Source organism: Pseudomonas sp. GW821-FHT01D09 (genome assembly GCF_059422465.1).
This window is the reverse complement of sequence record NZ_JBWKWY010000020.1, coordinates 1-57,671: the sequence shown is the minus strand read 5'-3', so window position 1 is coordinate 57,671 and position 57,671 is coordinate 1. Positions and strand designations below refer to the sequence as shown.

Here is a 57,671-nt window from a genome sequence, read left to right as displayed (position 1 = left end):
TTGAGGGGGCGCGTCGAGGGGGTGGGCGTGCAAGTCATCAGTCGTCTCCATAGGAAAAATCGGCACTCAAGGGCGGCCTCAGAGTTTTTTGCCAAGCAGGGTCATAAAGCGATCGACTTCGGCCTCGGTATTGAGCAATCCCGGGGCGGTGCGGATCACCGGACCGGCGTCGCGGTGCACCGCGTCGCTGACCACACGGTTTTCCATGAGGTAGGCCGCCACTTTGTCACTGCTTTGGTCCTTGACCCGGAAGAAGGTGAAACCTGCCGAAAGCTCGGGGCTGGTGGGGGTCACCAGTTCGATCTGTGGATGAGCCAGCAGGCGCTCCTTCAGATAACGGTTGAGCCCGTGGATACGGGCCTGCACGTCGGCCTTGCCCAGTTGCAGGTGCAGCTTGAACGCCTCGCTCAAGGCCCAGCGATGTTCAAAGGCGTGGTAGCCGCCCGGTGACATGGTGGTGGCAAAGTTGGTGTCTTCGGAGAAGGTCGGCACCGTCGGGGTAACGTCCTTGAGCACTTCGGAGCGGGCGCAGATGATCCCGGTGCCCCGTGGCCCGAACATCCATTTGTGGGTGCCGGCGATAAAGAAGTCGCAGTGCATCTGTGGGAAGCTGAGGTCTTCCACGCCAAAGCCGTGTACACCATCGACCACATAGAGGATGCGGTCTTGCTCGTCGCGGTTGCGGTTGAGTGCCTCCACCAGCTTGCCGATTTCGCCGATGGGCAGTTTCACGCCGCTGCCCGATTGCACCCAGGTCATGCCCAGGACCCGGGTATTGGGGCGGATATTACGGTTGATGGCGCTGAGCACTTCATCCACCGAAACCCGGTGGGCGTCCTTGAACAGCTTGATCTTGCGGACTTGGGTGCCTTGCTTCTTGACCCGGTAGTCGAGGGTGAATTCGGTGGAGTAATGCTCGTGGACCGTGGTCAGAATCTCTTGATCCGGGCGCACATGAATGCCGCCGTAGATCATCGCCAGGCCTTCGGTGGTGCTGCCGGTCAAGGCAATCTGCCCCGGTTTGGCTTGCAGGTAACGGCCAGCCCAGTCACGGACCTCGGCTTCGCGTTTCCAGGTTTCCTGCAAGTCCCAGTCCATGGCCAGGCCGGGGTTGCGGTCGATCTGCGCGCGGTACCGCTCGATCGCATCGCGGACGGGCTTGGGGTGGGAGGTGACCAGGAAATTGGAGAAGTGGATGTAGTCAGGGTCCTGGGTGAACAACTGGCGCAGTTGCGCCCATTTTTCCTCGGGCACGGGGGGTGAAGCGTTCGCCAATGCGTGCCGGTTCAGGACGGCTGCGCCCAGGGGCAGGCCTGCGGCGAGTATCCCGGCCTGTTTGAGAAACGTACGGCGATCAGTCATAGGTAGGTTCACTTGTCGGCAAAAGGCAAAGGCAATCAGCGGTCGGCCACCGGTGTGGCGGCTTTTTGCACCTGGTCCCAGACCCGCAGGAAGTTGCCGCCCCACAGTTTGGCGATGTCCGCCTCGGAGTAGCCGCGGGTAATCAGCTCGGCGGTCACGTTACGAATCTCGCTGACATTGTTCCAACCCTGCACACCGCCCCCTTCGTTGAAGTCAGAGGCAATGCCAACATGGTCGATGCCGATCTTGCGCACGGTGTAGTCGATGGCGTCGCCGTAGTCTTTGAGGCTGGCCTTGGGCTCTTCTTCAAGGATCGAATACAGGCCGCTGGCGTATTGGCCAAACTTCTGTTCAGGCCAGGCGGCGATAATCGGGTCGCCCGGCATCAGCGCCATGGCCAGGTTCGGCAGCGGTGGTAGGTCGAAACGCGCGCGCAGGCGATTGAGCTTGTCCTGGGTGGGCTGGGTCAGTGGGCGCAGGTATTGGGAGAACCCGACGACCTGGACCACGCCGCCGCTGTTCTTGATCAGTTGCATCTCTTTATCGCTGAGGTTGCGCGGGATATCCACCGAGGCGCGAGGCGCCGAGTGCGAGGCCACCATCGGCGTGCGGCTCAGTTGCGCGACCTGTTCCAGGGCCTGGGTCGACATCTGCGAAACGTCGATGATCACCCCCAGGTCATTGAGGCGATGCACGGCCTGTTGGCCGATGTCCGACAGGCCGTTGAGGGCGTCGGGGGAGTCGTTGAAAAAGGGCAGCGGGCGCGAGGAGTCGGCCCAGCTGTTATTGCCGATGTAGCTGAAGCCGAACATGCGCATGCCGCGTGCGGCCCACATGTCCAACAGGTTGAGGTCGTTACCCAGTGGGTAGGCATTGAGCATGCTGATAAAAATCGCGAACTTGCCTTCGCCGTGCAGGCGTCGGAAGTCGTCTGGGGTGTAGGCAATGGCCACTTGATTGGGAAAGTCGCGGACCATCCCGGAAATGATTTTGTAGCGCACCTCCTGCTGGTTGCGTGCTTCTTCGACAAACCCGGCGGTGGGGCGATGGGGGGCATTGTCGCCGTTCCACATCTCGGGCCAGCCGAAGATCGTCAGGGCGGCCCCGGACAGGCGCCCACGGTTGGCCTTGACCAGATCGAACTGGCCGTCGCCGTCTTTGTCGGCTTCATGATTGTGGGTGCCGAAATTCAGCGGCAGCGAGATGTGACTGTCGAAGGACAGCAAGCGATCCTGCAGTTCATTGGCTTGCTTGATCACCTCCAGCGGGTAGCCGGCATTGCCCTTGAACCAATGGTCCCAGGCCAGAAAACCGGCCCCGGCGCCAATGGCCAAGGCCAGCGGCAGGCCAATGTAAAGAGCCTTTCTCGAACGTGGTTTTGTCATTGCCATCTCAGTCGGTTCGCCGTCGAAGTGCAGGCGCAAGGGCCTTTGCTATCTGGGAAGAACGAGCGATGGAAAGGGAAATTTAGGCCGCACGCCCGTGGCGGTAAATTTCCTGTGGCAACAAACGTTCTAGCTTGGATAAAGCCTGCTCCATGGCTGATTCCGGCCGGGCAAACCAGGCGGGACAATACAGGTAGGAACATGACGATTTCTCGACGAGGGTTCATCGCAGGCCTGGCGCTGACGGGCGCCGCAGTGCCCGCAGCCTTTTATGCCCATCGCGAGTTGACGCGTGAAGAATTCCCGGTCACGCCGGAAGAAGCGACGGTTGACCTCGCCGATACGGCCGGCCAGCGCCTGGCCGATTCCCTGCGAGGTGTCTGGAGCCTGCGCTTGGAAGGGCGTGATGGCGGGCTCCACGGTCTGCCACGTGAGGGGCTGGAGTTGTTTTTGGATATTGCTCCGCGCGGGCGCGGCTTGCGTGGCTACCTGGATACTGGCGAACAACTGCGTGCCGATGCTGAGCCGCGTTACCAGGTGATGGGGGACTTGGTGCCGGGCGAGGGGGCTGAGCTGTATTGGCGCCTGATCGACCGTGAGTCGCCGGGTGGTGCGCCGGTGTATGAACTCAAAATGATGTTGGATGAAGTCTGGGCGGATTTCGGCAATGCCGGCAGCGGCACCCTCAGCGGGCAAATCCTGCGCCTGGACCGGCCTTTGGCGCTCCCCGAGCTGGACAGCCGTTTTGTTGCCACCAAACACCTGTTTCCCGAGGCCCGGGAGCGTATTGGCTTGAACCAGACCTTGCTGGCCTGGCTGATCGCGCCTGAGCATCGCCTGTTCCACCAGCTGTGGCACGCCTCTCGCGATCAGTGGCACAAGCTCGCCGAAGACAAGCGCGACGCCTTGCGCGGGATTGGCTGGCAGCCCGGGCCACGGGATCAGGAGCGCGATGCCCGCGGCCCGCGCAAAGACCGCAACGGCTCGGGGATCGACTTCTTTTTTATGCATCGGCACATGCTGGGTACGGCGCGCTCGATGCAGGATTTGCCGTCCTGGTCGCGTTTCCCCGCACCGCAGCCGGAGCTTGAGCGTGATCGCCAGGGGTTTGCCCGTTACTTCGACAACCACGATGGCTTTGCCCTGCCGCCCACCTGGCTGGCCAGCGGTGACAGCGATTACACCCAATGGGTCAGCGATATCAAGGCCAGCGAGACCTACCACAGCAATTTCCAGGTCTGGGAGTCGCAGTATCGCGATCCGCGCTATCTGGCCAAGCTCACCCTGGGGCAGTTTGGTTCGGAAGTTGAGTTGGGCCTGCATGATTGGCTGCACATGCGTTGGGCCTCGGTGCCACGGGACCCATCCAATGGCGCCCCGGTGCCATTTGCCCGCGACCCGGCAGACTTCGCCGGGCGTTGGTATGGGGCGCAGAATGACTTTCTCGGCGATCCGTTTTCCTCCCATGTGAACCCGGTGTTCTGGTATTTCCATGGCTGGATCGACGACCGTATCGAGGACTGGTTTCGGGCGCACGAGCGTTTTCATCCCGGTACCGTCAGCCGCCTTGAAGTCAATGGCGTGCCTTGGTTCGCGCCTGGGCGCTGGGTGGAGGTGGCGGATCCCTGGCTGGGCCCGGTGACGCACGGTTGCAGTACCACGCCGGGGTTGCAGATGGGCCGGTCGGTGGAGATGGATCCAGAGACCATGAAGCTGGCGCTGCGCATCACGTTTAGTGCGGATGACGAGCAGCTCACCCAGCTGTTTCGCAAGGTGCCCCGGCGCCCCTGGTATGCGCGGCATTTGAAGGTTGCAAAGGCGCCAGGGGGCTGATGTGGGGGCGGGTGTTACCCGCCGCGCCCGGAGTTGACCCAGAAATTCACCGACAGCGAGGTGGAGACTGACTCCACCTGGTGGAACCAGCCTTCGGGCAGGAACAGCAGGTCGCCGGCCTCCAGGATCACGTGCAGGAACGTCACCTCGCGGTCGCCGCTCCACGGTATTCAGGGGTGGCAGGCTGGCTGAAATTCGTTCGCTCAAGCGCGGCGGCGTTGGGTAGCGCTTGTTCTTGTCGACCCATATTGCCGCTGATCTTCAGGCGCCGGCATTGGCGAACAGCTGGGTCAGAATGCTCTGCAAATCCACGGCGATCCCTCTTGTATTGGCGATGGGCCTGAGCAAGGGAGCGAGCGCTGCTGCATGAAATTTATACGTGGCGTTACAGGCACTCTGGCGTGCCCCTAATTTGCCCAGGTCTTCATCCGTTCCTTTTACACGTAATGGATTGAGGTAAACGTGGTGACCAAGCTGACACTGCTGTGCTTGCCGTACTCCGGCGCCAGCGCCATGGTCTACAGTCGGTGGCGGCGCAAACTGCCGCAATGGCTGCACGTGCAGCCGGTAGAACTGCCGGGCCGTGGCGCGCGCTTTGATGAACCCCTGCAAACTGACATGCATGCCCTGGCGCGCCAATTGGCGACGGAGCACAAGCCGGCGCTTGAAGCCCCTTATGCGCTGTTCGGGCATAGCCTGGGGGCCTTGCTGGCGTGTGAAATGGCCCATGCGTTTCGCGCCCTGGGCTGCCCGGAACCCGTGGCGCTGTTCGCTTCCGGCACCGCCGCGCCGACCTTGCGTAGTGACTACGACCGTGACTTTGCGGAGCCCAAGACCGACGAGCAACTGATTGATCAGCTGCGTACGTTCCAGGGCACCAGTGAAGCCGTGCTGGCGGACAAGGAGCTGATGAGCCTGACCTTGCCGGTACTGCGTGCCGACTTCTTGCTGTGCGGCCGCTTCCGTCCCCAGCAGCGGCCACGGCTCAAGTGCCCGGTCCATGTGCTGGGCGGCAAGGAAGACAAGGCCACCACCGAGCAACTGATCGGCTGGAGCCAGGAGACGGGCGGCAGCTTCTCGGTGGACATGATGACCGGTGGCCACTTCTTCATTCATGAGCATGAGGCGCGGGTGCTGCGGGTCATCAAGGAACACTTGGAGGGGCATCATCGCCGCTATACCCAGATGAGCGCGCTCGCTCGCTAGAACCGCGCCTGCTGGCGCCATTGATTGTTTACAGGAGGCCCGTGATGGGTGTTGCCTTGGGATTTTCCGTTGGTCCGTTACGGGCAGGGCAGGGGCGCTTGCCGCTGCTGGTCGAAGCCACTGAGCCGGACACCAGCCTGCTGGCGGTGTTTGAAGAACTCAGTGCCTTGGTGGATGAGCACTTGCTGCGCGACGGCGGGATTCTGTTTCGCGGGTTTACCCTGGCGGGGGCCGAGCAGTTTCGCGAGTTTGCCGCCAGCTTTGGTCACCCGCTGTTGAGCTACGAGTTTGGCTCGACCCCGCGCAGCAGTGTCACGCAAGGGGTGTACACCTCGACCGAGTATCCGGCGCACCAGCGTATCCCGCTGCACAATGAGCAGGCCTACTCCCGTGACTGGCCTATGCGAATCTGGTTCTACAGCATGATCGCCGCCCAGTCGGGAGGCGAGACGCCGATTGCCGATAGCCGTGAAGTCTACAAGCGCATCCCGGCGTATATTCGCGAGCGTTTCGTCAGCAAGGGCCTGATGTATGTCCGCAACTTCGGCAACGGCCTGGATGTGGCCTGGGAGCAGGTCTTCAATACCGAAGACCGAGCCGTCGCCGAGGCGTACTGCAAGGCACACGCCATTACCTGCGAATGGAAGGACGACGGCGAGCTGCGTACCCGCCAGATCTGCCAGGCGGTGGCCCGCCATCCGCGCACGGGGGAAATGGTCTGGTTCAACCAGGCGCACCTGTTCCATATCTCCAACTTGCAGCCGGAGGTGCGCGAGTCACTGTTGGACATCGTCGATGAGGAGGATCTGCCGCGCAACGTCTATTACGGCGACGGCACGCCCATCGAAGACGAGGTGCTCAACCAGATCCGTGCGGTGCTCGACGATTGCATGATCAGTTTCCCCTGGCAGTCGGGCGATGTGCTGATGCTCGACAACATGCTGGCGGCTCACGCGCGTGCGCCCTTCGAGGGCCCGCGCAAGGTGATTGTGGCCATGGCCGAAGGCTTTTCTGCCGACCAGCTGTGAAGTTTTAAGCGCTGAAGTGCACCCCTGCGGCAGATTCCAGGGTTGAGGTATTCCCCTCGACCCTGGTGTCTGCCGCGCCTGTATTTACCTGCTTTTTCAAAGGCCTCGATGCGCGTGGGCCTTACTCCCGGCTGCGTCGGCAGCTAAAAGATAGTTGTTCTCAAGTCGCTAATTTTCCTCGGTTGCATTCGTTTTATAGGGACGACGTGCCTTTGTGCTTCCTGCCTATTGAACCGGATGCTAAGAAATGAATGCTGAAGACTCCTTGAAACTCGCTCGCCGGTTTATCGGGCTGCCCCTGGAAAAACGCCGGCTGTTCCTTGCGGCCTTGCAAAAGGAAGGGGTGGATTTTGCGCAGTTTCCGATCCCGGCAGGGGTCGAGGTCGAGGATCGCCAGGCGTTGTCCTACGCACAGCGCCGGATGTGGTTCCTCTGGCAACTTGACCCGCAAAGCGGCGCCTATAACCTGCCCAGCGCCGTGCGGCTCAAGGGCAGCCTGGACGAGGCGGCGCTGGAGCAGGCCTTTGCCAGTCTGGTGGCGCGCCATGAAGCCTTGCGCACGGTCTTTCGCCAGTTGCCCGACGAGAGCCTGCAACAAGTGCCCGCCAGTGCTCCACTGATTGTCGAGCGCGAGGACTTCAGCATCCTCCCCGAGGACGAGCGTGAGCGTCGGGTCCGCAGCGAAGCCCAGCAACAGTCGATGCAGCCATTCGACCTGGCCACCGGCCCCTTGCTGCGAGTCAAGCTGATCAAGCTCGATGCCCAGCAGCACGTGCTGTTGTTGACCTTGCACCACATCGTTTCCGATGGCTGGTCGATGAGTATCATCATCGACGAGTTCGTGCGTTTCTATGAGGCGCACCGGCGTGGCGAGGCGCTGAGCCTCGAGCCGCTGCCGATCCAGTATGCCGACTATGCCCTGTGGCAGCGGCGCTGGATGGAAGCCGGCGAGCAGGAGCGCCAATTGGCGTATTGGCAGGAGCAACTGGGCGATGAGCATCCGGTGCTTGAGTTGCCGACCGATTTCCCGCGCCCGGCGGTGGCCAGCCATCAAGGCAGCCGTTACGAGTTTGACCTGCCGCCGGCCCTGGCCGATGAACTGCGGCAGTTCGCGCGCCAGCAGAATGTGTCGTTGTTTACCGTGCTACTGGCCGCCTTCAATATCCTCTTGTACCGCTACACCGGCCAGACCGACTTGCGCATTGGCGTGCCGATCGCCAACCGTAACCGGCTGGAGGTCGAAGGCCTGATCGGTTTATTCGTCAACACCCAGGTGATCCGTGCGCGGTTTGATGAGCAGACGCAGGTGACGGACCTGTTGCACGACCTCAAGGAACTGGCCAATGCCGCGCAGGCCCATCAGGACCTGCCATTCGAGCGCCTGGTGGATGCCCTCAAGCTGGAGCGGAGCCTGAGCCACACCCCGTTGTTCCAGGTGATGTACAACCATCAGCCGCAAGTGGCTGACATCGAGACGTTGCAGCTGGATTGCGGGCTAAGCGTGAGCCGGCTTGAATGGGACAGCCGCACCACCCAGTTCGACCTGACCCTGGATACCTATGAAAAAGGCGGCACGCTCAAGGCTGCCCTGACCTTTGCCAGTGACCTGTTCGTTGCGGCGACTATCGAGCGCATGGCGGGGCATTGGCTCAAGGTGCTCAGCGAGATTGTCGCCGACAGCACACGCCGGGTCAGTGAGCTGCCAATACTCGATGCCGCCCAGGTGCAGACCCAGGTCCTGGACTGGAACCGTACCGCGGCGCAGTTCCCGGCGCAGCGCGGTGTGCATCAGTTGTTCGAGGAACAGGTGCAGCGCAATCCACAGGCGATTGCCCTGTTGTTCGATCAGCAAGTCCTGACGTATCAGCAACTCAATCAGCGCGCCAACCGCCTGGCGCACAAGCTGCGCGAATCGGCACCGGCTGGTGCCGAGTTGCTGGTGGGCGTGGCCACCGAGCGCTCGGTGGAAATGGTCGTGGCACTGCTGGCGGTGCTCAAGGCGGGGGGCGCCTACGTGCCGCTCGACCCGGAATACCCCAGCGAACGCCTGCGCTACATGCTCGAAGACAGTGGCGTGCGCTTGCTGTTGACCCAGAGCCACCTGCTGGGCCGCCTGCCGTTGGGCGAGACGGTCCAGGCCTTATGCCTGGATCAGGACGGCGACTGGCTGGAAGGCTACAGCGACGCCAACCCGGCACTGCCCTGCCTGCCGGAACAACTGGCCTACATGATCTATACCTCGGGCTCCACCGGGCGGCCCAAGGGGGCGGGCAACCGTCACACGGCACTGACCAACCGCCTGTGGTGGATGCAGCGCGCCTACACGCTGGATGCCCGCGACACGGTACTGCAAAAGACCCCGTTCAGTTTCGACGTCTCGGTCTGGGAGTTCTTCTGGCCGCTGATGGTCGGTGCGCGGTTGGCCGTGGCGCTACCGGGCGAGCACCAGGAGCCGGCACGCCTGATCGAGACCATCGGGCGTTACCAGATCACCACCTTGCACTTCGTGCCGTCGATGTTACAGGCCTTTATCCATGAGGCCGGGGTCGAGGCCTGTGGCAGTCTCAAGCGCATCATCTGCAGCGGTGAAGCCTTGCCGGTGGATGCCCAGCAGCAGGTATTTCGCAAATTACCGGGCGCCGGCCTGTTCAACCTCTATGGCCCGACGGAAGCGGCCATCGACGTGACGCACTGGCGCTGTGTCGACGAGCGCCGGGCCAGCGTGCCTATCGGTGTGCCGATCGACAACCTGCGCACCCAGATCCTCGGTTCCGGCCTGGGCCTGCTGCCGGTTGGCGCGGGTGGCGAGCTGTACCTGGGCGGGGTTGGCCTGGCCCGCGGTTATCACCAGCGGCCAGGACTGACCGCCGAGCGCTTTGTGCCCGACCCGTTCACCCCCGGCGAGCGCTTGTACCGCACCGGCGACCTGGCGCGCTATCGGGTCGATGGGGTTATCGAATACCTCGGGCGTCTCGACCACCAGGTCAAGCTGCGTGGCCTGCGTATCGAACTGGGCGAAATCGAAGCCAGCCTGTGCGACCACGAACTGGTGCGTGAAGCAGTGGTGCTGGCCCAGGACGGCAAGCAACTGGTGGCTTATCTGGTGTTGGCCGGCGAGCAACCGCCGGCCGACTGGCGCGAACAGCTCAAGGCCAGCCTGCTGCAAGGCCTGCCGGACTATATGGTGCCGCAACACCTGCTGGAACTGGCGGCGCTGCCGTTGATGCCCAACGGCAAACTTGACCGCAAATCCCTGCCGCGCGCCGAGGCCAGCGTGCAGGCCCAATACATTGCCCCGGTCAGCGAGACCGAGAAAGCCCTGGCAGCGATCTGGCGTGATGTATTGCGGGTGGAGCAGGTCGGTCTGGAAGACAACTTCTTCGAGTTGGGCGGCGACTCCATCGTCTCCATCCAGGTGGTCGGGCGTGCCCGTCAAGCCGGGATCACCTTCAGCCCGCGGGACTTGTTCCAGCACCAGACCGTGCGCAGCCTGGCACAGGTCTGCCAGGCCAATGTGGCCGTGACTATTGATCAAGGCCCGGTCAGCGGCGAGGCGCCGCTGACCCCGGTGCAACAGTGGTTCTTCGAGCTGCCGATGGCCCGGCGCGCGCACTGGAACCAATCGCTGTTACTCACCCCACGGGAAACCCTCGACCTGGCCGAGGTGGACGCTGCGGTACTGCGCCTGATCGAGCAGCACGATGCCCTGCGCCTGCGCTTTGAGGCCAGCGCCCAGGGTTGGACCCAGGTTTATTCCGCGATGCCGGATGCAGCGCCGGTCTGGCAACGCCAGGCGGCGAGCGCTGAAGAGCTCGACGCCCTTTGCGATGAGGCCCAGCGTAGCCTGGACCTGGCGCAAGGCCCGTTGTTGCGGGTGCTGTTGGTGAAGATGGCCGACGGCAGCCAGCGGCTGTTGCTGGCCATCCATCACCTGGTGGTGGATGGGGTGTCCTGGCGCGTATTGCTCGAAGACCTGCAAAGCCTGTTGAGCCAGGCCAGGGCCGGCGCGCCCCTGGTACTGCCGGCGAAAACCAGTGCCTACAAGGCCTGGGCCGAACAGCTGCAAGACTACGCCCGGCGCCCGGCCCTGGCCCGGGAGCTGGACTATTGGCAGGCGGCGCTGGCCGATGCGCCGGTGGATTTGCCCTGCGATCACCCCCAGGGCGGGCTGGGCAGCGCCCTCGGGCAACAGGTCAGCGTGACCTTCGATGCCCAATTGACGCGCCAACTCTTGCAAGAAGCGCCGGCGGCCTACCGGACCCAGGTCAACGACCTGTTGTTGACCGCACTGGCCCGCGTCATTGCCCGCTGGAGCGGTGAACAGTCGGTGTTGATCCAGCTTGAGGGCCACGGTCGCGAGGAACTGTTTGAAGCGGTCGACCTGAGCCGGACCCTGGGCTGGTTCACCAGCCTGTTCCCGGTGAAGTTGACCCCGGCACAGGACCTGCCCGCATCGATCAAGGCGGTCAAGGAGCAACTGCGCGCCATCCCCGGCAAAGGCCTGGGGTTCGGGGTGCTGCGCTATCTGGGCGAGCCGCAGGTCCAGGCGGCCCTGGCGCAGTTGCCGGCTCCACGCATCACCTTCAACTACCTGGGGCAGTTCGACGGTCAATTCGACGACGGCGCGCTGTTCGTGCCGTCTACCGAAAAATCCGGCAGGGCTCAGGACGAGCACGCTCCGCTGGCCAACTGGTTGAGCATCGAAGGCCAGGTATATGGCGGTGAACTGTCATTGCAGTGGACCTTCAGCCGCGAGGTGCACGAACGCGCGACCATCGAACGGCTGGCCGAAGACTATCGCCAGGAGTTGACCGCGCTGATCGGTCATTGCCTGCACGCGCAAGCCGGTGGTGCCACACCGTCGGACTTCCCGCTGGCCAGCCTGACTCAAGAGCGTCTGGACGCGCTGGAGACCCCGCTGGGGCAGATCGAAGACATTTACCCGTTATCGCCGATGCAAGAGGGGTTGTTGCTGCACACCTTGCTCGAGCCCCATTCGGGGATTTACTTCATGCAGGATCGCTACTGCATCGACAGTGACATCGACCTGCCGCGTTTCCGTAGCGCCTGGCAGCAAGTCATCCAGCGGCACGATGCCTTGCGGGCCTCATTCAACCTCGACCGCCAGGGTGAAATGCTACAGATCATTCACCGCCACGCGCCGCTGCGCCTCGACTACCTGGACTGGAGCGAGGTGCCGGCCGAGCAGCACGAAGCCGATTTGCAGGGGTTGCTGGAGAACGAGCGCCAGCAAGGCTTCAACTTGCTGGAGCAGCCCCCTTTCAGCCTGCGCCTGATCCGTCGCGGGCCCCAGCAATACTGGTTCATCCTCAGCAACCACCACATCTTGATCGATGCCTGGTGCCGGTCGTTGCTGCTGCAAGACTTCTTCACCCTTTACCAGGGCAAGCCGCTGCCGCAACCGGCGGCGCGCTACCGCGACTTTATTGCCTGGCTGCAAGCGCAGGGTGAGGAGGCGGCAATCAGCGCCTGGCGCGAAGAGTTGCAAGGCTTCGAGCAACCGACCGGGCTGCCTTACGACCGGCCGCTACAGCGCCAGGGTGGCCAGTCGCAGATCGGTGACCGTTACCTGAACCTGGAGCGCAGTGAAGGTCGCGCGTTGCGTGAGCTGGCCCAGCATTATCAATTGACCGTCAATACCTTCACCCAGGCGGCCTGGGCCTTGGTCATGCACCGCTACAGCGGTGAGTCGGATGTGCTGTTCGGTGTGACGGTGGCGGGTCGACCGATCAGCCGTCCCGAGATGCAGGACACGGTCGGCCTGTTCATCAACAGTATCCCGCTGCGGGTGCGCATGCCGCAGACCGGTAGCGTCAAGCAATGGCTGCAAGCGTTGTTCGAGCACAACCTGGCCTTGCGTGAGCACGAGCATCTGCCGCTGGTGAAAATCCAGGCGTGCAGCCACATCGACAGCAGCCAGCCGTTGTTCGACAGCCTGTTTGTGTTCGAGAACGCGCCGCTGGAGAGCACGGTGGTCAGCGGCGCCCAGGCGCTCAGCGCGGTTGCCGACAGCGCTCGGACCCACACCAACTACCCGCTGACGGTGGTGGTCTACCCGGGCGACGAGCTGGGGCTGCACCTGTCCTACGACCAGCGTTTCTTTGATGAAGCAACCATTGATCGCCTGCTGGAGGAGATGAAGCGCGTACTGGGGGCGCTGGTCAGCGGTTTCCATGGCCAGTTCTCGTCCCTGGCGCTGCTGTCCGAGGCGGACCGCTACCAGTTGGTGGAAGCGTGCAACCAGACCGAGCGCCGTTACCCGCTGGAGCAGGGTTATGTGCGCCTGTTCGAGGCCAGTGTGGCGCAGTATGGCGAGCGCACGGCGGCGTCGTGCCTGGACCGGTACTGGAGCTACAACGAACTCAACCGCCAGGCCAATCGTGCCGGGCATGGGCTGATTGCGGCGGGCGTACAGGTTGATCAGCCGGTGGCGTTGCTGGCTGAACGTGATCTGTCGTTGCTGGGCATGATCATCGGCAGTTTCAAGGCCGGGGCCGGTTACCTGCCACTCGACCCGCATTTGCCCGATGAGCGCCTGCTGCGTCTGCTGGCGCTGAGCCGCACGCCGGTGCTGTTGTGCAGCGCTGCCTGCGCCGAGCGTGCCCGCAGCCTGTTGGCCGGCCTCGACGCGGACGACGCGCCACGGCTGCTGGTCTGGGAAGACCTCCAGCAGGGTGAGGTTGCCCAGGGCAACCCGCAGCTCTACGTCGGCGCCCGTCACTTGGCGTATGCCATCTATACCTCCGGTTCCACCGGCACGCCCAAGGGGGTGCTGGTCGAGCAGGGCGGCATGCTCAACAACCAGTTGAGCAAACTGCCGTACCTGGAACTGGGGGAAACGGACGTGATCGCCCAGACGGCGTCGCAGAGTTTTGATATTTCGGTATGGCAGTTCCTCACCGCCGCGCTGTGCGGGGCGCGCGTGGATATCGTGCCGAACGATATCGCCCAGGAGCCGGCAGCCTTGCTGGCCCATGTGCGCAAGGTGGGCATCACGATCCTGGAAAGCGTGCCGTCACTGATTCAGGGCTTGCTCGATGAGCCGGTCATGGTTTTTGAACACCTGCGCTTTATGCTGCCGACCGGTGAAGCGATGCCGCCGGAACTGGCGCGCCGCTGGCTGCAACGCTACCCGGCGATTGGCCTGGTCAACGCTTACGGTCCGGCTGAATGTTCGGACGATGTGGCCTTGTACCGTGTGGAAATGGCCGCGACCCAGGGTACTTGCCTGCCCATCGGCAGCCCGACCGACAACAACCGCCTGTACCTGCTCGACGCCCAGTTGCAACCGGTGCCGGTGGGCGCCGTGGGTGAGCTGTGGGTCGCCGGTGTCGGGGTGGGCCGGGGTTACCTGAGCGACCCAGCGCGTACGGCCACGGCCTACCTGCCGGACCCGTTTGCCCTGGAGGCCGGTGGCCGGCTGTACCGCACCGGCGACCTCGGTCGTCGGCGTAACGATGGCCTGCTCGAATACGTGGGGCGCGTCGATCAGCAGGTCAAGGTGCGTGGTTTTCGGATCGAGTTGGGCGAAATCAGTGCGCACCTGCTGGAACTGGAGGCGGTGCGCGATGCGGCGGTCGATGTCTTCGCGAGCGGCACCGGCAAGGCCTTGGTGGGCTACGTGGTGCCGGCGTCGGCCGACCTTGCCCAGGATGCATTGCGTGACAGCCTGCGCGACAGCTTGCGCCAGCGCCTGCCCGATTACATGGTGCCGTTGCAGTGGGTGTTCCTTGAGGCGCTGCCGCTGACCCCGAACGGTAAACTGGATCGCAGAGCACTGCCTGCGCCGGATGCCAGCCCGTTGCAACAATCCTTCGTGGCCCCGCGTAATGAGCTGGAACAGCGCGTCGCGCAGATCTGGCAGGACGTGCTCAAACGCGAGCGTGTCGGCCTCAATGACAACTTCTTTGAATTGGGCGGCCATTCGTTGTTGGCGACCCAGGTGGTTTCCCGGGTGCGCCATGCACTGAATATCGACCTGGCGCTGCGTACGCTGTTTGAGCACAGCACCTTGCACGCCTTTGTCCAGGCCCTGGGCCAGAGCCGTGCCGGTGACGAGCCGGCGCTGGTGGCGGTGGATCGTCAGCAGCCGCTCTTGCTGTCCTATGCCCAGGAGCGGCAGTGGTTCCTCTGGCAACTGGAACCGCACAGTGCTGCCTATAACATCCCGCTGGCCTTGCGCCTGCATGGCAGCCTGGATGTGGCAGCCCTGGCCCGCAGCTTCAATACGCTGATCGAGCGCCATGAAAGCCTGCGTACGCGCTTTACCCAGGACCAGCAGGCGCGGCAAATCATTGATGCCCCACTGGCATTGGCGCTGGTGGCAGAACCTTTGGCCAGTGACGCGCTGATCGCCGCTGCGGTGCAAGCCGAAGCCCAGGCACCGTTCGATTTGCAGCGCGGGCCGTTGTTGCGGGTGAAATTGCTGCAACTGGCGACGGACGATCATGTGTTGCTGCTGACGCAGCACCACATCATTTCTGATGGCTGGTCGATGCAGGTCTTGGTCGAAGAGTTGATTGCCCTGTACGGCGCCTATAGCCAGGGCCAGGGTCTGGAACTGCCAGCCCAGCCGATCCAGTACGCCGACTATGCGCAATGGCAGCGCCAGTGGATGGAGGCCGGTGAGCTGCAACGGCAACTGGCTTACTGGAGCAACCAGTTGGGCGGTGAGCAACCGGTCCTGGAACTGCCGACGGACCGGCCGCGTCCGGCGGTACAGGACACGCGTGGCGCGCGCCTGGAAATCCCGCTGGATGCGGCGCTGAGCGCCGGCCTGCGACAACTGGCACAGCGCGAAGGCGCGACGCTGTTTATGCTGCTGCTGGCGTCGTTCCAGGCCTTGCTGCATCGCTACAGCGGGCAAAGCGATATTCGTGTCGGCGTGCCGGTGGCCAACCGGCAGCGGGTCGATATCGAGCGCTTGATCGGCTTCTTCGTCAATACCCAGGTGCTCAAGGCCGAGGTGGATGGCCAGGGCGCGTTCATCGAACTGTTGCACCAGGTCAAGCATACGGCGCTGCAAGCCCAGGCCCATCAGGACCTGCCGTTCGAGCAACTGGTCCAGGCGCTGCAGCCCGAGCGCAGCCTGAGCCATAGCCCGTTGTTCCAAGTGATGTACAACCACCAGAGTGCGGGCAAGCAAAGCATCGATGTCGACTTGCCTGGGTTGCGGGTCGAAGGCCTGGCCTGGGACAAGCCGACCGCGCAGTTCGACCTGACGCTGGAAACCTACGAATCCCGCGACAGCCTCAGTGCTTCGCTGGTGTATGCCAGCGAGCTGTTCGACGCCAGCACCATCGAGCGCCTGGCGCAGCACTGGCAGCACCTGTTGCAGGCCGTGGTGGCTGACCCGACACAACGCATTGCCCAATTGCCGTTGCTGGCCGCCGCAGACGAGCGGGTGATCCTCGAAGACTGGAACCGCAGCGCCGTGGCCTACCCGGCCGGGCAGTGCATCCAGCAGTTGATCGAGGAACAGGCGGCGCGTACCCCGCAAGCGCTGGCGTTGGTATTTGCCGAGCAAGCACTGAGCTACGCCGAACTCAACGCCCGCGCCAACCAGTGGGCACACCGCCTGATGGAGCTGGGCGTCGGCCCGGATGTGCTGGTGGGCGTGGCGCTCGAGCGTTCGCTGGACATGGTTATCGGCCTGCTGGCGGTGCTCAAGGCCGGTGGCGCCTATGTGCCGCTGGACCCGGATTACCCGCAGGATCGCCTGGCCTACATGATCGAAGACAGCGGCCTCAAGCTGCTGTTGAGCCAGGCCCACCTGGTCTTGCCGACCCCGGTCCATGTGCAGGCGTTGGACCTGGGCCAGGCCCTGGACGGCTACAGCACGGCGAACCCACAGGTTGCGCTGGACCCGGAAAACCTCGCCTATGCGATCTACACCTCCGGCTCCACCGGCAAACCCAAGGGCGTGATGGTGCGCCATGGCGCGCTGACCAACTTCATCGTCAGCATGGCCGCCGCGCCGGGGATCGCTGCGCAGGATCGCCTGCTGTCGCTGACCACGTTCTCCTTCGATATCTTCGGCCTGGAGTTGTACGCGCCGTTGCTGGTCGGCGCACGCGTGGTGCTGGCCAGCCAGGACACCCAGCGCGATCCCGAATTGATCCTGCAACAGGTGCAAGAGCAGGGCATCACGCTGCTGCAAGCCACACCCTCGACCTGGCGCATGTTGCTGGAAAGCCCCAACGCGGGGGCCCTGGCGGGCCGGCGCTTGCTGTGTGGCGGTGAAGCGCTGGCCGATGAGTTGGCGCAGCGTATGACGGCCCTGGGGGCGCAAACCTGGAACCTGTATGGCCCGACCGAAACCACCATCTGGTCGGCCTTGCAGCCATTGACGGGCGAACACAGCCAGCCGTACCTGGGCAAGGCGATCAATAACACCTCGCTGTACATCCTCGGTGAAGACCTGTCGGCCAACCCGGTGGGGGTGGCCGGCGAGCTGTTGATCGGTGGCGATGGCCTGGCGCGCGGCTATTTCGAGCGCCCGGGGCTGACTGCCGAGCGTTTCCTGCCCAATCCCTATGGCGAGCCGGGCGGGCGCTTCTACCGCACCGGCGACCTGGCGCGCTACCGCGCAGACGGGGTGATCGACTACATCAGCCGGATCGACCATCAGGTGAAGATCCGTGGGTTCCGTATCGAACTGGGGGAAATCGAAGCGCGTCTGCTGGAGCACAGCGAGGTGCGCGAAGCCGTGGTGGTGGCCCAGGACGCGGTGCTGGTCAGCTACCTGGTGGCGCCAGACGTTGCACAAGACAGCTTGCGTGAAGCGCTGAAACACCGCCTGCAGCAACAACTGCCGGACTATATGGTGCCGCAGCACTGGCTGTTCATGGCGCGCCTGCCGCTGACGCCCAACGGCAAGCTGGACCGCAAGGCCCTGCCCAAGCCGGACGCCAGCCAGGTGCAAAAGTACTATGTGGCGCCGAGCACCGAACGCCAGCGGCAAGTGGCGCAGATCTGGCAGGAAGTGCTCAAGCTGGCGCAGGTGGGGCTGACGGATAACTTCTTTGAACTGGGCGGGCACTCGTTGCTGGCCACCCAGGTCATGTCGCGGGTGCGGCAGTTGCTGGACGTGGAAGTCCCGCTGCGCACCTTGTTTGAACACAGCACCTTGCAGGCCTTTGTCCAGGCCCTGGGCCAGGAACAGGCAAGTGCGGCGCCGCCGCTGTTGCCCGTGGCCCGGGACCAGGGGTTGCGCCTGTCCTATGCCCAGGAGCGGCAGTGGTTCCTCTGGCAACTGGAGCCGCAGAGTGTCGCCTACAACCTGCCCCTGGCCTTGCGCCTGCAAGGGCAGTTGGACGTGGAGGCACTGGAGCGCAGCTTCAATAGCCTGATCGCCCGTCATGAAATCCTGCGTACGGGGTTTGCGCAGCATGACCTGCAGGTGGTGCCGGTGATTCATGCCCAGGCCGACCTGCAACTGGAGGCGCAGGCGCTGGACCACGAGGCCGGGCTCGAGGCTGCGGTGGATGCCGAGGCGCATCGCCCGTTCGACCTCAAACACGACGCCCTGCTGCGGGTAAAACTGCTGCGCCTGGGGGCTGAGGAGCATGTCCTGATCCTCACCCAGCACCACATCGTGTCCGATGCCTGGTCGATGCAGGTGATGGTTGACGAACTGATTGCAACCTATGCCGCCTACAGTCAGGGGCGCACGCCGAACCTGCCGGCACTGGCGTTGCAGTACCTCGACTATGCGCAATGGCAGCGGCAGTGGATGGAAGACGGCGAGCAAGCCCGGCAACTGGCCTACTGGACCGACACCCTGGGCGGCGAGCAGCCGGTATTGGCCCTGCCCACCGACCACCCACGGCCGAGTGTGCAGAGCTTTGTCGGCGCCAGCCAAGAGGTGACATTGCCGGCCAGCCTGCTGCACTCACTCAAGGCCCTGGCCCAGCGTGAGCAGGTCACGCTGTTTATGCTGCTGCTGGCTTCGTTCCAGGCCTTGTTGCACCGTTACAGCGGGCAAAACGATATTCGGGTCGGCGTGCCCATCGCCAACCGTAACCGGGTGGAGATCGAGCGTCTGATCGGCTTCTTCGTCAATACCCAGGTGCTCAAGGCCGAGGTGGATGGGCAGGGCCGCTTCAGCGACTTGCTCGCTCAGGTCAAACAGACCGCGCTGCAGGCCCAGGCCCACCAGGACCTGCCGTTCGAGCAACTGGTGCACGCGTTGCAGCCCGAGCGCAGCCTGAGCCACAGCCCGCTGTTCCAGGTGATGTACAACCACCTCGACGAAGGCCGCAAAGGGCTCGATATTGCCTTGCCGGGCCTGAGCCTGTGCGGCCTTGAAGCCCGAGGCCGCACGACGCAGTTCGACCTGAGCCTGGAAACCTACGAATCCCACGGGCAGTTGGTCGCGACCCTGACCTATGCGGTCGATCTGTTTACAGCGCAAAGCATGGCGCAATTGCTTGGCCACTGGCAGAACCTGCTGCACGCCATTATCGCCGATCCGACGCAACGGGTAGCGGCGTTGCCGCTGCTGGCCGAGGCCCAGGCTCAACAAGTGCTGCTGGACTGGAACCAGACCCAGGCCGAGTACCCGCTGCACCTGGGGGTCCACCAATTGATCGAGGCCCAGGCCGAGCGCACGCCAGAGGCCATCGCCCTGGTGTTTGGCGACACGCAACTGAGCTATGCCCAGCTTGATGCCCGGGCCAACCAATGGGCCCGGCGCCTCAGCGGCCTGGGGGTGGGCACCGATGTGCTGGTCGGCGTGGCCGCGCAGCGCTCGCTGGAAATGGTCATTGGTTTGCTCGCCGTGCTCAAGGCCGGCGGCGCTTATGTCCCGCTCGACCCCGAGTATCCGCAGGAACGTCTGGGCTACATGATGCAGGACAGCGGGATCGGCCTGTTGTTGACCCAGGCGCACCTGCGTGAGCAGCTTCCGGTTCCCCAAGGGCTGCAAGTGCTTGACCTCGATGAGTCGGTGGCAACCTTCAGTACCGAACGGCTCCAGCGCGAACCGGACCCGCAAAGCCTGGCGTATGTGATCTACACCTCAGGCTCCACCGGGCAACCCAAAGGCGCCGGCAACCGGCACGCCGCGCTGACCAACCGCCTGTGCTGGATGCAGGAGGCTTATCCACTGGATGCCACGGACGCGGTGTTGCAGAAAACCCCGTTCAGCTTTGACGTGTCGGTCTGGGAGTTCTTCTGGCCGCTGATGACCGGTGCACGCCTGGTGGTCGCGGAACCTGGGGCCCATCGTGACCCGGGCGTCCTGGTCGAGCTGATCAACCAGCACGCCGTGACCACGCTGCACTTTGTGCCCTCGATGCTCCAGGCCTTCCTGCTGGACGCCCGCGCGGCCAGTTGCACAGGCTTGCGCCAGGTGATCTGCAGCGGTGAAGCGTTGCCGGTGGAGGCTCAGCAGCAGGTGTTCAAACAACTGCCGCAGGCCCGCTTGTACAACCTGTATGGCCCAACCGAAGCGGCCATCGACGTGACGCATTGGCACTGTGTCGATGAAGGGCGCGACAGCGTGCCGATCGGTCAGCCGATCGCCAACGTGGGCACCTATATCCTCGGCCCGGATCTGGAACCGTTGCCGGTGGGTGTGGCCGGTGAGTTGCACCTGGGGGGTGAAGGCCTGGCCCGTGGCTACCACCGCCGGCCGGCGCTGACCGCCGAGCGTTTTGTGCCGAACCCGTATGGCGCCGGGCGTCTGTACCGTACCGGTGACCTGGCCCGGCATCGGGCCAGCGGGGTGATCGAGTACCTCGGGCGTCTCGACCATCAAGTGAAGATCCGCGGCCTGCGTATCGAGCTGGGGGAAATCGAAGCGCGCCTGATGGAGCAACCGTCGGTGATCGAGGCGGTCGTGATCGCGCAGGACGGGCCGACCGGCAAACGCCTGGTGGCCTACGTGGTGCCAGGCGATGGGCAACTGCTGCACAGCAGCGAGCAGGAGCAGGCCCGGTTTGGCGCAACGCTGGGCGCGAGCCTGTCGCGCCACCTGCCGGACTATATGGTGCCGGGGCAGTGGATCGTCCTCGCGCGCATGCCGTTGAGCCCCAACGGCAAGCTGGATCGCAAGGCCTTGCCCAAGGCCGATCCGGTGTTGGCGCAGCAGGTTTACCAGGCGCCGGAAACCGAACTCGAACAACAGATCGCCGCGATCTGGCAGGACATCCTGCACATCGAGCGCATTGGCTTGGGTGACAACTTCTTTGACCTGGGAGGGCATTCATTGCTCGCGACACAGGCGGTCTCGCGCATCAACTCACAACTGGGCATCGACATTGCGCTGCGCCTGATCTTTGAAACGCCGACCCTTGCCGAGTTCGCCCAGGCGGTGCTCGAAAGCCGTTCGGCCCTGAGCGAAGAAGGGCTGTCGGATATTGAAAAAATGATGGACCTGATGGAGGAGGCTTGAAATGGATAAGACTACCGCAGAGCGTATTGCCAAGCGTTTCATCGGCCTGGGTCTGGAGCAGCGGCGCCAGATCCTGGCAAAGATGAACGAGGCCAACAACAGCTTCAAGCTGTTGCCGATTGTCGCCAGTCGCCATGACGTGCCCCGCATTCCTTTGTCTTTTGCCCAGCAACGCCTGCTGTTTCTCTGGCAGATGGAGCCGCAGAGCCCGTTCTACAACGTGCCGCGTGCCGTGCGCCTCAAGGGGGAGTTGAACGAAACCAGCCTGCGCCAGGCCTTCGATGCGTTGGTGCAGCGCCATGAAGTGCTGCGCACCCGTTTCGTCTCGCAAGACGGTGCCTTCTATCAGCATATTGACGAGCACGCGCCGGTGAATCTGCAGTGCATCGACGTGCCTGCGGCGGCCCTGGAGGCGGCAGAAGCCGGGCTCAAGGCCCTGGTCGCCGAGGAACTGGCGCAGCCCTTCGATCTGATCAACGGCCCGTTGCTGCGGGTCAAACTCTACCGTCTCGGCGCCCAGGAGCATGTGCTGGTGGTGACGGTGCATCACATCGTTTCCGATGGCTGGTCGAGCCAGTTGATGGTCGAGGAATTTGTCCACCTGTATGACGCGATCGCGCACCAGCGTGAGCCCCGGTTGCCAGTCTTGCCGATCCAGTACGCGGACTTTGCCCTGTGGCAACGCAGCTGGATGGAGGCCGGTGAAAGCGAGCGCCAGTTGCAGTACTGGACGCAGACGCTGGGCGACGAGCAGCCGTTGCTGGCGTTGCCGTTGGACCGCGAGCGTCCACCGCTGCCCAGTTATCGCGGCGCGGCGTTCACCGCCGATTGCTCCAGGGCCTTGTCCCAGGCCCTGAAAGCCCTGGGCAGCGAGCGCGGTTACACGTTGTTCATGCTGGTGCTGGCGGGGTTCTCGGTGGTCTTGGCCCGCCAGAGCGGGCAGCGCGATATCCGTCTGGGGGCGCCGAACGCCGGGCGCAATCGCAGTGAAACCGAAGGCCTGATCGGTTTCTTTATCAACACCCAGGTCTTGCGGGTCGAGGTCGACGAGCAGCAGAGTTTCGAGCAGTTGCTGGCACAGGTCAAAGAGGTCGTATTCGGGGCCCAGGCGCATCAGGACTTGCCCTTCGAGCAGTTGGTGGATGCCCTGGCGCCTGAGCGTAACCTGAGCCACAACCCGTTGTTCCAGGTGAAGATCAACCAGAACCTGGCGGGTAGCGGCCTGAGCCACAATGGCCAGGGCAGTTTTTCCGCGCTGGGCATTGAGCCCTTCGAGATCGCGGAACATGACGCGCGTTTCGACCTGGCATTGGACTTCACCGACACTGAACACGGCATCCAGATCAGCTTCAGCTACGCGACCGACCTGTTCGAGCGCGGCACTGTCGAGGCCATGGCCGAGGCGTTGCAGGCCGTATTGCAGGCGATGGTCGCGGCGCCTGCCGCGCCGATTCATCAACGGCCCGGCGTGGCCGGGGTGGTGGGCGAAGAGGTCACGCAGGCTTTCGCGCATCCGCATTTCCTGGGGTTGTGGCAAGCCAACGGGCCCACCCGTGGCGATGCCGCCGCCGTGCGCTGCGAGCAGGCACTCATCAGTTTTGCCGAACTGGAGCAGCAGTCCAACCGCCTGGCCCGGCACTTGCGCGAGCAAGGGTTGCGCAGTGGCGAGGTCGTGGCCCTGGCCCTGGAGCGCAGCGCCGCCTGGACCGTGGGCCTGCTGGCGATACTCAAGGCCGGTGGCGTGTACCTGCCGCTGGATGTGCAACAACCGGCCGAGCGCTTGCAACAGGTGCTCAGTGGCAGTGGCGCGGCCTGGCTGTTGCGCCCGGCGGGCGATAGCCGTATCGAGTGCCAGTGCGCGGTGGTTGACTATGATCCGGCGCAGTTTGCCGCGTACAGCGCCGCCCTGCTGGACCTGCAAGTGGCCCCGGAGCAACCGGCCTACTTGATCTTCACCTCGGGTTCCACCGGGCAGCCCAAGGGGGTGCTGGTCAGCCATCAGGCCTTGGGTAACTACGTACAAGCGATTTTGCAGCAGTTGCGCCTGCCGAGCGATGCCAGCCTGGCGATGATTTCCACCCTGGCGGCGGACCTGGGGCACACCATGCTGTTTGCTGCGCTGGCCAGCGGGCGCCTGTTGCACCTGGTGCCGCAGGCCTATGCGTTCGACCCGGACCGTTTCGCCCGTTACATGCGCGAGCACCGGGTCGGCGCGCTGAAAGTCGTGCCCAGCCATTTGCACAGCCTGTTGCAGGCCGGTAACCCGGCCGATGTGCTGCCGGCCCATGTGTTGGTGCTGGGGGGCGAGACGTGCCCGTGGTCCTTGGTGCACCAGGTGGCGCAACTGGCGCCGGATTGCCGGATCATCAACCATTACGGGCCGACCGAAACCACGGTCGGCGTACTGACCCACGAGGTGACGGGCGAGCGACCCGCGACCTTGAGCGTGCCCGTCGGCCAACCCCTGGCCAATACCCGCGCGCGCCTGCTGGACGCCTACCTCAACCCGGTCGCCGCGCGAGTGGCGGGGGAGTTGTACCTGGGCGGTGCCGGTGTGGCGCAAGGTTATCTGAACCAGCCAGGCTTGACCGCCGAACGTTTTGTGCCTGATCCACAAGGGGGGCAGGGCGAGCGGGTGTACCGCACCGGCGACCGTGCGCGGCGTGTCGATGGCGCGCTGGAGTTTCTCGGGCGTGGCGACGACCAGGTGAAAATCCGTGGCTACCGGGTCGAGCCTGGCGAGGTCCAGCAGGTTTTGCGGCAGTTGGACAGCGTACAAGATGCGGCCGTGCTGGCGTTGCCGATGGACAGCGATGCCGGGCGTGTACAACTGGTTGCCTACTGCGTACTGGCGCCAACGGCCAGCACCGATGCCGAACAACTGACCCGCGAGCTGCAGGGGCGGCTGCCCGACTACATGGTGCCGGCGCGGATCATGTTGCTCGAACGCTTGCCGCTGACGGCCAACGGCAAGCTGGATCGTCGGGCCCTGCCGGTCCCGGATGCACAGGCCCAAGCCTATGTGGCCCCCGGCAATGAGCTGGAACAGGCGTTGGCCGAAGTCTGGGCCCAGGTGCTCAAGGTCGAGCAGGTCGGCACGGGCGACAACTTTTTTGAACTGGGCGGTGACTCGATCCTCAGCCTGCAAATCATTGCCCGGGCCAAGCGTCGCGGGATCAAGCTGACCCCCAAGCAGTTGTTTGAAAAACAGACCATTGCCCAGTTGGCGCAAGTGGCCAAATGGGTCGAGATCAAGGCCCCTGCGGCGCCGGCCAGCACCCGGCAGGTCAGTGGAGCCCAGGCGATGCTGCCGATCCAGGCACGTTTCTTTGCCCTGGATATTCCCCAGCGCCATCACTGGAACCAGTCGATCCTGCTGCACCCCCAGGCCCGCCTGGATGGGGCCGCGTTGAACCTGGCCTTGCAGGCGTTATATGCCCAGCACGATGCGCTGCGCCTGGCCTTCACGCAACAGGGCGAGCAATGGCGCGCCGACTATCAGGCGCACATACCCGGCGAGTTGCTGTGGACTCCCGCGGCCCTGGCGACAGTGGATGAGGTCCAGGCCCTGGCCGATCAGGCCCAGCGCAGCTTGAGCCTGGAGCAGGGCGTGTTGCTGCGTGCCGTCTTGATGGAGTTGCCCCAGGGGCAGCAACGCCTGCAACTGGTGATTCATCACACCGTAGTCGACGGCGTGTCCTGGCGGGTGTTGCTGGAAGATCTGCAAAGCGCCTACACCCAGGCGGCGCGCGGGGAGCCGGTCAAGCTGGCTGGCAAGGGGACTTCGTTGCAAGCCTGGGGCGAGCGTGTGCAGGGCTATGCCCAGAGTGATGCACTTAAGGCCCAGTTGGGTTATTGGCAGGATTGCTTGCAGGGTAGCGTGTTGGATCTGCCTCGCGACAACCCGGACGGCGGCTTGAGCCTGTCCCAGGCTGTTGTGGTATCGACCCGCCTGGATCAGGCCTTGACGCACCAGCTGTTGAAAGTCGCGCCAGCGGCCTACCGGACCCAGGTCAATGACCTGTTGCTGACCGCACTGGCCCGCGTGCTGTGCCGCTGGAGCCAACAGTCTGCGGTGGCGATCCAGCTGGAGGGGCATGGCCGTGAAGCCTTGTTCGATGAGCTGGACATCTCCCGGACCATGGGCTGGTTCACCAGCCTGTTCCCGGTGAAGCTGACCCCGGCTGCCGATCTCGACACGTCGATCAAGCACGTCAAGGAGCAACTGCGTCAGTTGCCGAACAAAGGCATCGGCTACGGCTTGCTGCGTTACTGTGGCGATGCGGCCAGCCAGGCGGCGTTGGCCGACCTCGGCGAGCCACGGATTACCTTTAACTACCTGGGCCAGTTCGACGGGGACTTTGCCGCAGGCCAGGGCGCACTGTTCCTGCCGGCGCCTGAAGCCGACGGTGCCGCACGCAGCGAACTGGGGGAACTGAGCAACTGGCTGAGCATCAACGGTCAGGTGTACGGCGCCGAGCTGGAACTGAGCTGGACCTTCAGCACGGGCATGTATCACCACCACACGGTGCAGGCGTTGGCCGACGATTACGCCGCTGAGCTGGCGGCGCTGATCGAGCATTGCAGTAACGAACAGCACAGTGGTGTGACGCCGTCGGACTTCAACCTGGTGAATGTCACCCAGGCGCAGCTGGAGCGGCTGCCCGTCACGCCACGGGACATCGCCGATCTGTATCCGCTGTCGCCTATGCAGCAGGGGATTGTGTTCCACAACCTGCACGAGCCGGATGGCCCGGCCTACACCAACCAGTTGCGGGTCGATGTGCAGCAATTGGATGCCGAGCGTTTCCGCGCGGCCTGGCAGCAGACCCTGGATGCCCACGATATTCTGCGCACCGCGTTTGTCTGGCCGCAGGAGATGAATGCGCCGCTGCAGATCGTGTTGGGCAGCGTGCCCATGCCACTGGTGATTCATGACTGGCAGGGCCGGGCGAACCTTGAGCAGGCCCTCGATCAGTTGGCCCGTGAGGATTTGGACACTGGTTTTCAGCTTGATCGTGCGCCGTTGCTGCGGGTAATCCTGGTACGTACCGGCGCCAGCACTTATCACCTGATTTACACCAGCCATCACATCCTGATGGACGGCTGGAGCACTTCGCAGCTGTTTGGCGAGGTGTTGCAACGCTACGCCGGGCAGGCGCCTGCCGCAGCGCAGGGGCGCTATCGCGACTACATCGAGTGGTTGAGCCAGCGGGATGCCCAGGCCAGCCAGGGGTTCTGGCGCCAGGCCTTGGAGCACTTGCAGGAGCCGACCCGCCTGGCTGACGCCGTGGGCCCGCAACAGGTGCTGGGCAGTGGTTATGCGGACCATGAGCATCGGTTCAGCGCCGAGCTGACGGCGCAGTTGAACGCGTTTGCCCGCGCGCAAAAAATCACCCTCAACACCCTGATGCAGGCTGCCTGGCTCTTGTTGTTGCAGCGCTACACCGGCCACGCCACGGTGACCTTCGGTGCCACTGTGGCCGGGCGCCCGATGGACTTGCCAGGGGTCGAGCAGCAGATCGGCCTGTTTATCAACACCTTGCCGGTGGTGGCCACGCCGTCGCCGCAACAGACGGTGGCGCAGTGGGTTCAGCAGGTGCAGGACCTTAACCTGGCCTTGCGCGAGCACGAACACACGCCGCTGTATGACATTCAACGCTGGGCCGGGTTGGGGGCGGGCCCGTTGTTTGACAGTCTCCTGGTGTTCGAGAACTACCCGATGTCCGAGGCCTTGCAGCAAGGGCAGGGGAGTGGCCTGGTGTTCTCGCCGATTCGCCGCCAGGAGCAAACCAACTACCCGCTGACCCTGGTGGCCGTGGCAGGCCGCGAGCTGACCCTGGGTTGCAGTTTTGACCAGGCCTGTTTCGACGTGGCGAGTGTCCAGCGTCTGGCCGAGCAACTGGAGCATCTGATGAGCCAGTTCATGGCTGACGCCGGCCAACCACTCGGCGCCCTGGAGTTGTTGCGTGCAGACCCGCGTCAGGCCGCATTGGCCTGGGGGCGTGCGCCGAGTCGCGCACTGGCCACCGCGAGTGTGGTCGCGCAGATCGAGGCCCAGGTACGGCGTGAGCCGCAGGCGCCGGCGCTGGTGTTTGGCGAGGAGCAACTGGATTACGCCACCCTCGATGCCCGGGCCAATCAGTTGGCGCACAAGCTGCGGGCGCTGGGCGTTGGCCCGGAAGTGCGAGTGGGCGTGTGCCTGCGCCGCACCCCGCAGATGGTCATTGGCCTGCTGGCGATCCTCAAGGCGGGCGGTGCTTATGTGCCGCTGGACCCGGAGTACCCACAGGAGCGCTTGCTGCATATGCTCGACGATAGCCAGGCAAGCGTGGTGCTGAGCGAAGCGCCATTGCTCGAGGTGCTGCCCGCCGAGCTGCAAGCCCAGGTGCTGCTGGTCGAGCCGGGCCCGCAATGGCTGCATGACTGGCCGCAGACCTGCCCGGCGCCGCTGACCTGCGCGGCCAACCTGGCGTATGTGATTTACACCTCCGGCTCCACCGGCAAGCCCAAGGGTGTGGCCATCACCCATGGCAACGTCGCGGCATTGGTCCAGTGGTCGCTGGCGACCTATCCGCGTGAAGCCCTGCAAGGGGTGCTGGCCTCGACGTCGATCTGCTTCGACCTGTCGGTGTGGGAGATCTTCGTCACCCTGGCCGGCGGTGGTTTCATGGTGCTTGCGGACAACGCCCTGGCCTTGCCCGAGTTGCCGGCGCGCGCGCGCGTACGCCTGATCAATACCGTGCCCTCGGCGATTGCCGCCTTGCAGCGGGCCGGGCAGATCCCGCCCTCGGTGCAGACCATCAACCTGGCGGGCGAGCCGCTCCGGCAGGCGCTGGTCGACAGCTTGTACGCCAGCACGGCGGTGGAGCGTGTCTACGATTTGTACGGCCCCTCGGAAGACACGACCTATTCGACCTTCACCCTGCGTGTGCCGGGCGGGCGGGCGAATATCGGGCGGCCACTGGAAAACACCACGGCCTACTTGCTCGATTCGCAGTTGCAGGTGCTGCCGGCGGGTGTCGCGGCCGAGTTGTACCTGGCGGGCGCCGGGGTTACCCGTGGTTACCTGATGCGTCCAGGGCTGACCGCAGAGCGGTATGTGCCGGATCCCTTTTCCACTGGCGGTGAGCGGCTATACCGCAGCGGCGACCTGGTACGCCAGGGCGCCGAGGGTGATATCGAGTACATCGGGCGGGCCGACCATCAGGTGAAAGTCCGCGGTTTCCGTATCGAACTGAGCGAGATCGAAGCCCGCCTGCTGGCGCATCCCACCGTGTGCGAGGCGGTCGTACTGACGCAGGAGGGGGCTGGCGGCAACCAGTTGCTGGCCTATGTCGTGGCCGAGCCGGTTGCCGGCGCGCAGCCCGGCCTGGTGGACAGCCTGCGCCGCCATCTGGCGGCCAGCCTGCCGGCGTATATGGTGCCCAGTCATCTGCACCTGATCGACGCGTTGCCATTGACGCCCAATGGCAAGCTTGACCGCAACGTCCTGCTGGCCCTGGGCGGCAACCCACGGCTATTGGAATACGCCGCGCCGCGCACTGACGTGCAACGGGAGGTGGCGACTATCTGGCAGCAAGTGCTGGAAGTCGAACAGGTCGGCTTGAACGATAGTTTCTTCCAGCTCGGCGGCCATTCGTTATTGGCGACCCTGGTGGTCACGCGGATCAGCGAGCGCCTGGGTGACCAGGTGCCGCTCAAGGAGTTGTTTGCCGCAGACACCCTGGAACAGTTCTGTGACCGCATCGAAGCCCTGCGCGCCGATTTGTCGCCGGTTCAGGATCAATTGGCTAAATCTCTGGAGGCCCTCAAACGTCTATCTCTCGATGATCTTGAAAAACTGATTTCTTGAGTGAGGACAACGCGTGCAAGAGCTAATCGAGTCGGTAGGAAAACTTTCGGCCAAACAAAGAAAGGCGCTGGCCGTTCTGCTCAAGCAGAAAGGCCTGAACCTTTTTACGATTGCCCCGGTTTTCCAGCGCGCGGCCGAAGAACCGCTGTTGCTGTCCTATGCCCAGCAACGGCAATGGTTCCTCTGGCAGTGGGCGCCGCAGAGCACGGCTTATAACATCCCGACGGCCCTGCGACTCAAGGGGCGGCTGGATACTGCTGCGTTGCAACGCAGCATCGAGGCCCTGGTCGACCGACACGAAAGCCTGCGCAGCGTGTTCACTCAACAAGATGATCAACCCTTGCAAGTGATCCTGCCCCCAGGGCCTTTTGCATTGGCTATCGATGAACTGCACCTGCCGCAGGGCGAGTCCCTGGAGGCTCACTTGCAGGCATTCGTTGCCGAGGAAACCGGCAAACTCTTTGATTTGCAGGCAGGTCCGCTGATACGCGCGCGTTTGTTGCGTCTGGCTGCGGATGACCATGTGCTGGTGATGACCTTGCATCACATCGTCTCCGACGGCTGGTCGATGCAGGTCATGGTCGAGGAGCTGGTGCAGTTTTATACAGGCTTCAGCCAGGGCCAGGCCGTCCAGCTGCCGGAGTTGACGATCCAGTATCCCGACTACGCGCAATGGCAGCGCCAGTGGATGGAGGCCGGCGAGCAGGAGCGGCAACTGGCCTATTGGCAAGGCAAGCTCGGCGGCGAACAGCCAGTGCTGGAGCTGCCGACCGATTTCCCACGGCCGGCGTTGCAGAGTTTTGCCGGGGCCAGTTGTGGCCTGATTCTGGATGCGGCGCTCGCCGAAGGCCTCAAGGCCCTGGCCAAGCGGGAAAACACCACGCTGTTTGTGCTGTTGCTGGCGTCATTCCAGACCCTGTTGCACCGTTACACTGGTCAGGAAGACATTCGCGTCGGTGTGCCTGTGGCCAATCGGGGGCGCGCTGAAATCGAGCGTTTGATCGGCTTCTTCGTCAATACCCAGGTGCTCAAGGCGGATATCGATGGCCAGGGCTCCTTTATCGAGTTGCTGCGCCAGGTGCGCCAGACCGCCCAGGATGCCCAGGCCCACCAGGACCTGCCGTTCGAGCAACTGGTGGAGGCGTTGCAGCCCGGGCGCAGCCTGAGCCACAGCCCATTGTTCCAGGTGATGTTCAATCACCAGGCCGAAAGCCGCAACGCTGCGCAAAGCGGCCTGGGTGAGCTGAGCATTGAGCGTCTGGAATGGCAAAGCCAGACGGCCCAGTTCGACCTGGTGCTCAACACGATCGAACATGCCCATGGCATCGAAGCGGTGCTCAAGTACGCCACGGATCTGTTCGACGCCAGCACCATCGAACGCCTGGCGCAGCACTGGCAGCACCTGTTGCAGGCCGTGGTCGCTGACCCGACGCAACGCATTGCCCAATTGCCGTTGCTGGCCGCCGCAGACGAGCGGGTGATTCTCGAAGACTGGAACCGCACCGCCGTGGCCTACCCGGCCGGGCAGTGCATCCAGCAGTTGATCGAGGAACAGGCGGCGCGTACCCCCGAGGCGTTGGCGCTGGTGTTTGCCGAGCAAGCACTGAACTACACCGAACTCAATGCCCGGGCCAACCAGTGGGCACACCGCTTGATGGCGCTAGGCGTCGGCCCGGATGTGCTGGTGGGCGTGGCGCTCGAGCGTTCGCTGGACATGGTTATCGGCCTGCTGGCGGTGCTCAAGGCCGGTGGCGCCTATGTGCCGCTGGACCCGGATTACCCGCAGGATCGCCTGACCTACATGATCGAAGACAGTGGCCTCAAACTGCTGTTGAGCCAGGCCCATTTGGCCTTGCCGACCCCGGCTGATGTGCAGATGCTGGACCTGGGCCAGGCCCTGGACGGCTACAGCACGGCGAACCCGCAGGTCGCATTGGACCCGGAAAACCTCGCCTATGCGATCTACACCTCCGGCTCCACCGGCAAGCCCAAGGGCGTGATGGTGCGCCACGGCGCGCTGACCAACTTCATTGTCAGCATGGCCGCCGTACCGGGGATCGCTGCGCAGGATCGCCTGCTGTCGCTGACCACGTTCTCTTTCGATATCTTCGGCCTGGAGCTGTACGCGCCGTTGATGGTCGGCGCACGCGTGGTGCTGGCCAGCCAGGACACCCAGCGCGATCCCGAATTGATCCTGCAACAGGTGCAAGAGCAGGGCATCACGCTGCTGCAAGCCACGCCCTCGACCTGGCGCATGTTGCTGGAAAGCCCCAACGCGGGGGCCCTGGCGGGCCGGCGCTTGCTGTGCGGCGGCGAGGCGCTGGCCGATGAACTGGCGCAGCGCATGACGGCCCTGGGGGCCGAGACCTGGAACCTGTATGGCCCGACCGAGACCACCATCTGGTCGGCCTTGCAGCCGTTGACGGGCGAACACAGCCAGCCGTACCTGGGCAAGGCGATCAATAACACCTCGCTGTACATCCTCGGTGAAGACCTGTCGGCCAACCCGGTGGGGGTGGCCGGCGAGCTGTTGATCGGTGGCGATGGCCTGGCGCGCGGCTATTTCGAGCGCCCGGGGCTGACTGCCGAGCGTTTCCTGCCCAATCCCTATGGCGAGCCGGGCGGGCGCTTCTACCGCACCGGCGACCTGGCGCGCTACCGCGCAGACGGGGTGATCGACTACATCAGCCGGATCGACCATCAGGTGAAGATCCGTGGGTTCCGTATCGAACTGGGGGAAATCGAAGCGCGTCTGCTGGAGCACAGCGAGGTGCGCGAAGCCGTGGTGGTGGCCCAGGACGGTGCGCACGGCGCGGTGCTGGTCAGTTACCTGGTGGCGCCTGAGGCGGCACAAGACAGCTTGCGTGAAGCGCTGAAACACCGCCTGCAGCAACAATTGCCGGACTATATGGTGCCGCAGCACTGGCTGTTCATGGCGCGCCTGCCGCTGACGCCCAACGGCAAGCTGGACCGCAAGGCCCTGCCCAAGCCGGACGCCAGCCAGGTGCAGCAGCACTACCTGGCGCCGAGGACCGAACGCCAGTGGCAAGTGGCGCAGATCTGGCAGGCAGTGCTCAAGCTGGAGCAAGTGGGGCTGACGGACAACTTCTTTGAACTGGGCGGGCACTCGTTGCTGGCCACCCAGGTCATGTCGCGGGTGCGGCAGTTGCTGGGCGTGGAAGTCCCGCTGCGCACCTTGTTTGAGCACAGCACCTTGCAGGCCTTTGTCCAGGCCCTGGAGCCAGAAGCGTCGAGTGTGCAGGCCCCGGCGTTGACTCGGGTCGCACGCGATCAAGCGTTGCCGCTGTCCTATGCCCAGGAGCGCCAATGGTTCCTCTGGCAGTTGGACCCGGACAGCGCCGCCTACCATATTCCGACGGCGTTACGCCTGCGCGGCGTACTGGATGTGGCTGCTTTGCAGCGCAGTTTCAACGCGCTGCTGGCGCGTCATGAGAGCCTGCGCACGCAGTTTATCGAGGCCGATGGGCGCACCGTGCAGGTGATTCAGCCCGAGATGACACTGACCCTCGCCGTCGAGCCCTTCGGCCCCACAGCCGATTTCGATAGCCGGCTCAAGGCCCGGGTCGATGAGGAAATCAGCCAGTTGTTCAATCTGCAACAAGGCCCGTTGCTGCGGGCCAGGCTGCTGCAATTGGCCAGCGATGACTACGTGCTGATCGTGACCCAGCACCATATCGTCTCCGACCGCTGGTCGATGAAAGTGACCGTGGATGAGTTGATTGACCTCTATGCCGGGTACAGCCAGGGCCGGGACGTGCAACTGCCGGCCTTGCCGATCCAGTACGCCGACTATGCACTGTGGCAGCGCCAGTGGATGGACAGCGGCGAGCGCGAGCGTCAACTGGCCTACTGGCTGGAGCAACTGGCCGGTGAGCAGCCGGTGCTGGAGTTGCCGACCGATCACCCGCGCCCGGCCCAGCAGAGTTACCGTGGCGCGCAAATTCATATCCCGTTGCGCCCAGGGTTGGGCATGGCGTTGAAGCAGTTGGCCCAGCGCGAGCAGGTCACGCTGTTCATGCTGTTGCTGGCTTCGTTCCAGGCCTTGTTGCATCGCTACAGCGGGCAAAACGACATTCGGGTCGGGGTGCCCATCGCCAACCGTAACCGGCTGGAGACCGAGGGCCTGATTGGCTTCTTCGTCAATACCCAGGTGCTCAAGGCGCAGTTCAGCGAAGGCTTGTCGTTTCGCGATTTGCTCGGCCAGGTGCGTCGCACCGCATTGGCTGGCCAGGCCTGGCAGGACCTGCCGTTCGAGCAGTTGGTCGACCGCTTGCAGCCCGAGCGCAGCCTGAGCCATAACCCGTTGTTCCAGGTGATGTTCAACCATCAGAGCCAGGACCCTCAGGTCCAGCACAGCACTCAACTGGGCGCGTTGCAGGTCGAAGGCTTGAGCTGGGAGAGCACCACTGCGCAATTTGACCTGACCTTGAACACCTTTGAATCCGAAGACGGGGTGTCGGCGTCACTGATCTATGCCACTGACCTGTTCGAGGCCGCGACCATCGAGCGCCTGGCCTTGCACTGGCAAACCCTGCTGGAGGGGATTGTCAGCCATCCGCAGCAGTCGGTGGCCGAGCTGGCGCTACTCAGCGCCCACGAGGTGCAACTGATCAGCCACGACTGGAATGCCAACGCTTCGCCCTTTGCCGATCAGCCCGGTATCCAGCATCTGATCGAAGCGCGCGCGGCGCAACAACCGGAGGCCCTGGCCCTGGTGTCGGGCGAGCACACCCTCAGTTACGCCCAACTCAATGCGCGGGCCAACCAGTTGGCACACCGTCTGATCGAGTTGGGGATTGCCGCGGAAGTCCGGGTGGGTGTGGCGATGCCGCGCTCCAGCGAGTTGGTGATTGCCTTGCTGGCGGTCTTGAAGGCCGGTGGCGCCTATGTGCCGCTGGACCCGGATTACCCGCAGGAGCGTGTGGCCTACATGCTTGAAGACAGCCAGGCCAAGGTGTTGTTGACCCAGGCCGGCTTGCTGGCACAACTGCCCCAGGGGGACGCCCAGGTACTGCTGGTGGAGGCCGGTGGCTATGAATTTGCCGGGTATCCTGAGCACAACCCGGGGCCGCGTGGGCACTCGTCGAACCTGGCCTATGTGATTTACACCTCCGGCTCCACGGGCAAACCCAAGGGCGTGGCGATTGCCCACCGTAACGTGCTGGCGCTGATCCACTGGTCGCAGCAGGTGTACCGCCAGGCTGACCTGCAAGGTGTCCTGGCCTCGACGTCGGTGTGTTTCGACCTGTCGGTCTGGGAAATCTTCGTCACCCTGGCCAGTGGCGGCTCACTCATCATGGCGCGCAATGCCCTGGAGCTGCCTGAGCTGGCGGCCCGCGATCAAGTACGCCTGATCAACACCGTACCGTCGGCGATTGCCGCCCTGCAGCGGGCCGGGCAGATTCCTGCCAGTGTGCGCATCATCAACCTGGCCGGCGAACCGCTGAAGCAGGCGCTGGTAGACGTCCTCTACGCGCAGCCCACGGTGGCGCACGTCTATGACTTGTATGGCCCATCGGAAGACACCACCTATTCGACCTGGACCCGGCGCGGCCGCGGGGCGTCGGCCAATATTGGCCGGCCCCTGGCCAACACCGCCAGCTACTTGCTGGACCGCCAGTTGCAAAGCGTACCGGTGGGCGTCGCGGCCGAGCTGTACCTGGCGGGCGAAGGCATTACCCGTGGCTACCTGTTCCGCCCCGGCCTGACTGCCGAACGCTATGTGCCCAACCCGTTCTCGACCACGGGCGAGCGTCTGTACCGTACCGGTGACCTGACCCGTTACCGCGCCGATGGCGTGCTCGAATACGTTGGGCGCATCGACCATCAGGTCAAGGTGCGTGGCTTCCGTATCGAATTGGGGGAAATCGAGGCGCGGTTGCTGGCTCTTGAGTCGGTGCGCGAAGGCGTGGTGTTGGCGATCGACGGGGCCAGCGGCCAGCAGTTGGTGGCCTATCTGGTGGCATCGGTCAGTGCCAGCGCAGGGCCGGCCGCCCTGGGCGAGGCGATCAAGGCACAACTCAAGGAGCACTTGCCGGAGTACATGGTGCCGGCGCATGTGGTGTTCCTCGACCAGTTGCCGCTGACCCCCAATGGCAAGCTCGACCGCAAGGCTTTGCCGGCCCCGGACCTGACCCAGAACCTGCGGGCCTATCTCGCCCCGGGCAATGCCCTGGAGCGCCAGCTGGTGGCGATCTGGCAGGACATCCTCAAGCTGGAACAGGTCGGGGTCACCGATAACTTCTTTACCCTGGGTGGCGACTCGATCATCTCGATCCAGGTGGTCAGCCGGGCGCGTCAGGCGGGCATTCGCTTTACCCCTAAAGACTTGTTCCAGCAACAAACCGTGCAGCGCCTGGCGAGGGTGGCCGAGGTCGGCGAACCGGACGTACTCGGTGAGCAAGGCCCGATAAGCGGGACCAGCGCCCTGTTGCCGGTGCAGCAGTGGTTCTTTGAACAGGCCATCCCCGAGCGTCAACGCTGGAACCAATCGGTGTTGCTCAAACCGTTGAACCCTTTGCATCCGCAACGCCTTGAGCAGGCCTTGCAGGCGCTGATCAGTCATCACGACGGGTTGCGCCTGAGCTTTGATCCGCAGGCCCTGACGGCCAGCTATCGCTCCCCGGCGCAACAGCAGCAGATGCCCGCGCCGCTCTGGCACAGAACGGTGGCCGACCTGGGCGAGCTTGAACGGCTTGCCGACCAGGCCCAGGGCAGTCTCGACCTGGAGCAGGGGCCACTCCTGCGCGCCGTGCTCTTTGAGTTGCCCAATGCCCAGCAGCGCCTGTTACTGGTGGTGCATCACTTGGTGGTGGACGGCGTGTCGTGGCGCATTCTGCTGGAGGACCTGCAAGGTGCCTACAAGCAGCTGTTGGCTGAGCAGGCGGTGCTGTTCAGCCCCAAGACGGTGTCATTCAAACGCTGGGTCGAGCACGTGCAGGCCTATAGCCAGAGCGCCGCTTTACGGCAACAGTTGCCCTACTGGCAGGCCCAGGGGCTGGCCGATGCCGCGCAACTGCCTTGCGATAACCCGCAAGGCTCACTGCAAAACTGTCACGCCCAGACGGTCTACACGCGCCTGGGCTCAACCCTGACCCGCCAGTTGTTGCAAGACACGGCCGCAGCCTATCGGACCCAGATCAACGACTTGCTGTTGGCCGCGTTGGCGCGGGTGGTCTGCCGCTGGACCGGGCAGGGCTCAACGTTGATCCAGCTTGAGGGCCATGGTCGTGAGGAGTTGTCCGAGCCGTTGGACTTGACCCGCACCCTGGGCTGGTTCACCAGTATGTTCCCGGTCAAGCTGACGCCCGCCGACGCGATTGCCGACTCGATCAAACAGATCAAGGAGCAACTGCGTGCGGTTCCGGATCGCGGGATCGGCTTTGGCCTGTTGCGTTACCTGGGCGACGAGCCGACGCGCCAGGCCCTGAGTCAACAGGCAGTGCCGCGCATTACCTTCAACTACCTGGGGCAGTTCGACGGCAGTTTCGATGCCGAGGACGCTGGGCTGTTTGTCCCGGCCATTGAAGCCAAAGGCGCCGAGCACAGCCCGCTGGCGTCATTGGGCAACTGGTTGTCGCTCAATGGCCAAGTGTATGGCGGTGAGCTGAGCCTGGGTTGGACCTTCAGTGAGCAGATGTTCAGTGAACCGGTGATCCAGCGCCTGGCCGATGAATACGCCCGGGAGCTTAAGCAACTGATCGAGCATTGTTGCCAGCCGCAGCATCGTGGGCTGACACCGTCGGACTTCCCGCTGGCGAACCTGAGCCAGCAGCAACTGGACGCGTTGCCGGTCAGCGCCGATGCGATGGAGGATGTGTACGCGTTGTCGCCGATGCAGCGCGGCATGTTGTTCCATGCCTTGTATGAACCACAGGGCGGCAGCTACACCAACCAGGTCCGGCTGGATGTCGAGGGCCTTGATCCGCAGCGTTTCAAGGCGGCCTGGCAAGCCACGATGGATGCCCGCGATGTGTTGCGCACCCGCTTTATCTGGCAGGGCAGCCTGGAGCAACCGGTGCAGGTGGTTCACCCACACGTCAGCGTGCCGTTCACGATAGTGGACTGGCAAGGGCGTGCCGACCTCGAAGCCGCACTGGATGCCCGGGCCTTGGCCGAGCTGGCACAGGGCTTTGATTTGTCGCAGGCGCCGCTGTTGCGCCTGGTGCTGGTACGCGTCGATGCACAGCGTTATCACTTGATCTATACCAACCACCATATCCTTATGGACGGCTGGAGTGCCTCGCAGTTGATGGGGGAGGTGCTGCAGCGCTACAGCGGTGAAGCGCTGGCGTTGAATGCCGGCCGCTATCGTGACTACATTCAGTGGCTGCAACGCCAGGATGCCGAGGCCAGCGAGCGCTTCTGGAAAGAGCAACTGCTGGCGCTCAATGAGCCGACCCACCTGGCCCGTGCGATCGCATACGCGCCGGTTGCCGGTGTGCAGACGCTTTATGGCGAGCAACGCCAAGTTTTGGACGAGCCCACCACCCAGCGTCTGCGCAGTCTGGCCCAGGCTCACAAAGTCACCCTTAACACCCTGGTCCAGGCGGCCTGGCTGTTGCTGCTCAAGCGTTATACCGGGCAAGCGAGCGTGGCGTTCGGGGCCACCGTGTCCGGGCGCCCAGCGGACCTCAAGGGCGTCGAACAACAGATCGGGCTGTTCATCAACACGCTGCCGGTGATTGCCAGCCCACAACCCGAGCAAAGCCTGGAGAGCTGGTTGCACAGTGTGCAGCAGTTGAACCTGCGCCTGCGTGAGTACGAATACACGCCGCTGTTCGACATTCAGCGTTGGGCAGGGCAAGACGGTGGTGACCTGTTCGACAGCCTGTTGGTGTTCGAGAACTACCCGGTGTCTGCGGTGCTGGAGCAGGAAGCGCCGCAGGAACTGGTGTTCAAGAACGTCAGTTATTTCGAGCGGACCAACTACCCGTTGACCGTGATGATTGGCGTCGGTCAGACCCTGGCGTTCAACTTCAGTTACCAGTGTGCGCATTTCGCGGCTTCGAGCATTGCTCAGGTGAGCGAACAACTGCTGGCGGTGCTTGAGCAGATGCTTGAGGTGGCAGCGGACAGTCCGCTGGGCGAGCTCAAGTTGTTTGCGGCCAGCCAGCAGCAAATGCTGCATGACTGGAACCGCAGCGCCGTGGCCTACCCGGCCGGGCAGTGCATCCAGCAGTTGATCGAGGAACAGGCGGCGCGTACCCCGCAAGCGCTGGCGCTGGTATTTGCCGAGCAAGCACTGAGCTACGCCGAACTCAACGCCCGGGCCAACCAGTGGGCACACCGCCTGATGGAGCTGGGCGTCGGCCCGGATGTGCTGGTGGGCGTGGCGCTCGAGCGTTCGCTGGACATGGTCATCGGCCTGCTGGCGGTGCTCAAGGCCGGTGGCGCCTATGTGCCGCTGGACCCGGAGTACCCGCAGGATCGCCTGACCTACATGATCGAAGACAGCGGCCTCACGCTGCTGCTGAGCCAGGCCCATTTGGCCTTGCCGACCCAGGCTGATGTGCAGGTATTGGATTTGGGCCAGGCCCTGGACGGCTACAGCACGGCAAACCCACAGGTTGCGCTGGACCCGGAAAACCTCGCCTATGCGATCTACACCTCCGGCTCCACCGGCAAGCCCAAGGGCGTGATGGTGCGCCATGGCGCGCTGACCAACTTCATCGTCAGCATGGCCGCCGCGCCGGGGATCGCTGCGCCGGATCGCCTGCTGTCGCTGACCACGTTCTCCTTCGATATCTTCGGCCTGGAGTTGTACGCGCCGTTGATGGTCGGCGCACGGGTGGTGCTGGCCAGCCAGGACACCCAGCGTGATCCCGAATTGATTCTGCAACAGGTGCAAGAGCAGGGCATCACGCTGCTGCAAGCCACGCCCTCGACCTGGCGCATGTTGCTGGAAAGCCCCAACGCGGGCGTCCTGGCGGGCCGGCGCTTGCTGTGTGGCGGTGAAGCGCTGGCCGATGAGTTGGCGCAGCGCATGACGGCCCTGGGGGCCGAGACCTGGAACCTGTATGGCCCGACCGAGACCACCATTTGGTCGGCCTTGCAGCCGTTGACGGGCGAGCACAGCCAGCCGTACCTGGGCAAGGCAATCAATAACACGTCGTTGTATATCCTCGGTGAGGACCTGTCGGCCAACCCGGTGGGGGTGGCCGGCGAGTTGCTGATCGGTGGCGATGGCCTGGCGCGCGGCTACTTCGAGCGCCCGGGGCTGACCGCCGAGCGTTTCCTGCCCAACCCCTATGGCGAACCGGGCGGGCGCTTCTACCGCACCGGCGACCTGGCGCGCTACCGCGCAGACGGGGTGATCGACTACATCAGCCGGATCGACCATCAGGTGAAGATCCGTGGTTTCCGCATCGAGTTGGGAGAGATCGAAGCGCGTCTGCTGGAGCAAACCAGCGTCGTCGAGGCCGTGGTGGTGGCTGTTCCCGGACCCACCGGGCCGCGCCTGGTCGGTTATGTGGTGCCTCAAGACCGCTGGCTGCTGGCGGCCGAACAACCGCGCCAGGCGGATTTCGTCAGCCAGCTGAGCGAGCAATTGAGCATCCACCTGGCCGATTACATGGTGCCGTCTGCCCTGGTATTGCTTGAGCGCATGCCGTTGACCCCCAACGGCAAGCTGGACCGCAAGGCCCTGCCGGTGCCGGACCAGGCATTGGCCCAACCGGCGTTCGTCGCGCCCGGCAGCGAGGTCGAACGTCTGCTGGCCGAGATCTGGCAAGGTGTGCTGGGGGTTCGTCAGGTTGGGGTGAGCGATAACTTCTTTGCCCTGGGGGGCGACTCCATCAGCTCGATCCAGGTGGTCAGCCGTGCCCGTCAGGCGGGCCTGGCGCTGAGCCCCCGGGATATTTTCCAGCACCGTAGCATCGAGGCCCTGGCCCGGCATATCCGCTGGGCTGTACCGGCGATTGCGGCTGATAGCACCTTTAGCGAACAACCGTTGCATGGGCTCAGCGATGAACAGTTGCAGGGTCTTGGGTTGCCTCTGGAGCGTATCGAACAGCTGTATCCCTTGTCGCCCATGCAGCAGGGTATGTTGTTCCTCGGGCTGAATGCGCCGGATGCCGAGCTCTACATCAACCAGTTGAGCATTCCGGTGCAGGGCCTGGATGTCGAGCGCTTCAAACGCGCCTGGGGCGCGGCTTGCGAGCGGCATGCCATTTTGCGCACCGGCTTTGTCTGGCAAGGCCTGGAGCAGCCGTTGCAATTTGTCATGGCGCGTCTTGAGCTGCCATTGGTCGAGTTGGACCTGCAAGGCGCCAACGATTTGCCCCAACGCCTGGAGCAACTGGCCCGCGATGAGCGTGAACGGGGCTTCGATCTGGAGCGCCCGCCGTTGCAGCGCATTGTCCTGGCACGGCTGGGGCCCGACAGCTACCAGATGGTCTGGACCTATCACCACTTGCTGATCGACGGCTGGAGCGTGTCGCAACTGCTGGGAGAGATCCTGCAGCACTACTCGGGCGCAGCGTTGCCGGAGCCTGTGGCCTATCGCAATTACATCGCCTGGCTGCGCCAGCAAGACCCACAGGCCAGCCAGGCGTTCTGGAGCCAGCAGTTGGCACGCCTGGACGCGCCGACCTACCTGGCCAATGCGTTTGCGACCGGGCAACGCGGCGACGGCCATCATGCGTTGTACAGCCGCTTGGGCGAGGCCGCGACCGAACGCTTGAAAGGTTTTGCGCAAGCCCAGCACGTCACGCTCAATACCCTGGTGCAAGCGGCCTGGCTGATCTTGCTCAGTCGCTACAGCGGCCAGAGCAGCGTGGCGTTCGGTGCCACGGTTGCCGGGCGTCCGGCTGAGCTGGCCGATTCCGAACGCATGCTGGGGTTGTTCATCAACACCCTGCCGGTGATTCAAGTGATCGATCCTGCGCGCCCATTGGGTGACTGGCTACGCGAGATCCAGGATTACAACCTGCAACTGCGCGAACGCGAGTACACGCCGCTGTCCGATGTACAACGCTGGGCCGGGCGCAGTGGCCAGGCCTTGTTCGACAGCATTATCGTGTTTGAAAACCACCCGGTCGACCAGGCCCTCAATGCGGTCGAGGATCCACGCCTGCGCTTTGGCGAGACCGGCAGCTACGGGCGCACTGACATTCCGATGGACCTGATGGTGACGCTCGAAGACGGCCTGGTCATCGAGTACATGTACTTGCAGGCGCATTTCGACGAAGCTTCGGTGCAGAGCATTCGCCGCAACATGGAAGGGCTGCTGGAACAACTGGCGAGCAATGCGCATCAGCTGTTGGGCACTCTCGGTCTGCCTGAGGCACTGACTGGCGAGGCGCAGCCGGTGGCGGCCGGATTCGATGGCCTGTATGTGCACCAGCGTATTGCCCGGCATGCCGCCCGTGCGCCGCAGCAACCTGCCGTGTTGTTTGGCGAGACCGTGTGCGGCTATGCCGAACTGGACGCCGCCGCCAACCGCCTGGCGCACCTGTTGGTCGCCGAAGGCGTGGGGCCGGAGGTGCGAGTGGGGGTGGCCATGCCACGCGGCGAATCGCTGATCGTGGCCTTGCTCGCGGTCTTCAAGGCCGGTGGCGCCTATGTGCCGCTGGACACCGGCTACCCCAAGGAGCGTCTGGCCTACCTGATGGAAGACTCCGGGATTGCCTTGCTGCTGACCGACACCGCGTTGCGCCAGACGCTGCCGGTATTGGCCCATGTGCGGGTGCTGGAACTCGATCGACTGGACCTCGCCGACCGGCCCGCGACAGACCCGCAAGTGCCGCTGCACGCGCAAAACCTGGCCTACGTGATCTACACCTCGGGGTCTACCGGCCTGCCCAAAGGCGTGGCAGTGGCCCATGGTCCGCTGGCCATGCATTGCCGGGCGATTGGCGAGCGCTACAGCATGGGGCCTGAAGACTGCGAATTGCTGTTTATGTCCTTTGCCTTCGACGGTGCCCATGAGCGCTGGCTGACCACGCTGACGCACGGCGGGCGCCTGTTGATTCGCGATGACAACCTGTGGACGCCGGAACAGACCTTTGCGGCCTTGCACCAGCATCGCGTGAGTGTCGCGGCGTTCCCGCCGGTGTACCTGCAACAGTTGGCCGAGCATGCCGAGCGTGAAGGCAACCCGCCGGCGGTGCGTATCTATTGCTTTGGCGGGGATGCGGTGCCGCAGGCCAGCCTGGCCCTGGCACAGCGGGCCTTGCAACCGCAGTTCATCATCAACGGCTATGGCCCGACCGAAACCGTGGTCACGCCGCTGATCTGGAAGGCGGGGCCCGACGACACCTGCGGGGCGGCTTACGCGCCCATTGGCAGCAAGGTCGGTGCGCGCAGCACCTATGTCCTGGACAGCGACCTGAACCCCTTGCCCAAAGGCGCCGCGGGTGAGTTGTACCTGGGGGGCTACGGCATGGCCCGGGGTTACCTGGACCGTGCGGGGCTGACGGCCGAACGTTTTGTAGTGGACCCGTTCAGCCTCGACGGTGGGCGCTTGTACCGTACCGGTGACCTGGTGCGCGAACGCCAGGATGGGGTCTTCGATTATCTGGGGCGTATCGACAACCAGGTGAAGATCCGTGGGTTCCGTATCGAGCTGGGCGAAATCGAATCGCGCCTCAAGGGCTGTGCCGGGGTGCGGGACGCCGTCGTCGTCGCCCGTGAGGGTGGCAGCGGCAAGCAACTGGTCGGCTATGTGGTGCCCCAGGACATGCAGGGCGACCGCAACTGGTGCGAGCACCTGCGCGAACAACTGCGGGGCGAGTTGCCGGACTACATGGTGCCGGCGCACATGATGGTGCTGGCGCGTATGCCGCTGACCCCCAATGGCAAGCTCGACCGCAAAGGCCTGCCAGACCCCGATATCAACCAGCAGCAACGCGGCTATGTCGCGCCGCGCACCGAGCTGGAGACAGACCTGGCGCAGATCTGGCAGAACGTACTCAAAGTCGAGCAGGTCGGCCTGACGGACAACTTCTTCGAGCTGGGTGGCGACTCGATCCTCAGCCTGCAAGTGGTGGCCAAGGCGCGTGCGCTGAAGGTGCATGGCTTCAGTCTGAAACTGCGCGACCTGATGCAGAAACCGACGATTGCTGAACTGACCGGCAGCGCTGAGGCGCCTGAGGCGAAACCGACGTCAATGCTGACGATGAATCAGGCGGGGACGCAACTGGCCCCTTTGTTCTGTGTACACGCCGGCTTTGGCACGGTATTCGACTACGAGCCCGTAGCGCGGCTGTTGGCCGGGCGCCGCTCGGTGCAGGCGATTCAGTGCCGCATGCTGCTTGACGCCCACTGGCAGGAGCAGTCGCTGGAGCACATGGCCGTGGCTTACGTCGCTGACTTGCGCACACGACAACCCGAGGGGCCTTACCATTTGCTGGGCTGGTCCCTGGGCGGCACGCTGGCCATATTGATGGCGGCGGAGCTGGAGCGCCAGGGCCAGCAGGTCGAGTTCCTTGGCCTGATGGACAGTTTCGTTCCGGGCACCGAGCCCGGTGCGCAGAGGGATGAGGGGCTGGAGGATCTGCACGCGTTTATCCAGGTGATGATGCCTGGCGTGCAGGCGACCCTGCCGCTGACCCTGGATGAAAGCCCGGCGGGCTTGCGTCAACTGTTCGCCGGCTTACTCGCGCAGCAGACGGTCGCCGTAGGCTCGCTGTCCCAGGTGTTGGGGGCGGATGAGCTGGGGCATATCTTCAGCGTGGCTCGGCGTCTCAAGTGTTTGTCCCAGGCATTGGTCCGGTGCCCGCCGATCCAGGCGACGCCTCATTGTTGGTGGGCCGCAGGCCATGAAGCGGCGGCCCAGGCGTTGAGCCTGCAAATAGGCCAGGACGCTGGCGGTCCGAGCTTGCCTTGCGGGCATTTTGAAGTGCCTCGCAATCCGCGTTTCCTTGAGAGCCTGGATCAGGCCCTTACCCGGTTGCTGAACCCCATCAGCGCTTGAACCTGAACCTGGCCGGGCGCATCGCCTGGCCAGTATGGAGTTGTTTCATGTCGTTAAACCCTGATATTGCTGCCTTCCTTGAATTGGTCGGTGCCGGTCGTGACAGCGGCAAGCGCACGGCCATGCATCAGTTGAGCCCACAAGCCGCCCGTGAACAGTTTGATCAATCCTCCCAGTTGATGATGGCTGACTGCGAGGAGTTGCCACGGGTTGAAAACCTGTCGATAACGGTACGTGACGGCAGCCACCTGCACGCGCGCCTGTACAGCGCCGCGCTGCCTGGCGCCAGCAGTGGTGCGGTGTTGTATTTCCATGGGGGCGGTTATGTGGTCGGCAGCCTCGACTCACACGATGCGCTGTGTCGTGCGCTGGCGGCGCGGGCCGGTTGCGTGGTGATTGCCGTGGGTTATCGACTGGCCCCGGAGTGGGTGTTTCCCACGGCGGTCCACGATGCCCAGGACGCCTGGCACTGGCTGTTGCAGGAAGCTGAGGCCCTGGGTATCGATCCGACGCGCCTGGCCGTGGCCGGTGACAGTGTCGGCGCCAGCCTGGCCACGGTGTTGTGCAATCAGTTGGCGGTTGACCCGTGCCAGGCCCAGCCGTGTTTGCAGGTGTTGATCTACCCGGTGACCGATGCCAGCCGCCCGACCGCTTCGCAGCAGCGTTATGGCTCGGGCTATCTTTTGGAAAAGGACACGCTGAGCTGGTTCTATGAGCATTACGCTGGCGAGCCCAGTGACCGCCTGGATCCGCGCTTTTCACCGCTGTTGGCGCAGATTGCGCCGAACGTGGCGCCGGTGTTGCTGGCGGTGGCCGAGTGCGATCCGCTGCATGACGAAGGGGTGGCCTATGCCGCTCACTTGCAAGCGGCGGGCGTGGCGGTGGATATGAAGCTTTATGCGGGCATGACCCATGATTTTATGCGGATGGGGGCGATTGTCGACGAGGCTGAAGAGGCGCTGGAGTGGATCGCCGATGCGTTGCGGGTGGCTTTCGCGCGCCACTGACCGCCCGGCTCAAGCGTAGGCGCCGGCAAGCCGGCGCCTACCGTGCCTGCCAGCCCCCGCCCAGGGCCTTGTACAACGCCACACTGGCCTCCAGCCGTGCCTGGCGCAGTTGCACGTTCAGGTCCTGGGCGGCATAGAGCGTGCGTTGGGTTTCCAGTACCGTCAGCAAGTCTTCCGCGCCGGCCTCATAGCGGCTCTGGGCGAGGCGGAAGGCGGTCTGCGCCTGGCTCAACTCCTCACGCTGCCACTGGCGTTGTTCGTCGAGCTGGTGAATGCTGTTCAGGGCCTTTTCCACATCGGCAAAGCCATTGATGATCGCCCCGCGATAGGTGTGCAGCAATTCTTCCTGGCGTGCCGTAGCCCTGTCGCGTTCGGCGCCGAGGCGACCGTTGTTGAAGATCGGCGCGACCAGCCCGCCCGTAAGGCTGTAGAGCGGGTTGCGCAGTATATCGGCCGCGCGATTGGCGCCGGAGCTGAGGTTGGCGGTCAGGGTGACCGTGGGCAGCATGGCGGCGCGGGCGACGATGATGTCGGCCTGGGCCGCCGCCAGTTGCGCTTCGGCGCTGGCGATGTCCGGGCGGCGGCTGAGCAGATCGCTGGGCACTCCGGCAGCAATGCTGGGCCAGCGCAGCTGGTCAAAGGATTGATCGGTAAATTGCAGGGCCTGTACCGGTTGGCCGAGCAGGGCTGCCAGGCTGATCCGGGCGGCTTCGGTGCGTTGGCGCACTTGCGGTAGCTGGCGTTGCTGCGCGGCGACCAGGCTCTTTTGCTGCGCCAGTTCCAGCGGGGTGGCAGAGCCGGCGTCATGGCGGGTCTGCACCAGTTTGAGGACGCTTTGCGCATTGGCCAGGTTCAGCTCGGCGATACGCTGTTGTTCATGCAGTGCCAGCAGTTGGGTGTAGGTCGTGGCCACGCCGCTGAGCAGGGTCAACTCCACCGTGGCGCGGTCGAATTCGCTGGCGCGCACGGCCAGTTGCGCGCTGTCGCGTGCAGCACGCTTGCCGCCCCAGAAGTCGATTTCGTAGGTGGCGGTGAGGTTCGTACTGAAGTAGTCCACCGCGTCGTTGTTGCTGCTTTGCAGTTGATTGTTGCCCGTGCCCCGCAGCTGTTTCTGCCGGTTGGCGCTGAGCCCGCCCGTGAGTGCGGGCAGCAAGGGCGCGCCGGCGACCACTGCGCTGGCCTGGGCCTGGCGTACCCGGGCCATGGCGCTGGCCAGGTCATGGCTGGTGCTGCGGGCCTGTTCGATCAGTTGGTTGAGCGGTGGGCTGGCAAATGCCGTCCACCATTGCCGGTTGACGTGCACAAGGGCGGCGTCGCTCGCGGTGTTCCAGGCGGCAGGTGCTTGCAGGCCGCTGTCCGGGCGCGGCGCCGGGCTGCTGCACGCGGCCAGCAGCAGGCTGGCGGCGATAAGGGTCAACTGCGCTTTCATAGGGCGATCATTCACTGGTAAGGGCCGTGACCGGGTCGAGCCGGGCTGCTTTGCGGGCCGGCATAAAGCCGAAGATGACACCGGTGACCAGTGCACAGGCGAAGGCGCCAAGGGCGGCTGGCAGCGAAAAGGCGACCGCCACGCTGCTGAGGAGCAATGCGCCGCCGACCAGCAGAGCCAGGCCGATCCCGGCCACCCCGCCGACCACCGTGAGCATCACGGCCTCGGTGAGGAACTGGCGCAGGATGTCCCGTTGCCGGGCGCCGGTGGCCATGCGGATGCCGATTTCCCGGGTCCTCTCGCGCACGGTCATCAGCATGATATTCATCACCCCGATGCCGCCCACCAGCAGCGAGATGGCGGCAATCGAGCCGAGCATCAGCGACAGGGTGTTCTGGGTGCGGGCCTCGGCCTGGATCATCGCGGCGTTGTTGGTCAGTTCAAAGTCCCGCTTGCCGTTGTGCAGGCGCAGCAGCAACTGGTCGATGGCTTTTTCGGCCTCATGGACCTTGCGCGCATCGGCGGCGGCAATCACCACGTATTCAGGGTTATAGCTGCCGAACAGGCGGATACTCGCGGCGGAGTAGGGGATGGCGACACGGTCGTCGCTGTCCTTGTCGCCGGAGCTGGCGCCTTTTTCGGCGAGTACGCCGATCACCTGGAACGGCACGTTTTCGATCAGGATGTATTGGCCGATGGGGCTCGGCAGGTCCTTGAGCAGCTTGTCACGCACCCGTTTGCCAATCACCGCGACGGTGGCGGCGGCGCGCTCGTCCGCTTCGGTGAAGTAGCTGCCCTCGACCACCGGCCAGTTGAAGATCGCTGGAAAGTTGGTGTCATTGCCGCCCACGTAAGCCATATGGTCCACATTGCCAAAACGCACCCCGGCTTCCGCGCCATTGACCGGCATGATGCGCTTGACCTGGGGCAGGGCGGCCATGGCCGCGACGTCGCTCATGGTGATAATCCCGGGCGGCGTACGTGGGTTGGGCGCCGAGCCGCTGACATACAGGATGTTGGAGCCAAAGGCGCCCATCTGCGCCATGACCTGGCGTTTGCTGCCTTCGCCCACGGCCAGCATCACCACCACCGAGGCCACACCGATAATGATCCCCAGCAGGGTCAGGGCGGTGCGGAAACGGTTGATCCACATCACCCGCCAGGCCGCCTGCACCGCGTCCAGCAATTCGGCTTTCCAGGCGCCGTTGTGTTCGGCGCCATCGGCCAGGCGCTGGCGCAAGTCCACCGCCTGCAACGCCTTGGGGTTGGGCGCGGCGGTGGATAAGGCGCAGGCATTGGGCGTGTCGCTGATGATCAGGCCGTCGCGGATCTCGATGATGCGCTTGGCCCTGGCCGCCACTTCGCGGTCGTGGGTGATCAGGATCACCACATGGCCCTGGCTGGCCAGTTCATCGAGCAGGCTCATGACCTCGGCGCCGCTGTGGCTGTCGAGCGCGCCGGTGGGTTCGTCGGCGAGGATGATATGGCCGCCGTTCATCAGGGCGCGGGCAATCGACACCCGTTGCTGCTGGCCGCCGGACAGTTGGTGCGGGCGGTTTTCGGTACGTCCGGCCAACCCCAGGCGGGTCAGCAGGGCGGCGGCGCGGGCGTGGCGTTCAGCGGCGGGCGTACCGGCATAAATCGCCGGCATCTCGACGTTTTCCTGGGCCGAGCCGGACGGGATCAGGTGATAGCCCTGGAATACAAAGCCAAAGGCCTCGCGGCGCAGCCAGGCCAGCTCATCGGTGTCCAGTTGGGCGACGTTTTCCCCGGCGAACAGGTATTGGCCGACGGTGGGCCGGTCAAGGCAACCGAGGATATTCATCAAGGTGGACTTGCCGGAACCGGACGCGCCGACAATCGCCACGAATTCCCCGGCATGGATCGACAGGTCGATCCCGCGCAGCACATCGACCTGGGGCGCATCGCCGCCGCCATAGGATTTACGGATGTCGCGCAGTTCGATCAGTGGCGTCAACATTCAACCTCCGCTGCTGTCGGCGGGGCCGATCAGCAGGTGGTCGCCTTCATTGAGGCCGTCAAGGATCTGGATGCGCAGGCGATCGCTGATGCCCACCCGTACTTCGCGGTCTTCGATACGTCCATCCTTGGCCACCACCCGCGCCAGTTGGGTGTCGGGGCGGGTGCTGCCTTGCAGGGCCGCGACCGGCGCGGTCAGCACATTGATGGCTTGGCTGGCGACGAAGAACACCTGGGCGGTCATTTCCGCCATCAGCGCATTGTCGGCGTTATCCACATCCAGCAGCACGGTGTAGAGCACTACGCGGCCGCTGCCGCTCTTGTTTGAGCTGCTGGGGCTGCCGCCGCCCTGGCTGGTTTCGTTGAGGGGCTTGGGCGGCACCGGGAGGATCTGGCGCACAGTGCTGGTCCAGCGCCGGTTGCCGCCGCTCAGGGTGGTGAAATAGGCCTGCATGCCCGGTTTGACATGGCCAATATCGGCCTCCGAGACTTCCGCCCAGACGGTCATCGGCGACAGGTTGGCAATGCGCAAAATCAGCGGCGTCTGTTGCTGGCTGTTGAGGGTCTGGCCTTCGCGGGCATCCACGGCCACCACCGTGCCGGAGATCGGCGCATAGATGCGCGTGTAGCCCAGTTCGGCCTGGTCCACCCGCAACGTGGCCTGGGCCTGGCTGATCTGGGCCTTGAACATATTGATGCGCGCTTGGGTGGCGTCCAGTTCGGCCTGGGCGGTCTGCACGTCTTCATCGCGGGTGGCGCCGCCGGCGGCCAGGCGTTGCTGGCGCTGGTACTTCTGCTGGGCCAGGCGGTGTTGCGCGTGCTGCTCTTGCAGTTGCGCCTGCAGATTGGCGATGGAGTAACGGGTGGCGTCGAGCTTGGCTTGTTGGGTGGCAGGGTCGATCTCTACCAGCAGGTCGCCTTCCTTGACCTGGGCGCCGGCCTCGACGTGAATCTTGCGGATCTGCCCGGAGGCCTGCGCGCCCACATCGACGTAACGCCGCGGTTGCAGGGTGCCAAGGGCCGTCACGCTGCTCTCGATATCGCCCCGGTGCACTTGCAGCGTGGCAAATTTATCCCGGCCAGGCGGGATCAGTTGCCAGGCGGCAAAGGCCGCCACGGGGATCAGGCAAAGTGCTGCCAGCAGAGCGCGCCGGGTGTGTCGAGGACGGTTCATGCACGGGTTCCAGCCAGGAAAGTTCGGACCGCGGCTCAATCGCCCAGACGGGGGCAGCGACAGGCGCGGGAAGCTGTCAGGTAAACGAGGGATTTGCCCTGAAATTTAAGTGCTTACATACGCCGTTACAGCTGGGCGAAACGCCAGTACCCGAGAACGTATACAAGGCTCGTTTAAAGCTATATGAGAATTATTCTAAATTAGATGGGTTCAAACTGCCATTACTGCATTGCCGCATCAGTTGCCGCCGCGCCTGCCAGAGTGAATCCAGCGCGGGCCTTAAATTTTTTTTCATTGTCCTCGTTTCCTATCAACACATGGCCTGTTGTTCAGCAGGTCGCCCAGGCTTTCCCGCCCCACTGCCACGGGGCTTATCCAGAGGACACTGGAATGACACAGGCAATTGCATCGCCCGCGGTTCACGACCTGATCGGCATTGGTTTCGGTCCCTCGAACCTGGCGCTGGCCATCGCCCTGCAAGAGCGCGAGAAAGCCCAGGGCAAGCTCGATGTGCTGTTTCTCGACAAGCAGGCCGACTACCGCTGGCACGGCAATACCCTGGTGAGCCAGAGCGAGCTGCAGATTTCCTTCCTCAAGGACCTGGTGACCCTGCGCAACCCCACCAGCCCCTATTCCTTCGTCAATTACCTCAAGGCCCACGGGCGCCTGGTGGACTTTATCAACCTGGGCACCTTCTACCCGTGCCGCATGGAGTACAACGACTACTTGCGCTGGGTTGCCGGGCAATTTACCGAGCAGAGCCGCTATGGCGAGGAAGTGCTGGCCATCGAGCCGATCCTGCATCAGCAGCAGGTCGAGGCGCTGCGGGTGATCTCCCGCGATGCCCACGGCGAGCAACTGGTGCGCACCGCGCGCTCGGTGGTGGTCAGCGCCGGTGGCACGCCACGGATTCCCGAGGCGTTCAAGGCGCTCAAGGAGGACGGGCGGGTGTTCCACCATTCCCAGTACCTGGCGCGCATGGCCCAGCAGCCGTGTCTGGAAGGCAAGCCGATGCGCATTGCAATCATCGGCGGCGGGCAGAGCGCGGCCGAGGCGTTTATCGATCTGAATGACAGCTTCCCCTCGGTGCAGGTGGATATCATCCTGCGCGGCTCGGCCCTCAAGCCTGCCGATGACAGCCCGTTCGTCAACGAAGTGTTCTCCCCGGAGTTCACCGACCTGGTGTTCCAGCAGCCCAGCAGCGAGCGCGAGCGCTTGGTCAACGAGTACCACAACACCAACTATTCGGTGGTGGACCTGGACCTGATCGAGCGCATCTACGGGATCTTTTACCGCCAGAAAGTCTCCGGCATCGCCCGCCATGCATTCCGCACCCTGACCACCGTGGAAAAAGCCAGCGCCGGGCCCCTGGGCATCGAGCTGCTGGTGCGTCACAACGCCACCGGTGAAACCGTGCTCAACCACTACGATGCGGTGGTCCTGGCCACCGGCTATGAGCGCCAGATGCATCGCCAGTTGCTGGCGCCGCTGGAGGCCTATATGGGGGACTTTGACGTGAGCCGCGATTACCGCGTGGTTACCGACGAGCGCTGCAAGGCCGGTATCTACATGCAGGGCTTCAGCCAGGCCAGCCATGGCTTGAGCGATACCTTGCTGTCGATCCTGCCGATTCGCGCCGATGAGATTGCCGCGTCGCTGCATGAGCATGACCGACGCCTGGGCCAGGGGCGCTCGGTGCGTGACCGGCTGCTGGCCACCGCCAGCTGACAGCGGCCGCTCCCGCGCCTGCGGGAGCGACCCTGGCTGAACCCTTGCTGAAGAACCCGCCGATTCGCTGCTCTGTCACTTTCTTCCTTCAGACTGCGGGCGTAAGCTGCGCCGGTTTTCAACCATAGCGCAGACCTTCGTGAACAGACTTTCGAGTGACAGTTGTCGACCAGGCTTGGCCAGCTGACGCGCATTTGCATGCCGTTGTCTCGCCGATAAAGCGAGAAGCGGTATTGGGGTAGCGAACCGTCCTGGTGGCTGCCTGATCCCCCTTTTTTTCGATGCTGATTCTGCGGGCAATCAAAGGGAGATTTATCATGCAGGCCCTCAACAATATCAATCTGGATTCCTTGATCGACACTCTGGTCAGCCTCAGTGCGGCCTTTATTCTCGGTGGCCTGATCGGCTTTGAACGCCAGTTCCGCCAGCGCACGGCAGGGCTACGCACCAACGTGCTGGTGGCGGTGGGGGCCGCCATTTTTGTCGATATGGCCAATCGCCTCGGTGGTGCCGAAGGCGCCGTGCGGGTGGTGGCGTATGTGGTGTCCGGCATTGGCTTTCTCGGTGCCGGGGTGATCATGCGTGAGGAGGGCAATGTACGCGGGCTCAATACCGCCGCCACGTTGTGGACCTCCGCGGCAGTGGGCGCCTGTGCCGGTGCCGACCTGATCATCGAGGCGCTCCTGGGCACCTTGTTTGTGCTGGCGGCCAACACCTTGCTGCGGCCGATCGTCAATAACATCAACCGCCAGCCCCTGGACGTGGTGTCGGCCGAGGTGACCAATATCCTTTACGTGATCGCCCGGCGTACCCAGCAGCAGGCGGTGATGGCCTTGTTGGAATCGGAGTTGGCGCGCTGCAACTACCCGGCCAGTGATGTCGACGTACGGACCTTTGGCACTGAGGAGGTGGAGATCGAAGCCACGCTGGCCGCCAACTCGGTCGATGGTGACGAGTTGGACGCCCTGGTGGCGCGGATTTCCCGCTCGACCCTGGTGGTACAAGCCTTCTGGAGCCCCAGCACCACCGATTGAGGGGGCCTTTTTCCGGGCCGAAAAAAGCCGCCTCCTGTCATGGGAGGGCGGCTTTTTTGCTGTTTTTGACTACGCTTTAGTGAGGATAAGTCCTACAAGTGCGCCGGATTTTACCTTCAGGCGAAACATCATTGCGTTGTTAATGTTGAGCCGTTGCACCTAACCAAATTCCGTTGAAACGTTCTGTGTAGATAGCGCCGCTGGTCGGAACTGGCAATTCTCACAGGTACAGGGGTTTCGTGTGATGTGTAAGGGTATTGGCGCTCCTTAAATGAGTAGTCGCCAATGAAGCAACTAAACAGTCGTGGTGTTCTGCCAGGGAGTCGCATGAGCAAAGCGTTAATCGTGGATGATCATCCGTTCATTCGTGCAACTGTTAAATACTTGTTACGCCAAGAGGGCTTCGAGACGATTTTCGAGGCCGCCAACGGTGCTGATGCCTTACAGATCGCCAGGGAGGAACGACCAGACCTGGTCATTCTGGACCTGGCGATGCCCAAGCTGGGCGGGCTGGAGGTGATCAGCCGAATCAAGGCATTGGGCCTGCCTTGTAAAATCCTGGTCCTGACCTCTTATCTGGCGGTGTTTTTCTCGACGCGTTGCATGCGCGCCGGGGCGATGGGGTTTGTCGCGAAAACCGGTGAGCTGGATGAGCTGCAAAAAGCCATCAAGGCGGTCATGTCCAACTACAGCTGCTTCCCCAGCCTGCCCACCAGCTCCGTACGCAAGGACGACTTGCAAACCACGGAACAGCAACTGGTAGAGGCCCTGTCCGACCGCGAACTGATGGTCTTGCAGAAGCTGGCCCTGGGCCTGGGCAACAATGAAATCGCGAGGGACATGCTGTTGAGTCACAAGACCATCAGCACTTACAAGACCCGGTTGAAGGAGAAACTGCGTATGTCTTCAGTGGTGCACTTATCCAAGTTCGCCCATCGCAATCATTTGATCTGATATGTCGAGCACTTTGGGCAAATGGTTCGCGGCCTTTTGGCTGGCGAACCTGTCACTCACCGTCAACGTGGCTCTGGGCGAGCCACAGACTCTGCAACTGTTGGGGCATTCGAGGCTGGATGCCCCGCAGGTGAACCTCAATGAAGCGGACTGGCGCTGGCTACGCGAGCGCCGCACGCTGGTGATGGGGGTGTCGGCTCCCGACTATGCCCCCTTTGACCTGACGAACAACAACGACGATCTGGAAGGAATCACCGCCGATTATGCCGCGTTGATCGGCCAGGCGTTGAACGTCGCGATCCAGGTGCAGCGCTACGAGCATCGGGACGAGGTTATTGCGGCCCTCAAGCGCGGTGACGTGGACTTCCTCGGCACGGCCAATGGCTACGAGGCCGCGGACCGGCAGCTAAGGCTTTCGCATTCGTATGCCAACGACCAGCCGACCCTGGTGACGCGCGTTGATGACAGCCAGGCCCTGAGCGCGGAGCTTGCGGGCAAGCGCCTGGCCATGCTCTATCACTACATGCAGCCCGAGGCGGTAGCGGCCTATTACGCCAATGCTTCATTGCAGCTTTATTCGTCGACCTTCGAGGCGATTGGCGCCGTAGCCTTTGGCCAGGCGGACGTTTACCTGGGCGATGCGATCAGCACCAACTATCTGATCAACAAAAACCACCTCAATAATGTGCGCATGGCCGACTTTTCCAGCCTGGAGGTCAACCCTTTCGCGTTCGCTTTTACTGGGGATAATGTGCGGCTGCTGCGTATCTTCAATGCGGCGCTGGCAGTGATCCCGATCAACGAACAAATGGAGATCCTGCGCCGCTGGAGCGCCGGCAACCTGGGGATCGTTGGCCGCGAGCGCCTGCGCCTGAGTGCCAGTGAACAGCGCTGGCTGGACAAGCATCCGCGGATCAAGGTCACGGCGCTGGACAAGTTCATGCCCTTGTCATTTTTCAACGATCGAGGCCAATTGCAGGGCTTGAGTGCCGAGGTCCTGGCCCAGATCAGCTTGCGTACCGGCTTGAAGTTCGATGTGGTACGCGGCAATTCGCTGCCTCGTCAAGTCCAGCAGGTCAGCGAGGGCGAGGCGGATATGATCGCGCTCATTACGCCGAGCATGTCCCGGGAGGACAAGATCCGCTTTACCCGGCCGTACCTGAGCAACCCGTTCGTGCTGGTCACGCGCGACGATGACCGCAGCCCGGTCACCCTGGATGACATGGCGGGTAAGCGCCTGGCGGTCATCGGCCGCAGCGTGCAGCGGGAAATCATCAGCCGCGACTACCCCAAGATCGTGCTGGTGGACGTCGAGACCCCTGCGCAGGCCATGGCCCTGGTGGCCAGCGCGGGGGCCGACGCCTCGGTCAACGCACTGATCATTGCGCGCTACATGATCGCCCATCAATACCGTGACCGCCTGCGCATCACCAGTACGGTTGGCTCGCAGCCGGCACGACTGGCCTTTGGTGTGGGGCGCGGTCAACTGGAGTTGTTCTCGATCCTGGAAAAGGCGCTATTGAGCATCACGCCCCAGGAAATGGATGAGTTGACCAACCGCTGGCGCAGCGAGCTGGTGATCGACGACAGCTACTGGCTACGGCACCGCAACACGATTATCCAGGGGTTCTCCCTGGCCGCCGTGTTGTTGCTGATCACCCTGGGCTGGGCCATTTACCTGCGCAGCCTGATCCGCAAGCGGGCCCAGGCCGAGCGCGCCCTGAGCGACCAGATGCGCTTTATGAGCGTGTTGATCGACGGCACGCCGCACCCGATCTATGTGCGCGACCGCCTGGGCCGGTTGATGGCGTGCAACAGTGCCTACCTCAATGTGTTCGGCTTTCACCTCGAAGATGTGATCGGCAAGACCGTGGTCGAGACCGACACCGGCAATCAGCCCCAGTCCCAGTCCTACCATGAAGACTACATGCGCCTGATGGAGCGCGGCGAACCGCAGATTCATGACCGGGTGCTCAAGGTGCCGGGGGGCGCGACCCTGACCATCTACCACTGGATGCTGCCGTACCGCGATGCCAACGAAAAGGTCGTGGGCATGATTGCCGGCTGGGTGGATGTCAGCGAGCGCCAGCGTTTGCTGGGGCAATTGCAGGAGGCCAAGGAAGGGGCCGATGCGGCCAACCGTGCCAAGACCACCTTCCTGGCAACCATGAGCCATGAGATCCGCACGCCGATGAATGCGGTGATCGGCATGATCGAATTGGCCCTGAAAAATGCCGAGCAGGGGCGTATCGACCATGACGCCCTGGCGGTGGCCTCCGACGCTTCGCGGGGCATGCTGGAGTTGATCGGCGATATTCTCGACATTGCCCGGATCGAGTCTGGGCACTTGTCCCTGACCCTGGAACCCTCGAACCTGCGCGAGCTGCTGGCCTCGGTGGTGCGTATCTTCGGAGGGCTGGCGCGCACCAAGGGCCTGGTCTTGCAGGTGGACCTGGACCCGCTGGTCGATCGTCACGTTTTGATCGATCCGCTGCGCTTCAAGCAGGTGGTCTCCAACCTGTTGAGCAATGCCATCAAGTTTACGGCCCAGGGCCATGTGCGCTTGAGTGCCAGTGGGTCGCCCGCCGTTGCCAATGGCTACCTGAGCCTGCGGTTGGTGATAGAGGACAGCGGGGTCGGGATCAGCGTCGAGGACCAGATGCGCCTGTTCAACCCGTTTATTCAAGGGCGTAACACTGACCAGTCGGCGCGCAGTGGCTCGGGGCTGGGGCTGGTGATCAGCCGCAGCCTGTGTGAAATGATGGGCGGCCAGCTGAAATTGAGTAGCGTGCTGGGGCAGGGCACACGGGTCGAGGTCACACTGCCATTGGCGGTGGCCGCTTCGGCCAGTGCGCATTCCGAACCGGTTGCCCTGGAGGCGCCGCCGGCCCATGTATTGAATATCCTGGTGGTGGACGACTACCCGGCCAATCGTCAGTTGCTGACCCGGCAGCTGAGTTTCCTCGGGCACCGGATCACCACCGCCAACGATGGGGTGCAGGGCCTGGAATGCTGGCAGGCCGAGCGCTTTGACGGTGTGATCACCGACTGCAATATGCCGCTGAAAAACGGCTATGACCTGGCCCGGGACATTCGTGCCGATGAGCGCGCCCGTGGCTTGGCGCCCTGCCTGCTGCTGGGGTTTACCGCCAATGCCCAGCCGGAGGAAACCGAGCGTTGCCTGGCGGCGGGGATGGACGGCTGCCTGTTCAAACCCACCGGGCTTGAGGATCTGCATGCCGCGCTGGCCTCACGTACGGCCATGCCTTCGGTCAATGAGCTGGTGACGGCTGCCCCGGCCCCGGCGCTCGACTTGAGTCGTTTATTGAAGTTGACCGGCTCTGACACGGACGCCGTCAAGGAGTTGTTGGCGCAACTGCTCGACAGCCTCAGCGCCGATCGCACGCAACTACAGGCCTTGCTTGCAGAAAACGACTACGCCCACTTGCATGACCTGGCCCACAGGACCAAGGGCGGGGCGCGCCTGGTCGAGGCGCAGGTCTTGGTGAGCCACTGCGAAGCACTGGAGACGGCCTGTGAGCAACAGGATCCGGGGGCGTTGGGCTTGGCGGTGGCCGGTGTGCAAGAGGCCATTGATCAATTGCATCAGGCCCTGACGGACTATTGCAACCGGGTATAAGGGGAGAGGCTTGGGGAGGGTTTGGGAGAACTCCTACGTGTAGGGGGAACTACGCTGATTTTTTCGTCGAATTATGTCTGGAAGAGTAGGTCGCTCCTTCCTTCCACGAGCGCTGCCTGCTCAGGGACTTGCCATGCCAACCAAAGCACTGACGATCCTGATTGCCGATGAACAGCACCTGCAACGGTTACACATCGAAAAAATGCTCAACCAACTGGGCTACTACCGGATCGTCCCGGTGCAGACCTTCGAGGAAGTGCTGATCCTGACCGATATCCCTGCCCAGCCATTCGACGTGTTGATCATCAATGCAGGCCTGGCCGCCAACGGCGGTGGCGCGCTGGCGTTCCAGCAGCAACACCCGCAGGTGCGCCATGTGCTGGTGTATGACGACCAGGACCTGGGGCCGCCGACCTGCCTGGCGCCCCTGGCCCTGGTCCGTTTGCCGGGATCGCCCGACAGCATCACCCTGGAGCATTTCATGGACATCATCGACCCGCCGTCACCGGCCAGCGGTTTGCGGGTGTTGCCATGGCTGCGGGAGCTGGCACGCAGCCCGGCGGTCTAGCTCAGTCCCATTGCGGTGCAATGCCCTTGGGGCTGGTCAGGCAATGGCCTGGCCTGGGGGGGGGGGGGGGGGGGGGGGGGGGGGGGGGGGGGGGGGGGGGGGGGGGGGGGGGGGGGGGGGGGGGGGGGGGG

The 57,671-nt window shown here is 63.7% G+C and carries 18 protein-coding genes and 1 pseudogene (1 of these 19 running past the window's edge); 12 read left to right on the top strand and 7 right to left on the bottom strand.

All coding sequences use genetic code 11. The features are described from left to right. The 3 genes in view from AC07W7_RS17830 to pvdM are tightly spaced (at most 40 nt apart) and all read right to left on the bottom strand, a layout consistent with a single transcriptional unit that may run on beyond the window. Positions 1 to 38: the start of a formylglycine-generating enzyme family protein gene (locus AC07W7_RS17830; RefSeq protein ID WP_076963951.1), read on the bottom strand. Its footprint begins 850 nt before the window's first position; only the first 38 of its 888 coding nucleotides appear in the window; the start codon lies at positions 36 to 38; its stop codon lies beyond the left edge, outside the window. A 40-nt stretch (positions 39 to 78) separates the two neighbouring features. After that, positions 79 to 1,362, bottom strand: coding sequence for a pyoverdine-tailoring periplasmic protein PvdN (gene pvdN / locus AC07W7_RS17825; protein ID WP_495039795.1), 1,284 nt, complete (start codon positions 1,360 to 1,362; stop codon positions 79 to 81). A gap of 35 nt (positions 1,363 to 1,397) precedes the next feature. Next, positions 1,398 to 2,747, bottom strand: coding sequence for a pyoverdine-tailoring dipeptidase-like protein PvdM (gene pvdM, locus AC07W7_RS17820; protein ID WP_169900487.1), 1,350 nt, complete (start codon positions 2,745 to 2,747; stop codon positions 1,398 to 1,400). A 201-nt stretch (positions 2,748 to 2,948) separates the two neighbouring features. On the opposite strand from pvdM, the gene pvdP reads away from it, so the two are divergent. Next, a complete protein-coding gene (pvdP, locus tag AC07W7_RS17815; protein ID WP_076963948.1) occupies positions 2,949 to 4,580 on the top strand; it encodes a pyoverdine maturation tyrosinase PvdP in 1,632 nt (543 codons plus the stop codon). 14 nt (positions 4,581 to 4,594) lie between these two features. Here the strand turns inward: pvdP and AC07W7_RS17810 are convergent. Beyond that, positions 4,595 to 4,738: pseudogene (locus AC07W7_RS17810) on the bottom strand (cupin-like domain-containing protein); the annotation flags it as partial. A gap of 304 nt (positions 4,739 to 5,042) precedes the next feature. On the opposite strand from AC07W7_RS17810, the gene AC07W7_RS17805 reads away from it, so the two are divergent. From AC07W7_RS17805 to AC07W7_RS17780, 6 genes are all read left to right on the top strand, one after another. Beyond that, positions 5,043 to 5,786, top strand: coding sequence for a thioesterase II family protein (locus tag AC07W7_RS17805; RefSeq protein ID WP_495039794.1), 744 nt, complete (start codon positions 5,043 to 5,045; stop codon positions 5,784 to 5,786). A gap of 44 nt (positions 5,787 to 5,830) precedes the next feature. After that, complete coding sequence (locus AC07W7_RS17800) at positions 5,831 to 6,814, top strand: TauD/TfdA family dioxygenase (protein ID WP_076963946.1); 984 nt, start codon at positions 5,831 to 5,833, stop codon at positions 6,812 to 6,814. A gap of 247 nt (positions 6,815 to 7,061) precedes the next feature. After that, positions 7,062 to 21,233: a non-ribosomal peptide synthase/polyketide synthase gene (locus AC07W7_RS17795; RefSeq protein WP_495039793.1), complete on the top strand. Its 14,172-nt coding sequence runs from the start codon at positions 7,062 to 7,064 to the stop codon at positions 21,231 to 21,233. Between the two features lies 1 nt (position 21,234). Continuing rightward, positions 21,235 to 29,088: an amino acid adenylation domain-containing protein gene (locus tag AC07W7_RS17790; RefSeq protein ID WP_495039792.1), complete on the top strand. Its 7,854-nt coding sequence runs from the start codon at positions 21,235 to 21,237 to the stop codon at positions 29,086 to 29,088. A gap of 13 nt (positions 29,089 to 29,101) precedes the next feature. Beyond that, positions 29,102 to 44,026, top strand: coding sequence for a non-ribosomal peptide synthase/polyketide synthase (locus tag AC07W7_RS17785; RefSeq protein WP_495039791.1), 14,925 nt, complete (start codon positions 29,102 to 29,104; stop codon positions 44,024 to 44,026). A gap of 47 nt (positions 44,027 to 44,073) precedes the next feature. Continuing rightward, positions 44,074 to 45,033, top strand: a complete 960-nt coding sequence (locus AC07W7_RS17780) for an alpha/beta hydrolase (protein WP_495039790.1) — start codon at positions 44,074 to 44,076, stop codon at positions 45,031 to 45,033. 37 nt (positions 45,034 to 45,070) lie between these two features. On the opposite strand, the gene AC07W7_RS17775 is transcribed toward AC07W7_RS17780, so the two are convergent. The 3 genes from AC07W7_RS17775 to AC07W7_RS17765 are packed head-to-tail and all read right to left on the bottom strand — an operon-like array spanning position 45,071 to position 49,616. Then, the gene (locus AC07W7_RS17775; RefSeq protein ID WP_495039789.1) at positions 45,071 to 46,462 is read right to left on the bottom strand and encodes an efflux transporter outer membrane subunit; all 1,392 of its coding nucleotides are present in this window, start codon (positions 46,460 to 46,462) and stop codon (positions 45,071 to 45,073) included. 7 nt (positions 46,463 to 46,469) lie between these two features. After that, on the bottom strand, positions 46,470 to 48,443 hold the full coding sequence (locus tag AC07W7_RS17770; protein WP_495039788.1) for a MacB family efflux pump subunit: 1,974 nt from the start codon (positions 48,441 to 48,443) through the stop codon (positions 46,470 to 46,472). Then, positions 48,444 to 49,616: an efflux RND transporter periplasmic adaptor subunit gene (locus AC07W7_RS17765; protein WP_495039787.1), complete on the bottom strand. Its 1,173-nt coding sequence runs from the start codon at positions 49,614 to 49,616 to the stop codon at positions 48,444 to 48,446. Between the two features lie 390 nt (positions 49,617 to 50,006). Between AC07W7_RS17765 and AC07W7_RS17760 the strand changes: the two genes are divergently transcribed. The 5 genes from AC07W7_RS17760 to AC07W7_RS17740 all read left to right on the top strand — a co-directional run bounded on the left by AC07W7_RS17760 (position 50,007) and on the right by AC07W7_RS17740 (position 57,540). Continuing rightward, the gene (locus AC07W7_RS17760) at positions 50,007 to 51,344 is read left to right on the top strand and encodes a lysine N(6)-hydroxylase/L-ornithine N(5)-oxygenase family protein (RefSeq protein WP_076964316.1); all 1,338 of its coding nucleotides are present in this window, start codon (positions 50,007 to 50,009) and stop codon (positions 51,342 to 51,344) included. A gap of 317 nt (positions 51,345 to 51,661) precedes the next feature. Next, positions 51,662 to 52,378, top strand: a complete 717-nt coding sequence (locus AC07W7_RS17755; RefSeq protein ID WP_076964315.1) for an MgtC/SapB family protein — start codon at positions 51,662 to 51,664, stop codon at positions 52,376 to 52,378. 327 nt (positions 52,379 to 52,705) lie between these two features. Next, positions 52,706 to 53,332 (top strand): response regulator transcription factor, encoded by a 627-nt coding sequence (locus tag AC07W7_RS17750; RefSeq protein WP_076964314.1) that lies wholly within the window; start codon positions 52,706 to 52,708, stop codon positions 53,330 to 53,332. 1 nt (position 53,333) lies between these two features. Continuing rightward, entirely contained in the window at positions 53,334 to 56,972 is a 3,639-nt protein-coding gene (locus tag AC07W7_RS17745) for a transporter substrate-binding domain-containing protein (RefSeq protein ID WP_495039786.1), read from the top strand. A 133-nt stretch (positions 56,973 to 57,105) separates the two neighbouring features. Beyond that, positions 57,106 to 57,540, top strand: coding sequence for a response regulator (locus AC07W7_RS17740; protein WP_076964312.1), 435 nt, complete (start codon positions 57,106 to 57,108; stop codon positions 57,538 to 57,540). Positions 57,541 to 57,671 lie beyond the last annotated feature (131 nt).

What these genes read in the sequence shown, in the direction of transcription:
- pvdN (WP_495039795.1), bottom strand. Translation starts at nt 1,362, where the DNA reads ATGACTGATCGCCGTACGTTTCTCAAACAGGCCGGGATACTCGCCGCA.
- pvdM (WP_169900487.1), bottom strand. Translation starts at nt 2,747, where the DNA reads ATGACAAAACCACGTTCGAGAAAGGCTCTTTACATTGGCCTGCCGCTG.
- pvdP (WP_076963948.1), top strand. Translation starts at nt 2,949, where the DNA reads ATGACGATTTCTCGACGAGGGTTCATCGCAGGCCTGGCGCTGACGGGC.
- AC07W7_RS17800 (WP_076963946.1), top strand. Translation starts at nt 5,831, where the DNA reads ATGGGTGTTGCCTTGGGATTTTCCGTTGGTCCGTTACGGGCAGGGCAG.
- AC07W7_RS17795 (WP_495039793.1), top strand. Translation starts at nt 7,062, where the DNA reads ATGAATGCTGAAGACTCCTTGAAACTCGCTCGCCGGTTTATCGGGCTG.
- AC07W7_RS17790 (WP_495039792.1), top strand. Translation starts at nt 21,235, where the DNA reads ATGGATAAGACTACCGCAGAGCGTATTGCCAAGCGTTTCATCGGCCTG.
- AC07W7_RS17780 (WP_495039790.1), top strand. Translation starts at nt 44,074, where the DNA reads ATGTCGTTAAACCCTGATATTGCTGCCTTCCTTGAATTGGTCGGTGCC.
- AC07W7_RS17775 (WP_495039789.1), bottom strand. Translation starts at nt 46,462, where the DNA reads ATGAAAGCGCAGTTGACCCTTATCGCCGCCAGCCTGCTGCTGGCCGCG.
- AC07W7_RS17770 (WP_495039788.1), bottom strand. Translation starts at nt 48,443, where the DNA reads ATGTTGACGCCACTGATCGAACTGCGCGACATCCGTAAATCCTATGGC.
- AC07W7_RS17765 (WP_495039787.1), bottom strand. Translation starts at nt 49,616, where the DNA reads ATGAACCGTCCTCGACACACCCGGCGCGCTCTGCTGGCAGCACTTTGC.
- AC07W7_RS17760 (WP_076964316.1), top strand. Translation starts at nt 50,007, where the DNA reads ATGACACAGGCAATTGCATCGCCCGCGGTTCACGACCTGATCGGCATT.
- AC07W7_RS17755 (WP_076964315.1), top strand. Translation starts at nt 51,662, where the DNA reads ATGCAGGCCCTCAACAATATCAATCTGGATTCCTTGATCGACACTCTG.
- AC07W7_RS17750 (WP_076964314.1), top strand. Translation starts at nt 52,706, where the DNA reads ATGAGCAAAGCGTTAATCGTGGATGATCATCCGTTCATTCGTGCAACT.
- AC07W7_RS17745 (WP_495039786.1), top strand. Translation starts at nt 53,334, where the DNA reads ATGTCGAGCACTTTGGGCAAATGGTTCGCGGCCTTTTGGCTGGCGAAC.
- AC07W7_RS17740 (WP_076964312.1), top strand. Translation starts at nt 57,106, where the DNA reads ATGCCAACCAAAGCACTGACGATCCTGATTGCCGATGAACAGCACCTG.